Source organism: Kitasatospora sp. NPDC006697 (assembly GCF_042869935.1).
Taxonomy (GTDB): Bacteria; Actinomycetota; Actinomycetes; order Streptomycetales; family Streptomycetaceae; genus Kitasatospora.
Genome location: NZ_JBIAGU010000008.1, coordinates 1 through 53,565, shown reverse-complemented (window position 1 = coordinate 53,565; position 53,565 = coordinate 1). Strand labels below are relative to the sequence as shown.

Below are 53,565 nucleotides of genomic sequence, written 5' to 3'. Positions count from 1 at the left end.
GGCCAGCCGCACCGGCAAGTCGCTGGCCCGCTACTTCCCCGAACTGCTGGACGCGCTCCGCGCCGAGCTGCCGCCGCGCTGCGTGCTGGACGGCGAGATCGTGCTCGCGCACGACGGGCGGCTGCACTTCGAGGAGCTCCAGGAGCGGATCCACCCGGCCGCCTCCCGGGTGCGCAAGCTGGCCGTGGAGAGCCCGGCCAGCTTCATCGCCTTCGACCTGCTGGCGCTCGACGACCGTTCGCTGCTGGAGCGGCCGCTGGCCGAGCGGCGGGCGGAGCTGGTCGAGGCGCTGGCCGGCGCGGGCCCCTGGGTGCACCTGGCGCCGGCCACCACCGACCGGGCGCTGGCCGAGGTCTGGTTCACCCGGTTCGAGGGCGCGGGGCTGGACGGGGTGATGGCCAAGCCGCTGGACCAGCCGTACCGGCCCGGGGTGCGCTCGATGTTCAAGGTCAAGCACGGCCGGACCGCCGACTGCGTGGTGGCCGGGTACCGCGAGCACAAGGACGGCCAGGGCGTCGGCTCGCTGCTGCTGGGGCTGCACGACGCGGCGGGCGTGCTGCAGCACGTCGGCGTCTGCTCCTCCTTCACGGCGGCCCGGCGGCGCGAGCTGGCCGGGGAGCTGGCCCCGCTGGTGATGGCCGACCCCGCCGGCCACCCCTGGGCCGCCTGGACCGACGAGGCCGCCCACGAGACCGGCCGGCTGCCCGGTGCGCCGAGCCGCTGGAGCGGCGGCAAGGACGCCCGCTGGGTGGCGCTCCGCCCTGAGCGGGTCTGCGAGGTCGCGTACGATCACATGGAAGGAACCCGGTTCCGGCACACCACCCGCTTCCAGCGCTGGCGCCCGGACCGCGCACCGGCGAGCTGCGACTACACCCAGCTGGAGGAGCCGGTCGGCTACGACCTGGCCGAGCTGCTGCAGGGCCGGAGGTGAGCGTGATGACCCTCTCCCGACGGGACCTGCGCGAGATCCGGCGCCTGGAGGCCCGGCTGGCCGCCGAGAACCCCGAGCTGGCCCGCCGCTTCGACCAGTGGCGGCGCAGCCGCGACCGGGTCGCCGAGGCCGCCGCGCTGGCCGCCGGCCGCGACCCCGACCAGGGCCCCGCCACCCGCCTGCGCCGCCTCTGGCGCGAGGTGCTGCGCGGCCGGATCCCGCTGCCCTGAGCAGGGCGTGCCACCCGATCGGCGGCGCCGATCCGTCCGCCCGACCGGTCGGTTTGGCACCATCGGAGTCAGGGGCACTGCGGGCCGAGAGGTGTGGTGCGGATGTCCACCGACGCGATCGTGCTGTTGAAGCAGGAGCACAAGGAGCTGCTGCGGCTCTTCAAGGAGTTCCGCGCGGCCGACCCGGCGGACCGGGCCGGGCGCGCCGACGCGGCCCAGCACATCGTGCACGACCTCACCATCCACTCCTACCTGGTCGACGAGGTGCTGCACCCGGCCGTCAGCGCGCTGCTGCGGGACCCGGCGCACCCGGCGGTGCTCGGCTTCCAGGACCACCGGGCGATCGACCGGCTCTGCGAGGAGGTCGCCGACCGCGGGCCGGCCGATCCGGGCTTCGACACCGGCATGGCCGCGCTGCTGACCGCCGCGGTGCGGCAGATGGAGCGGGAGGAGCGGGACTGGTTCCCGCTGCTGCGGGCCGCGCTGCGGCGCAAGGACCTGCAGGACATCGGCCTGCGGCTGCTGGCCGTCAAGGAGACCGCGCCGCGCCATCCGCCCGGCCCGGTTTCCGACGCCCCGCAGGGGGCACCGGGCTGATGGGGGGCGACGTTGCCAGCAGCCGGACCGCCGGTCCGGAACAGACCGATACCGAACCGACAGCAGCGGAGGCACCCGCCATGCGATTGACCGCCAACCCGGACGGCGCCACCGAGGGCGTCGCAGCGACCGAGCTGACCCCCGAACGGCTGCTGCACGAGCTGGAGCAGCTGCACCGCACCCGGCACGAGACCTTCCTCTACGGCTCCGACGACGCCCTGCGCCGGCACACCGAGCGCTCCGCCGAGCTGGAGGCCGAGTACCTGCGCCGGTTCCCGACCCGGCTGGTCACGGCCGGGCGGACCCGCTCCGGCGCCCGGGCCCGGGAGACCGCGGCCCGGATCGAGGCGACGCCGAGCTGAGGACGCACCGATGACCAGGAGTACGGACGGCGGGCTGCGCGAGCTCTACGACGAGGCGGTGGCCTCCTTCGGCCGCCGGGTCGCGGGCGTGGCGGCGAACCAGTGGGCGGCGCCGGCCCACGGCGGCACGGTGCGCGAGCTGGTCGCCGGGCTGGCCGGCGCGCAGGCGCGGGCGGCCGCGCTGCTGGGCGGCGCGGCCGTCGCGCCGAGCGGCGATCCGGCGGCGGACTGGGCCGCGGCCGCGGCGGCCGCCCGCTCGGCCCTGGCGGCGCCCGGGGCGCTGGCCCGCGAGGTGCCGATGGACGGGGCCGCCGTCACCGCCGCCGAGTACGCGGCGCGGCTGACCGTCTGCCTGACCGTCGCCATCTGGGACCTGGCGCACGCCACCGGGCAGGACGACCACCTGGCGCCCGAGCTGGTCGGCTTCGCGCTGCGCCGGGTCGCGCCGGAGGACCAGCCGGTGCCCGCGGACCCGCAGCGCCGGCTGCTCGACCTGCTCGGCCGACCGGCCATCAGGCGTGCGGCGGTCGACCCCGAGGTCACCGGCTGACGCCAGGTCAGCCGGGCTCGGCAGCGCGCCCCGGAGGGTCGTTTCCACACGTCCGACTTCCCGTCACTCATCGCTGCGCGCAATGGACGCCCCGGCCCTGTGATGCCGCCGGGGCGTCCGCTATCGTCACCGCTCTCTATGGAAATCCCTGGTGCGACCGCTAGACGGTCCTCACCGAGGGGGTGCGCGTCCGACACCGGACACCTACTCAGGGAGCAGCGAAGAAGTGCACCACCGCATACGACGCCGGGTCCTTCCGGCACTGACGGCGGCCGGCCTGGCCGCCGTCGCGGCTCCTCTGGCCCTGGCGGGCACCGCCCAGGCCCACGAGTCCGACAACCGCTGCGACGACGTGGCGATCTCCTACTCCGTCGACAACGGCAAGACCTGGACCGAGAGCGGCCGGATGGCCAACCCGGTCGGCAAGGTCATCGTCAAGCTGAACGACGAGGACGTCCAGAAGGGCTGCGACTACCCGATCTCGCTGGCGGCCTACGAGACCGAGGGCCCGACCTGGAAGACCTCGGGCACCCAGACGCTGGTGGGCTTCGCGACCGCGACGCTGAACTCCAAGCACCACCAGGTCACCCTGGACCTCGGCGACAAGCTGCCGAAGTGCTACGGGCAGATCGACCTCTACAACAGCAGCCGGAAGTTCGAGGGCGCCGACGCCCCGCACTACCCGCACGCGGTCTTCGGCTCGGACAGCGACCAGCCGCTGATCTCGGCCTGGAACGGCGGCAAGGCGTGCACGCCGACGCCGTCCCCGACCCCGTCGGCCTCCGCCTCGGTCATCCCGAGCGGCAAGCCCTCGACCTCGGCCTCGCCGTCCGCCTCGGCCTCGCCGTCGACCTCCGCGTCGCCGTCCGAGTCCGCGAAGCCCTCGGCCTCCGCCTCGCCGTCGACCTCGGCCTCGCCCAGCGAGTCGGCCAAGCCGTCGACCTCGGCCTCGCCGTCGACCTCCGCCTCGCCGTCCGGGTCCGCGAAGCCCTCCGCCTCGCCCAGCGAGTCGGTGCAGCCGTCGGAGTCCGCGAAGCCGTCCGCCTCCGCGTCGGCCTCGACGTCGGCCTCGCCCTCGAGCAGCGCTTCGACCAGCGCCTCGCCGTCGGCCTCGGCGAGCGGCAGCTCCACCCCGTCGGCCGCCACCTCGGCCTCGGCCCCCGCGCCGACCCCGAGCAGCGAGGTGACCCCGTCGGGCACCACCTCCGTCACCACCGATGAGCCGGTCGGCTCGCCGGGCATCAAGCCGGCTTCGACCACTCCGGCCAGCCTGGCCTACACCGGCACCGACGGCACCGCGATCACCGCGACCGCCGTCGGCGGCGGCGTGCTGCTGGCGGTCGGCGCCGGAGCCGTCGTGCTGACCCGTCGCCGGGCCGCCCACCGCTGAACCCGGGCAGCGCGGTAGAGCGCCCGTGGCACCGGTCCCGGTGCCACGGGCGTTCCGCGTTCCCGCGTCCGTCAGCTGCCGGAGCCGCGCACCTCGAGGCCGGCCAGCAGGGTCGCCGTGGCAGCCGCGACGGCGACCACCGCCTGCTCGAAGACCTCCCGGTTGTGCGCGGCCGGGGCCCGGAAGCCGGACACCTTGCGGACGTACTGCAGGGCGGCGGCCTCGATGTCCGCCTCGGTCACCTCGGGCTCCATGGGCGGGCGCAGGGTCTTGATGCTTCGGCACATGCGTCCAGTCTGGCACCGCCCGCCGACAGCCGGCCGGGTCAGCTGGTGTAGCCGGCGTTCAGCTCCACGTAGCCGGCGGTGAGGTCGCAGCCGTAGACGGTGAACCGCTCCTCCCCCAGGCCCAGGTCGATGCCGATCACCACCTCGTCCCCGCTCAGGTAGGCGCGCAGCCGCTCCAGCACCGACTCGTCCGCCTCGGCCGGGTAGACCTCCAGCTCGCCGTAGCCGATGGTGATCAGCGCCGGGTCCAGCGCCGGGTCGTCCACCTTGCCGACGGCCATCGCGACCCGGCCCCAGTTGGGGTCGGCGCCGTGCACCGAGGTCTTCACCAGCGGCGAGTTGACCACCGCCTTGCCCACCCGCTTGGCCTGCGCGGCGCTGCCGGCACCGGTGACCCGCACCTCGACCAGCTTGCCCGCGCCCTCGCCGTCCGAGGCGATCTCCCGGACCAGGGCGAGCGCGGCCCGCTCCAGCACCCGTTCGAACCCGGCCGGATCCACCGGGCCGGCCAGGCCATTGGCGAAGATCGCGGCGGTGTCGCTGGTGGAGGTGTCGGTGTCGATGCTGAGCGCGTTGAAGCTGCGGTCGACCACCCGGCGGAAGACCGCGTCCAGCTCGGCGGGGTCGATCGCGGCGTCGGTGAAGAAGAAGGTGAGCAGGGTGGCCATGTCCGGCTCGATCATGCCGACGCCCTTGGCGATCCCGACCAGCACGGCGTCGCCGCAGGTCAGCCGGATGGTCTTGGGGCGGGTGTCGGTGGTCATGATGGCCCGGGCGGCGGCGTCGAAGTCGGCGGGCGCCTGCGGCTCCCCGAGCGCGGCCAGGCCGGTGCGGATCGCGTCCATCGGGTAGCGGCGGCCGATCACCCCGGTGGAGGCGACCAGCAGCTGCTCGGGCTCGACGCCGGCGAGTTCGGCGGCCAGCCGGCGCAGCTCGGCCGCGTCGGCGGCGCCGGCCGTTCCGGTGGCCACGTTGGCGTTGCGGGAGACCACCACCACGCCCCGGGCGTCCCGGCGGTCGGCGGTGGCCCGGTTGAGCAGCACGCTCGGTCCGGCGAACCGGGACTTGGTGTAGACGGCGGCCGAGACGGTCGGCGCCTCGGAGACCACCAGCGCGAAGTCCTGCGCGCCGTCCTCCTTCAGACCCAGGTGGGCGGTGCGCGAACGGAACCCGGCGGGCAGCGGCTGGTCCATGGAAACTCCCCCAGTTGACGGATAGTTATGCCGATTCTCGCATACTTAGACAGGAGTCGCGCCGGAGCACCGCTAGGGCGAGCATGAGGGCATGCTGCTGGCCGAACTCGCCAGGACCTCGCGCGAGGTCGCCGCCGCCTCCGCGCGCTCCCGCAAGACCGAACTGCTGGCCGCGCTCTTCCGGGCCGTCGAGCCCGCCGAGGCGCCCGTGGTGATCACCTACCTGGCCGGCCGGCTGCCGCAGCGCCGGATCGGTGTCGGCTGGAGCAGCCTTGCCGATCCCGTTCCACCCGCCGTGGAGCCCGGCTTGACGGTGGGCCAGGTGCACGCGGCGCTGGACGAGCTGGCGGCGGTGCGCGGCGCGGGGGCCCAGGCCCGGCGGCGCGAGCTGCTGGTCCGGCTGCTCGGCGCGGCCACCGCCGAGGAGCAGGAGTTCCTGGTCCGGCTGATCGGCGGCGAGGTGCGCCAGGGCGCGCTGGACGCGGCGGCGGTGGACGCGCTGGCGGTGGCCGGGGGCGCCGATCCGGCCGACCTGCGGCGGGCGGTGATGCTCGGCGGCTCGCTGGGCGCGGTGGCCGAGCGGCTGCTGGCCGAGGGCCCGGGCGCGCTGGCCGACTTCCGGCTGACGGTGGGCCGGCCGGTGCTGCCGATGCTGGCCCAGAGCGCCAGGTCGGTCGAGGAGGCGCTGGACCGGCTGGGGCCCTGCGTGCTGGACGAGAAGCTGGACGGCATCCGGATCCAGGTGCACCGGGACGGCCCCGAGGTGCGGGTCTTCACCCGGACGCTGGACGAGATCACCGGCCGGCTGCCCGAGGTGGTCGCCGCCGCGCTGGCGCTGCCGGCCGGGCGGGCGGTGCTGGACGGCGAGCTGGTCGCGCTGGACCCGGCCGGGCGGCCGCGCCCGTTCCAGCAGACGGCGGGCCGGGTCGGCTCCCGGCTGGACGTGCCGGGGGCCAGCGGGGCGGTGCCGCTCACCCCGGTCTTCTTCGACCTGCTCGCGCTGGACGGGCGCGACCTGCTGGAGCGGCCGACCGCCGAACGGCACGCCGAGCTGGCCCGGCTGGTGCCCGCGGAGCTGCTGGTGCGTCGGCTGCTGGTGGACGGTCCCGGGCGGCGGGCGGAAGCCGCCGCGTTCGCCGCGGCGGCGCTGGAGCGCGGCCAGGAGGGCGTGGTGGCCAAGGCGCTGGACGCGCCCTACACGGCCGGCCGGCGCGGCAGCGCCTGGCTGAAGGTCAAACCGGTGCACACCCTGGACCTGGTGGTGCTGGGCGCCGAGTGGGGTCACGGGCGGCGGGCCGGGCGGCTCTCCAACCTGCACCTGGGGGCCCGGGAGCCGGCCGACGGCTCCTTCGTGATGCTCGGCAAGACCTTCAAGGGGCTGACCGACCAGCTGCTGGAGTGGCAGACCGGACGGCTCTCCGAGCTGGCAGTGGAGCGGCCGCCGTGGGGTGTGCGGGTGCGGCCGGAGCTGGTGGTGGAGGTCGCCTTCGACGGGGTGCAGCGCTCCACCCGCTACCCGGCGGGCGTGACGCTGCGGTTCGCCCGGGTGCTGCGCTACCGGCCGGACAAGGCCGCCGGGGAGGCGGACACGGTCGATACCGTCAGAGATTTTCTGCCCGGGGGAAATATCTGATCAGTCAGGTACTGTTGAGTCAGGTAACACCCCGTACCTAGGAGAGGACCGCCGAGATGTCCACCATCGCCGTCTTCGGTGCCAACGGCACCATCGGAAGCCGCATCGTCCGCGAGGCGCTGAACCGCGGCCACCAGGTCACCGCCGTGGTCCGCGACCCGGCCAAGGTCACCGAGCAGCACCCGGCGCTGACCGTGACCGCCGGTGACGTGCTCGACCCGGCCTCCGTCGCCAAGGTCGCCGCCGGCCAGGACGTGCTGGTCAGCGCGGTCGGCGGCGGCGACGGCCCGGGCCACCTGGCCACCATCGAGCCCTCCGCCCGCTCCCTGGTGGCCGGGCTGCGCGAGCTCGGCGCGGGCGCGCCGCGGCTGATCGCGGTCGGCGGCGCCGGGTCGCTGCGCACCCCCGACGGCAAGCAGGTCTGGGACGCCGAGGGCCTGCCGGACTGGCTGCTGCAGATCATGCACGCGCACGGCGACGCGCTCGACTTCTACCGCACGGTCGACGACGTCGACTGGACCAACCTCAGCCCGGCCGGCCTCATCGCGCCCGGCGAGCGCACCGGCGACTACCGCACCGGCGGCGAGGAGCTGGTGATCGGCGCGGACGGCGAGAGCCGGATCAGCGCCGAGGACTACGCGGTCGCCCTGCTGGACGAGATCGAGCGCCCCGCCCACCGCGGCCACCGCTTCACCTGCGGCTACTGATGGCCGGGCCGCAGCCCGGGGCCGGCCGGCCCACCGAGGATCCCCGGATCCGCGCGGCCGGGGTGCTCTTCCACACCTCCGCGCTGCTGGAGCGGTTCCTGGGCGCGGCCATCCAGCGCGAGGCCGGGATCAGCCACTCGGTCTTCGAGGTGCTGCTGATCCTGGCCGACCAGCCGCAGGGCACGCCGGTCGGGGCGCTCTGCGAGCGGCTGGTGCTGACCAGCGGCGGGGCGACCCGGCTGGTGGACCGGATGGTGGAGGCTGAGCTGGTCACCCGCAAGCCCTCGCCGCAGGACCGCCGGGTGCAGCTGGTGCTGCTCACCGGGCGGGGCGAGGAGACGCTGCGGCTGGCCGCGGCCGCGCACACCGCCGAGCTGGACCGGCTGCTGGGCGCCGCGCTCGAACCGGCGGAGGCGGCCGCGATGACCAGGGCGCTGGACCGGCTGGGGCAGCGGCTGCGGACGGAGCTGCCGCCGCTGCGCTGACGGGCGATCAGCCGGTCAGCGCCGCGCCCGGCCGGACCAGTGCGGTTCGACGGCGGCCCAGCCGGCCGCCCAGTACCGCTCGGTGCGCCGCCGCAGCAGCCGGCCGTAGAGGCCGAAGAGGGCGAGCGCCGCCGCGCTGAGCACCAGCCAGCCGGCGGCGCCGGTGCCGAGCGAGAGCAGCACCAGCCAGGGGGTGCCCTGCGGCGGGTCGGAGAGCCGGCCGCCGTCGTCCACCCAGAGCTGGATGGTGGAGCCGGTGCGGGCCGGGACGGGCAGGTCCACCCGGCCCTGCATCAGGTGGAAGGCCGGGTAGGTCCAGCGCACCGTGACCAGCTCGCCGACCCGGAACCGGGTGACCACGGCACCGGCCTCTTGGTGCACCGGGCCGAGCACCTCGGCGTCCACCAGGTGCGCCCGGTGCGCCTCGGCCCTGGCCCGGTCGGGGGCGGCGGACACCCCTTGGCCGGCCACCGCGCAGCCGAACAGCACCGCGGCCAGCAGGCCGAGCAGGAGCAGCAGCCGGGCCCGGCTGCGCGCCCGGTCGACCGGGCGCCAGAACGGCCCGCGGGCCCGGAAGGCACCGCGCAGCAGCGTGCGTATCTCGTACTCGGACGCGGAACGGGAGCCAGGCCGCACCCCCACCCCTCCCCTTCGACGCCGAACCGACCGTCCGACGATAGCCCAGGGGCGGCGCAGGCCGGAAAGGGGTTTCGGCTACCCCTCGGTACCCGCCAGGTACACGCCGAAGGAGGCGCCCTGAAGGTCCCTCAGCACCGCGATCCGCGGGCCGCCCGGCACGTCCGCCGGACCCATCACGCGCTCGGCGCCGTGCCCGACCGCCTTGTGGACGGTGGCGTCCACGTCCGCGACCGAGAAGTACGGCAGCCAGTGCGGCGGCACCTCCGGCGGCAGCGACTCGTCCAGCCGCGCCATCCCGCCGAAGTCCGCACCGCCCAGGCCCCACTGCGTGTAGTACTCGCTCGGCGAGACGCTCCAGCCGAACACCCGCGGGTAGAACGCGGTGCACGCGGCCACGTCCCGGGTGTGCAGCTCCACCCAGCCCAGCGAGTTCGGGCGGTTGACCACCGCGGCGCCCCGGAAGTCCTTCGGCTCCCAGATCGAGAAGACCGCCCCGGCCGGGTCGGCGCAGACCGCGAACCGGCCCAGCTCGAAGACGTCCATCGGCCCGAGTTGCACCGTGCCCCCGGCCTCGCGCACCTGGTCGGCCATTCCGTCGGCGGAGGCCACCTGGAAGGAGACCAGCCACGCCGTCGGCCTCCCCTCCTGGTACTGCGGCGCCAGGGCGGCCACCGGCCCGTCCGCCAGCGACAGCATCGTGTAGCCGCCGGCCTCCGGCCGCGGGTCGGTCTCGGCCCGCCACCCGAACAGCCCGGTGTAGAAGGTGGTGGCCGAGGCCGCGTCGCTGGTGGACAGCTCCACCCAGCACGGCCCGTTGACGACCAGCTCGTCGTTCTTCATCCCTGATGCTCCCTCAGCCCGGCCCCGTTCGGTTCGGGACTCTAGCCCCGCCCGCCGACAGCCACCCGCGACCCACCGGGCGAGCTCACCGGGGCTCGCCCGCGCGGGTCAGCCGGGCGCCCATTTCGCGCAGGTGCTCGGCGAGTTCGGGGGGCTGCTCGACCTTGAAGTCGCAGCCGAGGGAGAGCAGCCGGAAGGCCAGCCAGTCCGCCGTCTCGGCGGCGGTGCGGGCCCGGCAGCGCTGGGCGTCGACGGGTTCGAGCTCGACCGGGGCGTGGCCGAGGCGGCGCCGGGCCTCCGCCAGCGGGAGGTCGAGCAGGACCACGGCGCGGACCGTGGCGGCGCGCAGCCGCAGGCTGCGCTCGACGTAGGCGGCGGCGTCGGGGGCGGGCAGCTCGCGCTCGGGGACCCGGACGCCGGTGGGCCGCGGGTCGGCCAGGCGGTCGACCCGGAAGGTGCGCCAGTCCTCGCGGTCGTTGTCGAAGGCGACCAGGTACCAGCGCCGCCCGGTGGCGACCAGCCGGTGCGGCTCGACCAGCCGGCGGCTGCGCGCGCCGTCGCCCGCCTGGTAGCCGAACCGGACCCGCTCGCGGCCGGCCACCGCGCCGGCCAGCACGCTCAGCACGTCGGGGTCGACCGGGTCGCCGCCGCCGGCGAGCGGCACCGTGGCGCCGGAGATGGTGGTCACCCGGTGCCGCAGCCTGGACGGCAGCACCTGCTCCAGCTTGGCCAGCGCCCGCACCGAGGCGTCCTCCACCCCGGCGACCGCACTGCTGGCCGCCCCGCGCAGGCCGACCGCCATCGCCACCGCCTCCTCGTCGTCCAGCAGCAGCGGCGGCATCGCCTTGCCCGCCGCCAGCCGGTAGCCGCCCTCGGAGCCGCGGCTCGCCTGCACCGGGTAGCCGAGTTCGCGCAGCCGGTCGATGTCGCGCCGGATGGTGCGCCCGGTGACCCCGAGCCGGTCGGCCAGTTCACTTCCCGGCCATTCGCGCGACCGCTGCAGTAGTGAGAGCAGGGTCAGCAGTCGTGCTGAGGTGTCGGCCATGCTTCCAGCATGGCCGAGGATCAGGACAGGATCTGTCCTATAGGACCTCTAGTGTGACGGAAGTGCCGAACAGACGACCGATTCGAGAGGCCGCCATGACCACCGCTCTGTCCGACTCCCCGCCCGCCTCCGACCGGAGACGGTGGATCGCCCTGGCGATCGTGATGACGGCCTCGTTCATGGACCTGGTGGACGTCACCATCGTCAACGTGGCCGTGCCGAGCATCCAGCGCGACCTGCACGCCTCGTTCAGCGCGATCCAGTGGGTGACCGGCGGCTACGCGCTGGCCTTCGCGATCGGCCTGATCACCGGCGGGCGGCTCGGCGACATCTACGGCCGCAAGCGGATCTTCCTGATCGGCGTCACCGGCTTCACCCTGGCCTCCGTGCTCTGCGGCCTGGCCGACGGGCCGACGATGCTGGTGGCCACCCGGGTGCTGCAGGGCGCGACCGCGGCGCTGATGGTGCCCCAGGTGCTGGCGATCATCCACGCCACCTTCCCCGCCGAGGAGCGCGGCAAGGTGTTCGGCATGTTCGGCGCGGTGGTCGGCCTCGGCGCGGTCAGCGGGCCGCTGCTGGGCGCGCTGCTCACCGAGTGGAACCTGGCCGGCCTGGAGTGGCGGCCGATCTTCCTGATCAACCTGCCGGTCGGCATCGCCGGCCTGCTGCTCGGCCGCCGGTTCATCGACGAGTCCAAGGCCCCGCACAGCCTCCGGCTCGACCTGGTCGGCGTGGCGCTCGGCGCGCTCGGCCTGCTGATGCTGCTCTACCCGCTGACCCAGGGCCGGGAGTCGCACTGGCCGCTCTGGGGCTTCGTCTCGATGGTGCTGAGCGTGCCGGTGCTGGTCGGCTTCGTGTACTGGGAGCGGGTCAAGACCCGGCGGGACGGCTCGCCGCTGGTGGAGCTCTCGCTCTTCCGGGTGCGCAGCTTCGCGGCCGGCCTGGGCGTGCAGCTGGTCTTCGGCGTGGTGCTGGGCATCTTCTTCCTGGTCTGGACCCTCTACATGCAGCTCGGCCTCGGCTGGAGCCCGCTGCGGGCCGGTCTGACCGGCATCCCGTTCTCGATCGCGGTCTCGCTGGCCGCCGGGCTCTCGGTGCAACAGCTGGTGCCGCGGTTCGGCCGCAAGGTGCTGCAGGCCGGCGCGCTGGTGATGGCGCTGGGCATGGTGATCTACGTCTGGGAGGACAGCCGCTACGGCGCCGGCATCCACTCCTGGCAGATGGCGCTGCCGCTGGCGGTGATGGGGCTCGGCATGGGCCTGATCGTGGCACCGCTGACCGACGCTGTGCTGGCCGAGGTGCCCAAGTCGGAGGCCGGTTCCGCCTCCGGCCTGCTCAACACCACCCAGCAGCTGGGCAACGCGCTCGGCCTCGGCCTGGTCTCGGTGGTCTTCTTCCCGGTGGTGGACTCGGCCCGCCCGGGTTCCCCGATCGCCCTGGTCTTCGGCCACGCCTTCCGGCACACCCTCAGCTGGCTGATGGCCGGCCTGGCGGTGGCGCTGCTGCTGATGTTCGCGCTGCCCCGCAAGGCCGCGCCCGCGCCGGAGTCCGCCGAGCCGGCCCCCGCCGGCCTGGTCACCGAGCCGGTCGGCTGACCTGGGCGGACATTGGATCGAATCCCCGTGATACCCCTGGGCGAACCGCGGCGTCTTCTTTCACGACGGCCGAACGGCACACCGCACGACCCCGGGGAATCGACATGCAAGAGGTGCTCAGTTTCGAGGAGTTCGCCTCCTCACGGGCCCGCAGGCTCTTCCAGGTCGGCTACCTGATCTGCGGGGACTGGCACCAGGCGCAGGATCTCGTGCAGATCGCCCTCGGGAAGCTCTACGCCTCCTGGGGGCGGCTGCAGCGCCAGGTCCCGGAATCCGGGCTGGACGCCTACGCCCGCAAGGTGCTGCTGAACAGCTACCTGTCGCAGCGTCGGCTGCGCCGTTCCGGCGAGCTGGCGGTGGCCGAGCTCCCGGAGACGGCGGCGGCCGGCGACGGCGCCACGGCGGAGCTGCGGCTGACGCTGCTCCAGGCGCTCCGTCAGCTGCCGCCGCGCAACCGGGCGGTGGTGGTGCTGCGGTACCTGGAGGACCACAGCACCGAGGCGGTGGCCGAGATGCTGAACACCAGCCCGAGTGCCGTCAAGAGCCTGAACACGCGATCGCTGGCCCGGCTGCGCGAGCTGCTGGGCCCGGACCGCGCACTGCTGTTCCGTGACTGACCGGGCATGAGACCACGAGGGGTCCGAACAAATGAGCCTTGACGAAGACGACCTGAGCAGGATCCTGCAGAGCAGCGTGGACGAGCTGCGGCCGCCGGTGCCGGAGATGGTCGCCGAGGCCGGCCGGCTCGGCCGCCGCCGGCGCCGGGTGCGGCGCACGCTGCAGGCCACGGGCGCCGCCGCCACGGTGGCCGCGCTGGTGGCCGGGGGTGCGCTGCTGACCGGGGGGCCGCAGCACACGGTGTCGGCCGCCGGCACGCCCCGCCCGCACGCCTCGGTGGGCGCGGTCTCCAGCCCGACCGCCGCCGCCAGCCCGTCCCCGAGCGCCAGCGCCACCGCCTCCCCGTCGCCCACCCCCGAGGCGGCCACGGCGGACCTGAGCTGGCAGGCGATGCTGAAGATCCTCAACGACCAGCTGCCGCCCGGCGGCAAGCTGTTCAACCTGAACACCTACGCGGTGAAGGCCGACAACCGGGGACCCTCGCACTACATCGAACTCCAGTACGACGACGGCCAGGGTGCCTCCACCGTGATGGTGACCCTCTCGCAGTCGCTCACCAACATGCCCTCCGGCTTCGACACCTGCACCGGCTGGACCGGCGGCGGCGACGAGGGCCCGCGCAAGCCGGGCTACCTCAAGCCCTCCTGCACCCTGACCCAGCTGCCCGACGGCGACAAGCTGCTCGCCTACGTCACCGGCACCGACGTGGTCGGCCTCTACGACATCGGGGTCAAGCTGATCCGGCCGAACGGCACCTACCTCCAGATCGTGGCCGCCAACGCCACCCTGGACCAGTACCACGCGGGCCAGTCGGGTGTGCCGATCACCGTCACCCGGGAGCAGCCGCCGCTCGGCGTGGCCGGCTGGTCCACCGTCGCCGAGAGCCCGCTCTGGCAGGACAAGATCCCGCAGTCGCTGGCCGACGCCGGGGTGGAGTTCGCCAAGACGGTGACCCGCCAGCCCTGCCCGGAGGGCAGCAAGCCGGGCGACTGCACGATCGACTGACGGCTCGTCCGCCTGTGCTGATGCCGCCTCGTCAGTCCAGGTAGGCCAGTTCGATCCGGCAGTGCACCGGGGCCGGCGCCGGCTCCGGTTCCTCCGCCGGCTCCCCCAGCGGCTCCTCCCACCGCAGCGCGGCCTCCGAGGCAGCCCGCGGCACGGCGGCCGACACCCTCGACGAACGGTCCGCTCCGGCGATCACGCGTACCCCGGTGTCCATGGCTCCCCGCCTCCTGATCCGCCCGATCCGTTCGGGCGCCTCCATTGCATCCCCACGCGGCCGCGACGGGACCGTTCCTTGACGCGGGCGCTACGCGATCGGCGCCTTCCTTGACGCCATCCGTACCCCGGTGGGCGGGCCGAGCCCGGTAAACCGCTACCGCGGCGACCGCCGATCGGCTAAGCCTTGACGAGGACCCGGATCCCGAGCCGACAGGGGGCAGGCATGGACACCGTCTTCGACGCGTCGCACCGGCGCGTGGGCTTCCTGAAGGACAACACCGTCTTCGACGCCTCACACCGTCGCGTCGGCTTCCTGTCCGGCGGCGAGCCGGCCGGGGCGGCCGCCGCCGCGCTCCTGCTGCTGCTCCGCCGCTGAGCGACCGCTCACTCCCGGCGGAGCAGCAGCAGCGCCGCGTCGTCCTCCGCCTCCAGCCGCTCGGTGAGGGTGTCCCGGACGTGGTCGGCCAGCGCGGGCAGCGGCTCCGGCCCGGCCGCGAACACCTCGGCCAGCCGGCGCAGCCCCAGCTCCAGGTCCTCGCCGGGCCGCTCGACCAGCCCGTCGCTGTACAGCAGCAGGGTGTCGCCGCGCTCCAGCTGGAAGGCGGTGGCGGGGTAGCCGCCGCCCCAGTCGGCGGGCAGGCCCAGCGGCAGCCCGGTGGGCAGGTCCAGCCGCAGCACCGCGCCGTCGGCCCGGCGGACCAGCGGCGGCAGGTGGCCGGCGTTGGCCAGCCAGGCCTCGCCGGTGCCGAGCGCCACCTGGGCGTAGAGGCAGGTGGCGAACCGCTCGGCGGGCAGGTCGGCCAGGAAGGCGGAGGCCCGGGAGAGCACGCTGGCGGCGCTGTGGCCCTCGGCCGCGTAGGCGGTCATCGCGATCCGCAGCTGGCCCATGATCGCGGCCGCCTCGGTGTCGTGCCCCTGCACGTCGCCGATCGCCACCCCGACGGCGTCCTCGGCCAGCGCCACCGCGTCGTACCAGTCACCGCCGATCCAGGTGCCGACCCGGGCGGTGCGGTAGCGCACGGCCATGCTGCCGCCGCGCAGCTGCGGCAGCCGGCGCGGCAGCATCGCGTTCTGCAGGCCGGCCGCGATCTCCCGGGACTGGTCCACCAGCATGGCCCGCTGCAGCGACTGGCCGATCGCGCTGGTCAGCGTGGTGAGCAGGGTGCGGTCCTCGGAGGTGAAGGAGCGCTTGCCCTCGTAGATCAGGGCGAGCGCGCCGATCGGGCGGCCCTGGGCGATCAGCGGCAGGAAGGCGGCGGCGGTGGCCTTGCCGTCGGCCAGCTGCTCGCCGAGCCCCGGGTAGCGCCGCACGAAGGACTCCCGGGAGGTGAAGAAGGCGGGCTCGCCGGACCGCACCACGTCGTTCAGCGGCCAGGACTCGGTGAGCCGGGAGCGGTGCCCGACCTTCACCGGCAGCCGGCCCACCGCGCCGACCAGCCGGAGCCGGCCCTGGTCCACCACTCCCAGCGTGATGCCCTGGGCGGCGAGCCGGCGCCGGCTCTGGCTGTCCGTCAGCACCGCGACCACGTCGTCCACGGTGAGCGCCTCGCCGAGCGCGGCCGCCACCTCGCGCAGCGCGTGCTCCTGGCGCTGGCGGTCGTCCTCGGCCATCAGCCGCATCGAGGAGTGCGCCAGCTCCTGGGTGGCGTCCCGGATCACCCCGACCACCCGGATCGCCGGGCCGGCGGGGTCGCGCAGCACCTGGCCCTGGGTGTGGGTCCAGCGGGTGGCGCCGTCCCGCAGCCGGATCCGGAAGTAGCTGCTGTAGGAGTCGCTGCGGCCGGCCTTGATGTCCTCGCCCAGCCGGTGCAGCCGGATCACCTCCTCGACCGGGATCCGCCGGTTGAGCCCGGCGATCATCCCGTCGTACTCCTCCGGGAGCAGGTCGAAGACCTCCAGGCCGACCGCGTCCAGGGTGAACCGGCCGGAGGCCGGGTCCCACTCGAAGCAGCCGATCCGGTTGGCGGTGACCGCCTCCAGCCGGTCCAGCCCGGGCGGACCGGCGCCGCGGTCGGCACCGGCGCCGGGGCCGGGATCGGGATGACCGGGCATCCGGACGGCCGCTCAGCCGGCCGAGCCGTCGGACCACTCGGCGCGCACCACCACGGCGGGGCAGGGCGCGTGCTCCACCACGTGCCGGCTGACCGAGCCGAGCAGCACCCCGGCGAAGCCGCCCAGGCCCCGGCTGCCGACCACCAGCAGCTCGGCGCCCTCGGCCTGCCGCAGCAGCGCGGCGGCGGGCGGCCCGGGCAGCACCACCTCGGCGACCTTGACGGCCGGCTGCTCGCCCAGGACGGCGAGCACCGCGTCGTGCAGGATCTGCTCGCTGAGCCGCTGCGGGTTCAGCTCCTCGGACGGCGGCGGGAGAGCGCCGCCGGCCAGCGCGTAGTAGCTGGGCAGCTCCCAGACGCCGACCGCCTCCACCACCTCGGCGCCGGTCGCGGCGGCCTGCCGGGCGGCCCAGCGCAGCGCGGCGTTGGCGGCGGGCGAGCCGTCCACGCCGACCACGATCCGCCGGGTCACGCGCCGGCCTCCGCACTCGCCGCGGGGCGGGCCAGCGTGCAGGTCAGCTCGCCGTCCTGGACCGAGGCGAGCACGGTGTCACCCTCGCGCACGGTGCCGTCCAGCAGCAGGTTGGCGATCCGGTTGTCCAGCTCGGACTGGATGGTGCGGCGCAGCGGCCGGGCGCCGAACTCGGGCTGGTAGCCGCGGTTGGCCAGCCACTCCTTGGCCTCACCGGTGACCTCCAGGTCGACGTCCTGGGCCTTGAGCCGGCGCCGGCTGCGGTCCAGCAGCAGGTCGACGATCCGGACCAGGTCGGCCCGGGTGAGCGCGTGGAAGACGATCACCTCGTCGATCCGGTTCAGGAACTCGGGGCGGAACTGCTGGCCCAGGTCCTTCATCAGGTCGCCGCGGATCGCGTCGACGTCGCCGTGGTGGTCCAGGATCCGGCGGGAGCCGATGTTGCTGGTCATGATCACCACGGTGTTGCGGAAGTCCACCGTGCGGCCCTGGGCGTCCGTCAGCCGCCCGTCGTCCAGCACCTGGAGCAGCAGGTTGAAGACGTCCGGGTGGGCCTTCTCCACCTCGTCGAAGAGCAGCACGCTGTACGGCTTGCGCCGCACCGCCTCGGTCAGCTGGCCGGCCTCGTCGTAGCCGACGTAGCCGGGCGGGGAGCCGACCAGCCGGGAGACGGTGTGCTTCTCCTGGAACTCGCTCATGTCGAACCGGATCATCCGCTCCGGGTCGCCGAAGAGCAGTTCGGCCAGCGCCTTGGCCAGCTCGGTCTTGCCGACGCCGGTCGGGCCGAGGAAGAGGAAGGAGCCGGTCGGGCGGTCCGGGTCGCCCATCCCGGCCCGGCCGCGGCGGACCGCCTGGGAGACGGCGGTGACGGCCTCGTCCTGGCCGATCACCTTCTGGTGCAGGGTGTCCTCCAGCTTCAGCAGCCGGTCCCGCTCGGTCTCGGTGAGCTGGGCGACCGGGATGCCGGTGCGCCGGGAGAGCACCTCGGCGATGTCGTCGGCGGTGACGCTGACCACGCCCTCGCGCTGCTCGGCCACCTCGGCCAGCTCGTCCTCGGCCTGCCGCAGGCCGGCCTTGAACTCGGCGGCCCGGGCGAAGTCCTCCTCGGCGACGGCCTCGTCCAGCTCGCGGCGCAGCTTGGCGATCCGGTCCTTGACCTCCTGGCCCTCGGTGGAGGCGCCGAGGTCGCGCAGCCGGACCCGGGCGCCGGCCTGGTCGAGCAGGTCGATCGCCTTGTCCGGCAGGAACCGGTCGCTGACGTAGCGGTCGGAGAGGGTGGCGGCGGCGTCCAGCGCCTCGTCGGTGAACCGCACCTGGTGGTGGGCCTCGTAGCGGTCGCGCAGGCCCTCGAGGATCTGCACCGTCTCGTCCACGGTCGGCTCGGGCACCAGCACCGGCTGGAACCGGCGCTCCAGCGCGGCGTCCTTCTCGATGTGCTTGCGGTACTCGTCCAGGGTGGTCGCGCCGACCACGCTGAGCTCACCCCGGGCCAGCGCGGGCTTGAGGATGTTGCCCGCGTCCATCGAGCCCTCGCCACCGCCGCCGGCGCCGACCACGGTGTGCAGCTCGTCCAGGAAGAGGATGACGCTCTGGTCGGCGGCGATCACCTCGTCGATCACCTTCTTCAGCCGCTCCTCGAACTCGCCGCGGTACTTGGAGCCGGCCACCAGGCCGGTCAGGTCCAGGGTGACCACCCGGCGGTCCCGGAGGGTCTGCGGCACGTCGCCGGAGACGATCCGCTGGGCCAGGCCCTCCACGATGGCGGTCTTGCCGACGCCGGGCTCGCCGATCAGCACCGGGTTGTTCTTGGTCCGGCGGGAGAGGATCTCGACGGTCTGCTCGATCTCCTCGGCCCGGCCGACCACCGGGTCCAGGTTGCCGGAGCGGGCCTCCACGGTGAGGTCGCGGCCGTACTCGTCCAGGGTGGGGGTCTGGCTGGGGTGCTCGCCGGTGCTGCTGCGGTCGCCGCCGGTGCCGTAGCCGTCCAGCACCTTGCGCAGCGCCCCGTCCGAAGGGGCGACGCCCCGCAGCGCCGTCCCGGCTCCGGAGCGGTCCTGCTCCAGCAGCGCGCCGAGCAGGTGCTCGGGGCCGATGTAGGAGGAGCCGGCGGCCTGCGAACGGGCGTGCGCGGCCAGCAGCACCCGCTTGGCGGCCGGGGTGAGCGAGGGCTCCTCGGTGAGGCCCGCGGCGGCGGCGGGCAGCGCCCTGCGCAGGTCCTCGGCCAGCTCGTCGGGGTCGATGCCGGCCCGCTCCAGCATCCGGCGGGAGGACTCCACCTGGGTGGCCGCCCACAGCAGGTGTCCGGTGTCCAGGTCGGTGCTGCCGTCCTCGGCGGCCCGCTGGGCGGCGGCCTCGATCAGCTCCTGCGCCGAGTCGCTGAGCAGCCGGCCGATCGGCACCCGCTGCACAGCCGGCGGGGAGGCCTGCGGGCTCATCCCGAAGAAGCGGCTGAACAGGTCGGCGAACGGGTCGGAGGAGCCGAAGGCGGAGGGCAGCGTCATGGGGCATCACCTGACTGCGGGGGGACCTGGTCCGTCTCCCACCCTCGCCCGGCACCTGACGGAGCGCCACCCGGACTCCGCCGGGCGGCTCGCGGCGCTAACCGCGGGGCCAGGGGCGGCCCTCCAGGCGCTCGATGCTGGTGTTGAAGTGGATCAGGCTCTCGCAGAGCGCGGCGACCTGCTCGGGGGTCCAGTCGGCGATCAGCTCGGCGATGCCGTCCAGGGTGGCCTCGCGGTCGGCGGCCAGCTGCTCGGCGCCCGACCCGGTGATCCGCAGCTTGCGGGCGATGCCGCCGTCCGGATCGGCGATCCGCTCGACCAGGCCGAGCCGGAGCATCGCGGAGGTCTGCCGGTTGACGGTGGAGGTGTCCAGGCCGAAGGCCTCGGCCAGCTCGCCGATCGACATCGGGCCCTGCACCCGCATCCGGCTGAGCAGGTGGTAGGCGGAGCGGTCCAGCTTCCGCTCCATGCCGCTCACCCGGCCGCCCAGGCTGTGCCGGGAGAGCAGGATCAGCTCGCGCTCCACCACGCCCAGGGCCTCCCGCGAGTGCCGAGCCATGGTCCGTCCTCCCGTCACCTGCCGTCGATCACGGACGAGGCTACCCCGCCCGAGCTCGATATGTATGATGCACACGATATGCATCCTGCACATCGCCGCGGTCGCGGCTCCGGAACGAGGAAGAGCAGCGAGGAAGAGCCATGAGCGAAACAGCGGTCGCGCCGCGCGGCAACGCCGTCATCGCGGTGCTGGCGGCGGCCGGCATCGTGGTGGCGCTGATGCAGACCCTGGTGGTGCCGATCATCCCGCAGCTGCCCGGCCTGCTGCACACCTCCGCCGCCAACGCCTCCTGGACCATCACCGCCACCCTGCTGGCCGGCGCGGTGGCCACCCCGGTGCTCGGGCGGCTCGGCGACATGTACGGCAAGCGGCGGATGCTGCTGCTCAGCCTGGTGGTGCTGGTGGCCGGCTCGGTGGTCTGCGCGGTCAGCTCCGCGCTGGCGCCGATCGTGGTCGGCCGGGCGCTGCAGGGCTGCGCGGCCGGCGTGATCCCGCTGGGCATCAGCATCATGCGCGACGAACTGCCGGCCGAGCGGCTGGGCTCGGCGATGGCGCTGATGAGCTCCTCGCTCGGCGTCGGCGGGGCCCTCGGCCTGCCGGCCGCCGCGGCGATCGCCGAGCACGCCGACTGGCACGTGCTGTTCTGGGTCTCGGCCGGCCTGGGCGCGGTGGTGCTGGCGCTGGTACTGGCGCTGGTGCCCGAGTCGGCCCGGCGCAGCGGCGGCCGGTTCGACCTGGTCGGCGCGGTCGGGCTGTCGGCCGCGCTGGTCTGCCTGCTGCTCGCGGTCTCCAAGGGCAGCGACTGGGGCTGGACCGGCGCCACCACCCTGGGCCTGCTCGCGGTCACCGTGCTGCTGCTGCCCGCCTGGGCCTGGTGGGAGCTGCGCACCGCGCAGCCGCTGGTCGACCTGCGGGTCAGCGTGCGCCGGCAGGTGCTGCTGACCAACCTGGCCTCGGTGGTGGTCGGCTTCTCGATGTACGCGATGTCGCTCTGCCTGCCGCAGTTGCTGGAGATGCCCCGGGCCACCGGCTACGGGCTGGGGCAGTCGATGCTGATGGCGGGCCTGGTGATGGGCCCCTCCGGCCTGGTGATGATGGCGGTCTCGCCGTTCTCCGCCAAGCTCTCGGCCAAGGCCGGGCCCAAGGTCTCGCTGCTGATCGGCGGCCTGGTGATCGCCTGCGGCTACGCCCTGGGCATCGCCATGATGAGCGCCGCCTGGCAGCTGCTGATCGTCTCGGTGGTGATCGGCACCGGCATCGCCTTCGCCTACGCCTCGATGCCGGCACTGATCATGTCCGCCGTGCCGGTCACCGAGACCGCCGCCGCCAACGGGCTGAACACCCTGATGCGCTCGATCGGCACCTCCACCTCCTCGGCCGTGGTCGGCGTGGTGCTCTCGCACCTGACCACCTCCTACGGGCCGTACCGGCTGCCCTCGCAGGACGGCTTCCGCACCGCGCTGGCGCTGGGCTGCGGCGCGGCCGTGCTGGCGGTGCTGGTCACGGCGCTGATCCCGGGCCGCAAGCGGGCCGCCGTGCCGCTGCCCGCCCAGGCCGGCGCGCCCGCCGACGCGCCGGCCACCCGGGGCTGACGGTCCGTCACCCGCACGGCGTCTCCGCCGCCCGTTCCGGCGCGGAAGCCTGCGCGAGGGGCGCGCCGTCCAGCAGGATGCCGCTATGGAGATCGAGAACGGGATCCGACTGCACAGCGCCCGCGGCCGGTGGGTGGTGCTGGCCGCCGCGCTCGGCTCCGGCATGGCGATGCTGGACGGCTCGGTGGTCAACGTCGCCCTGCCGCACATCGGCGCCGACCTGGGCGCCTCGCTGGCCGCCCTGCAGTGGACGGTCAACGCCTACCTGCTCACCCTGGCCGGGCTGATCCTGCTCGGCGGCTCGCTCGGCGACCGGTACGGGCGGCGGCGGGTCTTCCTGATCGGCGTGGCCTGGTTCGCGCTCGCCTCCGGGCTCTGCGCGATCGCCCCGACCGTCGGGGTGCTGATCGCCGCCCGGGCGCTGCAGGGCATCGGCGGGGCGCTGCTCACCCCCGGGTCGCTGGCGCTGCTGCAGGCCACCTTCCATCCGGACGACCGCTCGGGCGCCGTCGGCGCCTGGTCCGGGCTGGGCGGGGTGGCCACCGCCGTCGGCCCGTTCCTCGGCGGCTGGCTGGTCAGCGGGCCCGGCTGGCGGTGGATCTTCGTGCTCAACCTGCCGGTGGCCGTGGCGGTCGCACTGCTGACGGTGCGCCACGTGCCGGAGAGCCGGGACGAGCAGGCCACCGGGCGGTTCGACGTGCCGGGCGCGGTGCTGGCCGCGCTCGCGCTCGGCGGGGTGACCTTCGCGCTGACCGAGGCCGCCGAGGGCTTCTCCCCCGCCGTGGCGGTCTCGGCGGTGGCGGGCCTGCTGCTCGGCTTCGCCTTCCTCCGGGTGGAGCGGCGCACGCCCGAGCCGATGCTGCCGCTGGGGCTCTTCTCCTCCCGGCTGTTCAGCGCCGTCAACCTGGTCACGCTGGCGGTCTACGGCGCGCTCAGCGGGGTGATGTTCTTCCTCCAGGTGCAGCTGCAGACCGTCTCCGGCTTCGAACCGCTGGTCGCGGGCGTCGCCTTCGCGCCGGTGACGGTGCTGATGCTGCTCTTCTCCGCGCGCTCCGGGCAGCTGGCCAACCGGACCGGGCCGCGGCTGCCGCTGACCGCCGGACCGCTGATCGCCGCGGCCGGGGTGCTGCTGATGCTGCGGATCGGCGCGCACGCCGACTACTGGACGGACGTCTTCCCGGCCGCCGTGGTCTTCGGCGCCGGGCTGACCCTGCTGGTGGCGCCGCTGACCGCGACCGTGCTGGCCGCGGTGGACGTGCGGCGGGCCGGGATCGCCAGCGGGGTGAACAACGCGGCGGCCCGGGCGGCCGGGCTGCTCGCGGTGGCGGCGCTGCCGCTGCTCACCGGGCTCAGCGGGGACCAGTACCGGGTGCCCTCGGCGGTGGACTCGGCCTTCCGCACGGCCGTGCTGATCTGCGCCGGCGCGCTGGCGGCCGGCGGGCTGCTGGCGCTGCTCACGGTGCCGGGCAAGCCCGCACCGGCCAAGAGCGAGCCGGACGCGACCTGGTACTGCGCTGCCACGGCTCCGCCGGTGGACCCGGGGCACGAGTGCCCCGGGTCCACCGCGGAGACTCCGTAGCTAGAGGATGTCGCCCGGCGCGTACTTGGCGGCCGCCGGATACTTCGCGGCGACGGCGCCGATCCGCTCGACCAGCTCGGCCACCTGGGCCCCGGCCGCGCCGGTGAAGGAGAGCCGGTCGGCGAGCAGCGCGTCCAGCGCGGCCCGGTCCAGCGGGATGCGCTCGTCGGCGGCGAGCCGGGCCAGCAGCTCGTTCTCCCGGGCGCCGGCCCGCATCGCCAGCGCCGAGCCGACCGCGTGCTCCTTGATCGCCTCGTGCGCGGTCTCCCGGCCGACGCCGGCCCGCACCGCGCCCATCAGCACCTTGGTGGTGGCCAGGAACGGCAGGTAGCGGTCCAGCTCGGCCTCGATCACGGCCGGGAAGGCGCCGAACTCGTCCAGCACCGTCAGGAAGGTCTCCAGCAGGCCGTCGAAGGCGAAGAAGGCGTCCGGCAGCGCGACCCGGCGCACCACCGAGCAGGAGACGTCGCCCTCGTTCCACTGGTCGCCGGCCAGCTCGCCGGTCATCGAGGCGTAGCCGCGCAGGATCACCGCGAGGCCGTTGACCCGCTCGCAGGACCGGGTGTTCATCTTGTGCGGCATCGCCGAGGAGCCGACCTGGCCCTCCTTGAAGCCCTCGGTCACCAGCTCGTGACCGGCCATCAGGCGGATCGTCTTGGCCAGGCTGGACGGCCCGGCGGCCAGCTGCACCAGCGCGGTCAGCACCTCGAAGTCCAGCGAGCGCGGGTAGACCTGGCCGACGCTGGTGAAGACGTTGTCGAAGCCCAGGTGGCCGGCCACCCGGCGCTCCAGCTCGGCCAGCTTCGCGGCGTCCCCGCCGAGCAGGTCCAGCATGTCCTGGGCGGTGCCGACCGGGCCCTTGATCCCGCGCAGCGGGTAGCGGGCGATCAGCTCCTCCAGCCGGGCGAAGGCGACCAGCAGCTCGTCGGCGATCGAGGCGAACCGCTTGCCGAGGGTGGTGGCCTGCGCGGCGACGTTGTGCGAACGGCCGGCCATCACCAGCTCGGAGTGGTCGGCGGCGAGCCGGCCGAGCCGGACCAGCACGGCCACCGTGCGGTCCCGGACGTGCTCCAGGGACTGGCGGACCTGCAGCTGCTCGACGTTCTCGGTCAGGTCCCGGGAGGTCATCCCCTTGTGGATCTGCTCGTGGCCGGCGAGCTCGCTGAACTCCTCGATCCGGGCCTTCACGTCATGCCGGGTGATCCGCTCGCGGGCGGCGATCGAACCGAGGTCGACCTGGTCGATCACCCGCTCGTAGTCGGCCACGGCGGTCTCGGGGACATCGATGCCGAGATCCTGCTGGGCCTTCAGGACGGCCAGCCACAGGTGGCGTTCGAGGACCACCTTGTGCTCGGGGGACCACAGCTGGGCCAGGGTGGCCGAGGCGTACCGGGCGGCCAGGACATTGGGGATCTGGGGCTTCGCGCTCACGCTTCGCAAGCCTAACAGCCGAGGTCAGCGCCACCGGTCGGCGGGCCGCCGGTGCGGCCTCAGAGCGCGCTCAGCCCCTTGAGCAGCGTGGTGATCCCGCCGCCCAGCGCGAGCAGCAGCACCACGGTGCGGGCCCGGCGCTCCGGCACCCGGTCGGCCGCCCAGTGGCCGATCACCGCGCCCAGCGCCAGCGCGGCGGCCACCGCCAGCCAGGCCGGGCCGGCCAGCCTGGGCAGGCCCTTGGCGAAGAGCGAGAAGATGTTGACGGTCAGTCCGTAGAACTGCGCGTTGGGGACGAACTCGCGGACCGTCCAGCCCGCGTTGACGGCGTAGAGCGAGAGCGCCGGGCCGCCGACGCCGGCCGCCGCGTTCATGAACCCGCTGGCCGCGCCGGCCGCCACCGCCCCGCCCCGGCCGCGCAGCGCGCCCACCCGGGCGCCGCGCAGCACCAGCAGCACGGCGACGGTGACCAGCGTGCCCATCACCGCGAGCAGCCGGGGCTCGGGCAGCTGGGCGGCCACCCAGGCGCCGGCCGGCACGCTGCAGGCGGCCGCGGCGATCAGCGGCAGCATCGCGCCGGGCCGGACCTGCCGCCAGGTGGCCGCCAGGCCGATCGCGCTGATCGCGCCGCCCGCGCAGTTGGAGAGCACCACGCCCTGCCCGGCACCCAGCATCAGGGCCAGCGCGGGCGCGGTGACCAGGGCGAACCCGATCCCGGCCATCCGCTGCACCGAGGCGCCGGCCAGCACCACGCCGCCCAGCAGCAGGTCCCCCGCCCAGCCCGAAACCATCGCACCGCTCCCGCCCCGCACGCGTCCACTCACTTGCGCAGCGCAGGCTACCGGCCGATGGCTCGGTGACCGAAGGGTTTATCGAGGAGCCGGCCGCATGAGGCGGTCAGCCCTGGAGCAGCGGCAGGATCTGCGCGCACATCGCCAGCAGGGCGCCGCGCTGCTGCCCGTCCAGCGAGTCCAGGGCGCGGTGCGCCCGGCCCATGTCGTCGCGGATCCGCTGCAGCACCTCGGCGCCGGGCGGGGTGATGGTGACCATCTTGACCCGCCGGTCGGTGGCGGCCGCCGAGCGAGTGGCCAGGCCCAGGCCCTCCAGCCGGTCCACGATCCCGGTCACGTTGGAGGCGTCGCAGCCCAGCTGCTCGGCCAGCGCCCGCATCGGCACCGGCTCCCGGATCGCGCCCAGCGCCTTGGCCTGGGTGGAGCTGAGCCCGTGGCGGGCGGCCGCCGCCGCGAAGTCGATCCAGAACGCGGCGCTCACGGCGGCCACGGCCTCCATCAGCTCGGTCGTGGAGATGCGCGGTGCGGCGGTAGTCATGGCACCCATGAGACCACAGAACCCATAAAAGCTTTATCAACTCCAGCTTTCACTATGAGAACGAATTCGCGCGCCCTACTGCACCAGCTCCGCGAACAGCCGCTCCAGGTCCGCCTCCGGGTCGGCGGTCAGCCCGGTGTGCACCGGGCCGGGCTGGATCACGGCGCTGCGCGGCGCGGTGAGCCAGCGGAACCGGCGGCCCGGGTTGTCCTCGGCGGCCGGACCGGCCTCCGGGCCGCCCGCCGCGACCGCCTCGATGCCGCGTAGCGCCCGGGCCACCCCGACCAGGTCCACGCCCGGGTCGAGCGCCAGCAGCTTGGCCTCGGGCAGCAGGGTGCGGGCCAGCAGCCGCTCCTGCCAGCGGCAGTAGAGCAGCACGCCGAGGTTGACGCACTCCCCCCGCTCGACCCGCGGCACCGCCCGCACCAGCGCGTACTCGTACTCGCGCAGTTCCTCCCCGCTCATCGCGCCCCCTCCAGCGCCGGCAGCCAGTCCCGCGGCCCGGCCAGCCGCGCGGTCAGCTGGTCCACGTAGGCCGCGCGCACCGCGTCCGGGCCCTCGAAGCCCGGCTCGTCGAGCAGGAACTCCTCCGGCACGGCGGCGGCCGCGGCCGCCAGCAGCTCCGGGGTGCAGCGCTCGGCCAGCTCGGCGTCGGCCGCCGCCAGCGCGGGGCCGGCGAACCGGCGCAGCGCGTGGTCGCCGGCGTCGTAGGGGCGCCGGGTCCAGCCGGCCGCGCCGCTCCAGCTGTGGTGGAAGATCAGGCTGGCGCCGTGGTCGATCAGCACCAGCTCGCCGTCGGCCACCAGCAGGTTGGGGTTGCGCCAGGACCGGTCCACGTTGCCGATCAGCGCGTCGAACCAGAGCACCCGGGCGGCCAGCCCGGCCGGCACCTCGAAGCAGAGCGGGTCGAAGTTGAGCGCGCCGCTGACGAAGGCCAGGCCGATGTTCACCCCGCCGCTGGCCCGCATCTGGTCCTGGATCTGCTGCTCGGGCTCGCTGCGGGCCAGCACCGGGTCCAGCTCGATCCGCACCAGCTCGGGCACCGGCAGCCCGAGCGAGCGCCCGAGTTCCCCGGCCAGCACCTCCGCGACCAGGGCCTTGCGCCCCTGCGCCGCCCCGCTCCACTTGAGCGCGTACAACCGGTGGTCGTCGCCCGCCACCAGGCCCGGCATCGAGCCGCCTTCTCGCAGTGGCGCCGCATAGCGGACCGCCGTCACCTCACGAAGCACGGGCTCACCCTACCCATCGGGCCTTAGCGGTGGCGGCTGCCCAACTGCCGTGCGAGGGTGGCCGGGAGGTGGCGGTCCGTCAGGCGGGCTGCCGGACCTCCCCGGTTCAGCGGCCAGCGGCGAAGGAAGTAGTGATGGAACGTCCTCGGATCCTGATCGTCGGCGGCGGTTTCGCCGGACTGGAGTGCGCCCGCCGGCTGGAGCGCAAGCTCGCGTCGTCGGAGGCCCAGATCACCCTGGTCACGCCCTTCAGCTACCAGCTCTACCTGCCGCTGCTGCCGCACGTCGCGGCCGGGGTGCTGACTCCGCAGTCGGTGGCGGTCTCGCTGCGCCGCACGCTGCGCCGCACCGACATCATCCCGGGCGGCGCGATCGGTGTGGACCCGCGCTCCAAGGTCTGCATCATCCGCAAGATCACCGGCCAGGAGGTCGTGGAGCGCTACGACTACCTGGTGCTGGCCCCCGGCAGCGTGACCCGCACCTTCGACATCCCCGGCCTGACCGACCACGCCCGCGGCATGAAGACGCTGGCCGAGGCGGCCTACGTGCGCGACCACGTGATCGCCCAGCTGGACCTGGCGGACGACACCGCGGACCGCACCGAGCAGGAGTCCCGGCTGGGCTTCGTGGTGGTCGGCGGCGGCTACGCCGGCACCGAGACGGCGGCCTGCCTGCAGCGGCTGACCACCGCGGCGCTGGACCGCTACCCCCGCCTCGACCCGCGGCTGATCAAGTGGCACCTGATCGACATCGCCCCGAAGCTGATGCCCGAGCTCGGCGACCACCTGGGCAGCCGGGCGCTGCGGGTGCTCCGCGACCGCGGCGTCGAGGTCTCGCTGGGCGTCTCGGTGGCGAAGGTGGACGACACCTCGGTGACCTTCACCGACGGCCGGGTGGTGCCCTCCCGCACGCTGATCTGGACGGCCGGCGTGGCCGCCAGCCCGCTGATCGGCACCCTGGACGCCGAGACGGTGCGCGGCCGGATCGCGGTCACCGCCGAGATGCGGGTGCCGCAGTTCGAGGGCGTCTTCGCGCTCGGCGACGCGGCCGCCGTGCCGGACCTGGCCAAGGGCGACGGCGCGGTCTGCCCGCCCACCGCCCAGCACTCGGCCCGGCAGGGCCGCCGGGTGGCCGACAACCTGGTGGCCGCGCTGCGCAACCAGCCGCTGGAGGCCTACTACCACAAGGACCTGGGCCTGGTGGTGGACCTGGGCGGCAAGGACGCGGTCTCCAAGCCGGTGGGCGTGGAGATGACCGGGGTGCCGGCCCAGCTGGTGGCCCGCGGCTACCACCTGATGGCGATGCGGACCAACGTGGCGAAGTTCCGGGTCGGCTGCAACTGGCTGATCAACGCGACGGCCGGCGACGACTTCGTGCGCACCGGGTTCCTGGCCCGCCAGCCCGCCCGGCTGCGGGACTTCGAGTACACCGACGTCTACCTGTCGAAGGACCAGGTCCGCGAGCACGCCGAGGCGCTGCGGGCGAAGGGCTGACGGACCGCCGGCGGCGGGCGTCCCCGGTGGGGGCGCCCGCTCGTTGCGTCCCGGACCGCCGGCGCGGCTCAGACCGCCCGCGAGGCCGCCGCCCCGGTGCCCAGCACCGCCGCCAGGTCGGCCGCCAGCCGCGGCGCCTGCGCCGGATCCAGCGGCGCCACCGTGATCCGCAGCCCGGGCGGCGACTGCATCCGGAACCGTGCACCGGGCAGCACCGACCAGCCGTGCTGCAGCAGCCCGACCACCGCGGCGGTCTCCTCCGGCACCGGCACCCAGACGTTCAGCCCGCTCGCCCCGTGCGCGCGGATGCCCTGCGCGGCGAGCGCGGCGAGCAGCGCGTCCCGGCGCTCGCGGTAGGCGGCGGGGACGCCGGCGGGCGCGGCGCCGTGGGTGCGCCAGAGCTCGGCCGCGGTGCGCTGCAGCAGGTGGCTGACCCAGCCGGTGTCCAGCCGCTGGCGGCCGAGCAGCCGGTCGATGGTCTGCGGGTCGCCGGCGGCCACGCCGAGCCGCAGGTCCGGGCCGAAGGCCTTGGCGGCCGAGCGGATCACCAGCCAGTGCGCGGTGGCCGGCTGCCGGTCCGGGCCGAGGCCGATGCTGTGGAACGGCAGCTCGGTGATGCCGTGCCCGTGGTCGTCCTCCAGCAGCAGCACCTCGGGGTGGCGGGCGAGCACGGTGCGCAGCTCGGCGGCCCGCCCGGCGGTGACGGCGGCGCCGGTGGGGTTCTGGGCGCGGCTGGTGACGATCACCGCCCGGGCGCCGGCGGCCAGCGCGGCGGCGAGGGCGGCCGGGCGCGGCCCGGCGTCGTCGAGGGCCATCGGCAGGGGCCGCAGGCCGTGGGCGGCGACCAGGTCGATCACGCTGGCCCAGCCCGGGTCCTCCACGGCCACCTGGTCGCCGGGCCGCAGCAGCACCGCGAGGGTCCGGTCGATGGCGTCCAGCGCGCCCGCGGTGACGGCGAGGCTGCCGTCCGGCACCCCGTCGGCGCGGAAGGCGGCGCCGGCCAGCTCGATCAGCCCGGGGTCGGCGACCGGGTGGCCGTAGAGCACCGGCTCCCGGTCGGCGGCCGCGCCCGCGGCGGCCAGCGCGGCGCCGAGCGGCGGCAGCAGCGCCGGGTCGGGGTTGCCCGCGGCCAGGTTGCGCACGCCGGGCGGGACGGTGAGCGAGACCTGGTCGCGGTAGGTGGTGGCCGGGCGGGGGCGGATCTTGCTGCCCTTGCGCCCGCCGGTCTCGATCACTCCGCGGTCGCGCAGCAGCCGGTAGGCGGCGGCGACGGTGTTGGGGTTGACGCCGAGGTCGGCGGCGAGCTCCCGCAGCGGGGGCAGCGCCTCGCCGGGCTGCAGCGACCCGTCGGCGACCGCGCGTTCGACGTCGGCGGCGATCTCCGTGGCGCGCCGACCCTGGATCCGATACTCTCCTAGCACAAAGTTAAGTATGCACTAGTACATAGGGGGTTGTCATGCCGGACGCGCCGGACGACCAGCAGTACGCCCGCACGGCCCGGACCACGCCGACCCGGTACCGCGAGCGGGCCGACTGGGAGAAGGCCGCGATCCACGCGGTGCTGGACAGCGCCTGGGTCTGCCACCTGGGCTTCGTCGCCGACGGTGCGCCGGTGGTGCTGCCGACCATCTTCGCCCGGGTCGGCGACCGGCTCTACGTGCACGGCTCCACCGGCAGCCGCCCCCTGCGCGCCGCCGGCGCCCCCGGCGGGATGCCGGTCTGCATCACCGTCACCCAGGTCGACGGGCTGGTGCTGACCAAGTCGGCCTTCAACCACTCCGTCAACTTCCGCTCCGTGGTGGCCCACGGCACGGCCGAGCAGGTCACCGACCCGGCCGAGCTGGCGGTCGCGCTGGACGCGCTGGTGGACCACGCCGTGCCCGGCCGCTCCGGCGACGTGCGGCGGGCCAACCCCAAGGAGCTGGCCGCGACGGCCGTGCTGCGGCTGGTGCTGGACGAGGTCTCCGCGAAGACCCGCGACGACCTCGCCGACGACGACGAGGAGGACCTGGGCCTGCCGTACTGGTCCGGCGTGGTCCCGGTCCGCACCGTCTACGGCGCGCCGGTGCCGCACCCGGGCACCGAGCGGGAGCTGCCGGAGTACCTGCGGGACTTCCGGGCCGGCGGTGCGGCATGCTGATCCGCTCCTGGGACCGGGGTGACGAGCAGGAGTGGCGGGAGTGGCTGGCCGGGCGGGACTTCGGCCTGCTGGCGGCCAACAACCCGGACGGCGGCCCGCTGCTGGTCCCCACCCACTTCCTGCTGGCCGGCGCCGAGATCCTGCTCCACCTGGCCGCGCCCAACCCGCTGTTCGCCGCCGTCCGGGCCGACCCCCGGGTCACCCTGGCGGTGACCGACGACTACGCCTTCGCCCCCGGCACCTGGCGCGCCACCGGCGTGCCGACCAGCTACTACGCCTCGGTGCAGTTCGACTGCACGGCCGAGGTGCTGGACGGCGCGGCCGAGAAGGCCGACATCCTCAACCGCCAGCTGGCGCACTTCCAGCCCGAGACCCCGGACCGCCGGGTGGTGCCGGGCGAGGAGCCGTTCGGCCACCTGCTGAGCGGCATCCGGGGCCTGCGGCTGACGGTGCGCCAGGCCCGGGCCAAGTTCAAGTACGACGACAAGGCGCCCGTGGAGCACCAGGCGGCCGCCGCCGAACGGCTGGCCGAGCGCGGCGCGGCGGGCGACGCGGGTGCCCGGGCGCAGCTGCTGCGCCGCCACGCACGGCGTACCGCGGTCCCACCGGTGGCGGACTGACGCCGGGTCAATCCGGGCATTCCGGGTAGGCGGCTGATCTGATGGTCAGGTGTCCAGCCTGTCCGCTCCCCGGGAGGTCAGCCGTGTCCAGGACCGCGTCACCCACGCAGCAGGCCGACAACTCACACCTCGGCCACGTCGTCTTCATCTCGGCCGCCGCCGCGATGGGCGGCTTCCTCTTCGGCTATGACAGCGCCGTGATCAACGGCGCGGTCACCGGCATCCAGAAACACTTCCACGTCGGCCACGGTGAGACCGCCTTCGTGGTGGCGATCGCGCTGCTCGGCTCGGCGGCCGGCGCGGTGGCGGCCGGCTGGCTGGCCGACCACCTGGGCCGGGTACGCACCATGCTGCTGGCGGCCGTGCTCTTCGCGATCAGCGGCGTCGGCTCGATGTTCCCGCCCAGCGTGCAGGTGCTGGGCACCTGGCGGGTGCTGGGCGGCATCGCGATCGGCATCGCCTCGGTGATCGCACCCACCTACATCGCCGAGGTGGCGCCGACCGCCTACCGCGGCCGGCTGGCCTCCTTCCAGCAGATGGCGATCGTGCTCGGCATCACCGTCTCCCAGCTGGCCAACTGGGCGCTGAACAACGCGGCGGGCGGCGAGTCCACCAACCACCTCGGCCCGGTGCAGGCCTGGCAGTGGATGCTCGGCGTGGAGACCGTGCCGGCCCTGGTCTACGGGGTGATGGCACTGGCCATCCCGGAGTCCCCGCGCTACCTGATCGCCACCGGCCGGGAGCAGAAGGCCCGCCAGGTGCTCGCCGAGGTGGAGGGCCCCGGGGTGGACCTGGACTCCCGGGTGGCGCAGATCGAGTCCGTGCTGCGCAGCGAGCACAAGCCGCGGCTGAGCGACCTGCTGGGCGGACGGGGCTGGCTGCTGCCGATCGTCTGGGTGGGCATCGGCGCCTCGGTCTTCCAGCAGTTCGTCGGCATCAACGTGATCTTCTACTACTCCTCGGTGCTCTGGCAGTCGGTCGGCATCAACGAGAGCAACTCGCTGCTGATCAGCCTCTCCACCTCGATCGTCAACGTGATCGGCACAGTGATCGCGATGGCCCTGGTGGACCGGATCGGCCGCAAGCCGCTGGCGCTGGCCGGCTCGATCGGCATGGCGCTCTCGCTGGGCACGGCCGCCTGGGCGTTCTCCTACCGCACCGGAACCGGGGACAGTGCCACCCTGCCCAGCGTCCAGGGCACCGTGGCGCTGGTCGCGGCGCACGTCTTCGTGCTCTGCTTCGCCTTCTCCTGGGGCGTGGTGGTCTGGGTGCTGCTCGGCGAGATGTTCCCCAACCGGATCCGGGCGCTGGCGCTCTCGGTGGCGGCCTCGGCGCAGTGGCTGGCCAACTGGGCGATCACCGTGACCTTCCCGAGCCTGGCCAACTGGAACCTCTCGGCGACCTACGTGATCTACGCCTGCTTCGCGCTGCTCTCGGTGCCGTTCGTGGCCTTCTGCATCAAGGAGACCCGGGGCAAGGCGCTGGAGGAGATGGGCTGACCCACCGTCACCACGGGGTCCGCGGTCCATCAGGCGACACGTGGATGGCGGGTCAGGAAACTGTCGGACGCCCGGCCCGCCGCCCACATACCATCGTGCCCGCGGGCCGCCTGGGCCCTTCCGACCGCGCAGATGGGGCTTGGACACGTGGGAGCGCAGAACGTCACCTTCTCCAGCAGCGGGAAGCTGGCGCACGGCTACCTGGCGCTGCCGCCGCAGGGCACCGGGCCGGGCCTGCTGGTGATCCAGGAGTGGTGGGGCCTGACCACCCACATCACCTCGCTCGCCGACCGGTTCGCCGCCGAGGGCTTCCTGGTGCTGGCCCCGGACCTGTACGGCGCGGAGGCCACCCACGACCCGGCGGTGGCGGCCGAGCGGAAGGCCGCGCTGCCGGTCGAGGGCGCGGTGCGGGACCTGGCCGGGGCGGTGGACTTCCTGCTCGAGCACCCGGGGATCGTCGGGGACGCGGTCGCGGTGGCCGGCTTCTGCATGGGCGGCGGCTTCGCGCTGCGGCTGGCCGTGCAGGAGGGCGAGCGGGTGGCGGCCGTGGTGCCGTTCTACGGGCTGCCGCGCGAACCCGGCTTCTCCTACCAGGGCCTGACCGCCCACGTGCTGGGCCACTTCGGGGAGCACGACAGCACCATCCCGGTGCCGGTGGTGGACGAGGCGGCGATGCTGATCGGCGAGGCGACCGACCGCCGCCCGGAGATCCACTTCTACCCGGCCGGGCACGCCTTCATGAACGACGAGAACCCGCGCGGCACCTACGACCCGCTCCAGGCCGGCATCGCCTGGCGCCGCACCCTCAGCTTCCTGCGCGGCCACCTGAGCTGACGCACCGACCGGCAGAACCCGACTGACGAGTAGCAGCCCTGACAGGGAATGAACCGACTTTCGATCAGCTGACCATCGTTTCCGGACCGGAATTGACGGGTACCACCATCAACCTGTCAACAGCTGTTCATCCCTGTCCCTGGCGTGGACCCCCCTCCATGCCACTGTCATAGTCGGGCGAATGCCGAAACTGACCCATTTCCGCGTCCCCCACCGCGCGTGGGCGGGTCGCTCCTACCGGATCCACACCGCCGCGACCGTGGTCAGCGGCCTCGGCAACGCGGGCGCGCCGATCGCCACCGCGTTCGCGGTGCTGCGGATGGGCGGCGGCGCCGCCGAGATCGGCTGGGTCACCGGCGCCCGGCTGGCCGCCACCGTGCTCTTCCTGCTGGTCGGCGGCGCGCTCGCGGACCGGCTGCCCCGGCAGCGGGTGATGGTCGCCGCCAACCTGGGCAACGCGCTCTCCCAGGCGCTGCTCGCGGTGCTGGTGCTGACCGGGCAGGCCCGGCTCTGGCAGGTGGTGCTGCTGGCGGCGGCCAACGGCATCGGGCTGGCCTTCTTCGCGCCCGCCTCCGAGGGCATGGTGATGGAGTCGGTGGACCAGCGGCACGCGCCCCGGGCCTTCGCGCTCTTCCGCACCGCGCTCAACTCCTCGCAGATCGTCGGCGCGGCGCTCGGCGGTGCGCTGGTCGCCGCGGTCGGGCCCGGCTGGGTGCTGGCGCTGGACGCGGCCGGGCTGGCGGCGGCGGGCGGGCTGCGGGTCTTCCTGCGGGCCGCCGCGCCGGTGCCGCGCGGTCCCGGACCCGGGATGCTGGTCGAACTGCGGGAGGGCTGGCAGGAGTTCCGCTCGCGGCGCTGGCTCTGGGTGGTGGTCGTGCAGTACGGCGTGGTGAACGCCTGCCTGATCGCCGCCGAGTCGGTGCTCGGGCCGCTCGTCGCCGACCTGCGGCTGGGCGGGCCGCGCCCGTGGGGGCTGGCCAACGCGGCGATGGGCGCGGGGTTGGTGGCGGGCGGGCTGCTGATGGTCCGCTGGCAGCCGCGCCGGCTGCTGCTGGCCGGCACCCTGGGCGTGCTGATGTTCGGCCTGCCCTCCGCCGTGCTGGCCGCCGGGGCCGGGCTGCCGCTGGTGGCGGCCGCGATGTTCGCCTCCGGGGTCGGCGGCACGGTCTACGGGGTGAGCTGGATGATCGCCCTGCAGCAGGAGATCCCCGCGGCCCGGCTCTCCCGGGTCGCCGCCTACGACTGGTGCGGCTCGGTCGCCCTGGCCCCGGCCGGCACCGCGGCCGCCGCTCCGCTGGCCGGCGGGCTCGGCCTGGACGGCGCGCTCTGGGCCAGCGCGGCGGTGATGACCGCGCTCTCGCTGCTGGTGCTGGCCGTGCCGGAGGTGCGCGAGCTGGTCCGCGGCACCCCGGCGGCCGCGCCCGCCGAGCCCAAGCGGCTGGAGCCGGTCACCGCCTGACCGGTCCGCCCGGCCAGCAGCACCCCGGCCAGCACCAGCAGCCCCGCGCCCGCCAGGTAGGGCGCCCGCAGCCCGTAGGCGTGCGCCAGCGGGCCGGCCAGCGCCGCGCCCACCGCGCCCGCCCCGCTGGCCACCAGCTGGTAGGCCATCCCGACCCGCCCCAACAGCTCCGCCGGCACCAGCTCCTGCCGGAGCGTCACGGCGGCGATGGTGAAGAGCGCGCCCAGCGCGCCGTACCCGACGGTGCAGCAGAAGGCCAGCGGCCACCAGCCGGTCGCCGCCGCCCCGCCCAGCGCCAGCCCGGCGCCGATCGGCCCGAGCACCAGCACCCGGGCGCGGCCGAACCGCGCCACCGCCGGACCGGCCGCCAGCGCGCCGGCCACCCCGCCCACCGCCGAGCAGGTCTCCAGCAGGCCGAACCCGGTGGCACCCAGGTGCAGCACCTCGCGGACGTAGAGCACCAGCAGGGCCAGCACGATGCCGAGCACCAGGTTGGCGGCGGCCGTGGCCAGGCAGAGCGCCCGCACCACGGGCTGGCGGCGCAGCCAGCCCACGCCCTCGGCCATCTCCGCGAACAGCCCGCCGGTCCGGCGGGCCGCCTCCGGCGCCGAGCGCCCGCCGGCGCCGCCGGGCACCGCGAGCACCAGCAGCGCGGCGGCCGCGAAGCTCAGCGCGTCGACCGAGAACGGCGCCAGCGCGGCCGCGCCGAACAGCAGGGTGCCCAGCGGCGCGCCCAGGATCGAGCCGCTGACCAGGGCGCTCGCCTGCAGCCGTCCGTTCGCCCGGGTCCGGCCGGCGAGCGGCACCACGGCCGGCACGGCGCCGGTCCAGCCGGCGGTGTAGCAGGTCTGGCCGCAGCCGAGCAGGAAGCCGAGTACGGCCAGCAGCGGCACGCCGACCGCGTGCAGCGCGACCGCCACCGCGAAGCCGCCGGCCAGCGCGGCCCGCAGCAGGTCGACGGCGGCGAGCAGCCGGGCCCGGTCCACCCGGTCCGCCAGCGCGCCGGCGGGCAGGCTGAACAGCAGCCAGGGCAGCTGTTCGGCGGTGGCGACCAGCGCGAGGTCGCGCGGATCGCCGGAGATCCTGGCCGCCAGCAGCGGCAGCGCGACCGCCCGCATCCCGTCGCCCAGGCTGGAGACGGTGACCGCGCCCCAGAGCAGAGTGAATCGCCGACCCAGCGGCTCCCCCGAAAACATGAACCAGACTTTGGTTCATGTTTTACCCCCTGTCAAGATAGACCCCTGCCGGCCGTCCGAGAGGAACCCGATGCCCGAGCCCGCCGCCCTGCCCGCGCTGCCCGGCGCCCTGCGCACGCCGCAGCAGGCCCGCAGCCGCGAGAAGGTCGCCCGGATCCTGGCCGCCACCGCCCGGCTGCTGGAGGAGCTGCCGCCCGACGAGCTGGGCACCAAGCTGATCGCCGCCGAGGCCGGCGTCTCGATCGGGGTGCTCTACCGCTTCTTCCCGGACAAGCAGGCGATCATCGTCGCCCTCGCCGCCGACTGGCTGGAGCAGTTCGTCAGCATCGCCGAGCAGGCGGTGGCGGATCCGCTGCCCGCCGACCCGGCCGAGCTGACCGGCCGGCTGCTCGACGCGCACGCGGGCTTCCGGCGCGAGCAGCCCGGCTTCCAGCGGCTCTGGTACGGCAGCATGCCGTGGGCCGCGCTGCGCGAGGAGGACGAGCGCAACGACCGCGAGCTCGCCGAGCTGATCCGCGGGGCCCTGGTGCGCGGCTACGGCTACCCCGACACGCCCGAGTTCGGGCGCCGCACCCACCTGGCCGTCAAGGCCGCCGGCCAGCTGCTCAACCTGGCCTTCGAGCAGGATCCGCAGGGCGATCCCGGCATCCTGGCCGAGCTGCGGCTCATGCTGGAGCGCTGGGTGCTGGGCCGGTCCGTCACCCAGGGGTGACGGTTCATCCGAACAGCGCAACCTTCCGGGCCCGACACGGGTCCTATCCGGCGGGGGCCGCCGTTCCGGGAGGGAGAACCGTTGCCACGACGCTTGTCGCCCACGCTGTCCGACGGACCGTCGGACGACTCCGGGCCGGAGGGTGGCTGCTGGCTGGTGGAGCTGGCCGGGGTGGACGGGCGCCGCTACGCCTACCGGGTCTACGCCGGGCGGGCGGCGCTGCCCGGCGACCTGTTCTGGTCCGCCCTGCACCACCACGACGAGGGGCCGCACCCGCGTGCCCTCGACCTCTTCGACACCGCCTCGATCCGCCGGATCGGCTGACGGCACGCGGAGGGGGCAGCCCGCCGCGGACGGGCTGCCCCCTCGAAGGCTCGGCTCAGGCGGTGCTCTGGGCGAAGCTCGCGGTGGTCGAGCCGTCCCGGCCCGAGATCACCCGGCCCTCCCAGCGGTAGCCCTGCCGGAAGGTGTGCTCCGAGCCGGTGGAGAGCCGGCTGAAGGTGACCGCGATCCGGTCCCCCGGTTCGACCGGGACGGGCGTCTCGATCGGCAGGTAGCAGTGCTTCCAGCTGTCCGAGGTGGTCCGCTGCCCGATCGCGTCCCCGGAGATGTCCAGCGCCACGGTGTCGGACAGGGTCGCGGTGAAGTACCCCTTGAAGCCGGTGAACCGGCCGGGGCGGCGGCAGGCGTAGACCAGCGGCACCCGGTAGTCGGAGGGCTCCGGAGCGGCCGTCAGGTCGAACGCCCGCAGCAGCCTGGGCGCGGCCAGGTAGCCGGAGAGCGGCAGGATGGTGTCGTAGTAGAGGTCGAAGGCGCTGCGCGAGCCGCGCCGGGCCAGCAGCGCCGCGAACTCCCCGGCGCCGCCCGCGTCGGCGGGCCGGCCCTCGCACAGCAGCCCGTGCGCCCGTTCGGCCGCCACCGGCACCAGGTAGCTCTCCACCCGGCTGGGCAGCATGCTGCCGCCCGGGCGCAGGAACCGCTGCCGGGCGTCGCCCAGGATCGCCGGGGCGTTCTCGTTGTCGGCGAGGTTGCCCAGGATCTCCGAGATCACCAGGTCCACCCGCCCGGGCAGTTCCAGGTCGAAGGAGAGCCCGTGCAGCGGGACGAACCGCTCCCCCAGGCCGGCCGCGGTCAGCCGCTGGACCGCCGAGTCCAGGATCGACTTGTTGAGGTCGATCCCGTAGACCCGGGCGGCGCCGGCCTCCAGCGCCCAGCGGGCCAGGATGCCGGTGCCGGTGCCCAGGTCCAGCACCGTGTCCCCGGGCCGGACGGCCTCGGTGACGGCTGCCCGGTAGGCGTTCATCCGCAGTTGGTCGCCGAGCATCAGATCGTGGAACTCGTCGCTCCAGTCGAGCAGTTGCTCGGAGGCGGGCAGCCAGGGCTGCTCCAGCTCGTACTCCATCTCAGCCCTCCTCGGCCGGTCCGGCGCGGTGCACGGTCAGCGGGTCGGCGGCCGGGCCGGCCAGCACGCAGCCGGTGGCCAGGTCGAAGGAGGTCCGGTGCAGCGGGCAGGTGATCCGCAGGGTGCGGGCGTTGACGTAGCCGTGCACCATCCGGCCCTTGCGGTGCGGACAGGCGGCGTCGATCACGAACTCCTGTCCGGCGACCCGGACCCGGACCAGGTCGCGGCCCAGCTCCTCCACGGTGGCCTCGTCCTCGGGTCCGGTCATGCCGGCACCTCCGCCCGGACCCGCTCGACGGCCGCCTCGAAGGCGGTGCCGAGCAGGTCGGAGACCAGCAGCGCCCCGGCCCACAGCTTGCCCGCGTCCAGCCCGCGCGCCGCCTGGAGCTCGCGGATCGCGGTCTGCATCTCCTCCCGGTGGAAGGTGTCGATGTGCAGGTGCTCGGTGTAGTAGGTGCCGTGCGCCAGGCCGAGCCGGGCGCAGGCCCGGGCCTGCACGGTGAAGGCGTCCGGGATGCTCGCCTCCAGGTAGGCCAGCGCGCCCAGGAAGTACTCGATCTCGGGCGCGCGCTGGGTGAGCCAGTAGAAGACGTTGAGGAAGCCGTAGGTCTCCTCGGAGGTGCTCTCCAGGAAGTCCTCCAGCTCCTGCGGCAGCCCGAGTTCGGCCAGCAGCAGCAGGTAGAGCCGGGAGTGCGACTGGTGGAGGTTGCCGCAGCCGAACTCGTCGATCAGCACCCGCATCACGGCCATCTGGGCCCGGATCGGCAGCCGCGGCACGGCCGGGAAGAAGTTCTGCGCCTCGGTCAGCCCGTCGAGCGCGAACTCCCGCACCACGCGGGCGAACTGCTCCCGGGTGGCGTGCTCGGCCAGGTACTCCCCGGCCGGGGTGCCGGCCCGCTCCTCGTCCAGCAGTCCGGCCAGCGCGGCCAGCCAGTCCTGCCGGGTGGTGACCTCGGCGGCCCGATCGGCCAGCTTGGCCAACTTGGGTGCCAGCCATTCCTGTTCGATCGTCAGGAGCCGGTCCAGCACCTCCCGGTCCGGCAGCGAGCGGTTGAGCAGGAAGAGCTGCCGCTGTTCGCTCACGGCGCCACCTGCCGGGGGCTGGAGAGCACTCCGCGCCGGTGCAGCTCCTCCTTGATCGGCACGTACCAGTCCTCCCGGTCCAGCCCGTACTGCTTGCACAGGGCCAGCAGCTCCGGCAGCCGGTCGGGCGCCGGATCCCGGAACAGCTCGGCGCAGAAGGCCGGTTCGACGCAGGCCAGGGCGATCACGTAGCCGTCCACCGGCCCGGAGTCCAGCAGCAGCTCCTCCATGCCCTGGTAGACCGGCACGCCCGGCTCGGCGGCGATCAGCTCCCGGATGAACTCCACGCTGTTGGAGGAGTCCTTCACGCCGACCACTCCGGGCAGCCGGCAGATCTCCAGCAGGGTCTCCAACTCGGTGGTGTTCTTGGACAGTTCGGTCTCGTGGTAGACCAGCACCGGGAGCCCGGCAGCGGCCAGTGCGGCGTAGTGGCCGACCATCTCCCGCTGGTCCACCCCGGGCCCGTAGGGGGTGGTGGCCACCACGGCCGAGGCACCCAGCTCCCTGGCCCAGCCGATCCGCTCCACCACCTCGGCGGTGGTGGGCAGTTCGATGCCGGCCAGCACCGGGACGCCCTCGGCGTGCCGCACCGTCGCGGCGACCATGTCCCGCCACTGCCCGGGCGTCAGCGCCCAGCCCTCGCCGGTGCTCAGCGTGGCCAGCAGCGCCGCCACGTGCTCCCGCAGCGAGCCGACCAGCCGCGCGACGTCCGGTTCGGCCACGGCCCCGGCAGGGGTGAGCGGTGTCACCAGCGCCGCAGTCACTCCGCGATACATGTGCTCAGCTCACTTCCGGTCAGAGTGCGGCTACGGGCAGGCGGAGCGCCAGCGACTGCTGGTACAGGCTCTCCAGGGGTTCCGGGAAGGCGAGTTCGGGTCCGGCGGGCGGCGCGGCGACCTGCTCCTCGGTGCCGCCCAGCAGCCGGGGACTGACGGTGCGCAGCCTCCCCCGCCGGTTGCGCACCATGGCGAGCAGCAGCCGCTCGTGCATCGGCAGCGCGCTCGGCCCGGCCAGCCCCAGCCGCAGGTCCTCGGCGTCGTACGGCACCCGGTCGATCTCCATGTCGGTGTGCAGCACGTCCATGAACGGGTAGTAGGCGTCCTGCACTTCGCGCGGGAACCGCCAGACCAGGTCGTCGCAGCGGCCCACCTGCTCCAGGCTCATGGTGACCCGCCCGGTCAGCCGGGCCGCGAAGTACGACTTGCAGGCGATCCGGATCCGCTCGTCGGCGCTGTTCATCCCGAGGAACAGCGCCGCGTCCACGAACTCCGGGGCGGGCCCCTCAGGCCGCATGGCCGTCGAGCAGCCGGCGGGTCAGCGCCATCGCGTCGGCGAACATCTGCGGGTCGCGGGCCAGCGCGATCCGCACGTAGGAGTCGCCCTTGCCGGGCTCGTTCCAGTAGAAGTAGCGGCCGGGCAGCACGTAGACGCCCTGGGCGTAGAGCAGCTTCTGCAGCTCGGTGGCGGAGAGTTCGGGGTGGTCGACCCGGAACCAGGCCACGCTGACCTTGGCCACCGGCTCCTGGTACTCCAGGATCGAGCCGTCCAGCGCCTTGCGCGCCGTCTCCCGGTTGCGCTCCAGCACGTCGCGCACCGAGCGCATCGCCTCCTCGCGGGCGTCGTCCACGTACTCGGCGAGCATGTTGAGGACGAACGGCGAGACGTTCAGCAGCACGCTGGTGTGGATGTTGTAGACGGCCTCGGCGATGTCGTCGCTGGCGGTGATCATCGCGGCCTTGGCGTCCTGGATCGGCCAGGTCTTGCCGGTGTCCTCGATCGCCAGGTACGAGACGCCGGACTCCTCCAGCAGCTCGTAGATGTCGAACCGGGCCAGTTCGGGGTCGTCGAGGGTGAAGGACGCGAAGCAGAAGTCGATCAGCAGCAGCTTGTCGTGGTCCTTGCAGAACCGGACCACCTCCTCGAAGCCGCGCCGGCCGTACTGCAGCAGGGTGAACCCGGTGGGGTTGTTCGGGTCCACCAGGAAGAGCGCGTCGGTCTTCACCCGGCGCTTGAGCTCGGAGTAGATCCGGTCCGGGTCGTGCAGCGCCTCCTCGTCCAGCGGGTAGGTGGCCACGCCCAGGTTGGCCAGCACGTCGTGCAGGTTGTCGAAGCAGGGCTCCAGCAGGGTGACCGCCATCCGCCGCTGCTTGAGGAACATGCCGGCGACCATGGTGGAGATGGAGGCGGCGTAGGAGAGCAGCGTCTTCTTCTTGGCCAGCGCGGTGGGCTGCCGGTGCAGCCGGAAGAAGGCCTCGATGAACTTCTGCTCGTAGCTGGCCTGCAGGCCCTCCTCCGACTCGAACCAGAGGTCGGAGAGGCGGGAGACGATCTGCCGCTGGCGCTCGGACTGCCGCTGGTGGGTGTGGGCGTCGGCGAGGTTGTAGCGGGACTTCAGGGCTTGGATCTCATGCTGGGTCAGGTCCAGCAGACCGACCGGGTCGAGGGTGGTGCGCACGTCGTCCTGGTGCTCGTTCATGCTGCCTCCAGTCCCCACGGCACTGTGGTGACTTCCGATTCGGGCGCACGCCGGCCCGGCGTGCGGGGGAGTACATGATGTGGCGCAGGGTGGGGCCCACTCGGATCGGCTCGGAACGAGTGGGGCGGGGGAGTAACGGCTCACTGTGCTCGTCGCACGGGACTCACCTGTAACCGGACCGCAGTCCGTTAGCGCGACTATGGCATACGCCCCCGAGGTGAACAAGATTGAGTCCTGGGACGGGGCGATGCGTGAGGCAATGTCCGTTCTGTCTCCCGCCCAGCGGGGCGGACGGCAAACTCACGTACCATCACCCAGAACTGATAGACCAGTACAAGATCCCAGCGCCCGCTGCCGAGTCGGATCCCAGAGTCAACGGGAGCGTCAGATGAGCGAATCCGCCGACGTCGACCTGATCGAGATCCGCCGGAGCCCGCCGAAGGAGCGGGCCGACGCCTCGCGCAACCGGCTGCGCATCCTCACCGCGGCCGCCGAACTGTTCGGCGAGCACGGGGTGGACGGGGTCTCGCTGGACGCCATCGCCGCGGCCGCGGGCGTCGGCAAGGGCACCGTGTTCCGCCGGTTCGGCAGCAAGGCCAACCTCGCCGCGGCACTGCTGGACGCCCAGGACAGCGAGCTGCAGGCCCGGATCCTGTTCGGGCCGCCGCCGCTCGGCCCGGGCGCGCCGGCCGCCGAGCGGATCCTCGCCTTCATCCAGGCCTACCTCGAACTGCTCTTCCGCAACCTGGAGCTGGTCAGGCTGTCGGAGACCGCGGCGCCGAGCGCGCGGTACCAGGTGGGCTCGTACCAGTTCTGGCGGCGGCACCTGGCGCTGCTGATCGCCGAGGCCCGCCCCGAGCTGGACGCGGAGATCGCCGCGCACGCCCTGCTGGCTCCGCTGGGCGCCGACCTCCAGTACGCGCTGGCCGGCGCCGGCCACTCCCCCGACCGGATCGCGCCGACCCTGGTCCGCCTGGTCGCGGACCTGCTGGGCTGCGAGGACACGCGGTAGCGGGCCCGGTACTGGCGTACCGGACCCGCTGCGCCATGGCGGGTCAGACCTGCCGGACGGCCTCCAGGTCGAGCACCAGCTCGATCTCCTTGGAGACCAGCACGCCGCCGGTCTCCAGGACCATGTTCCAGGTCAGGCCCCAGTCCTCGCGGTTGACCTTGCCCTTGGCGGAGAAGACGATCCGGTCGTTCTCCCACGGGTCGCGGGCGTAGCCCAGGTACTCGACGTCCAGGGTGACCGAGCGGGTCACGTCCTTGATCGTCAGGTCGCCGACCAGCTTGCCCTCGACGCCGTTCCAGCTCACCGAGGTGGACTCGAAGACGGCCTTCGGGTACTTCTCCGCCTCGAACAGGTCGGCGGACTTGATGTGGTCGTCCCGCGACTGGTCGCCGGTCGACAGGCTGGTCACGTCGATGACCGCGGAGACCTTGCTGTCCTCCGGGCGCTCGCCGATCTCGACGGTGGCCTCCACCGAGGTGAACCGGCCGCGGATCTTGGTGAGCATGAAGTGACGGCCCACGAAGCCGACCTCGGCGTGGCCGGGGTCGAGCTTCCACGTGCCGGCGGCCGGCAGCTCGACGCCGTCGACCGAGCGGGTGGGTGCGGATGCGCTACTCATGGCAATCGGTCCTTCTCCTCGGGGTGCCTGCGTCGGGGGTGCGAGGGGTTCAGGCGCGCGGGCCCGACTCGGTCGGCAGGCCGGCCTCGACCCAGTCCTTCTTGCCGGCCTCGTACTTGCGCACGCCGGTGTAGCCCAGCTCCACCAGGCGGTCGGCCGCGATGCCGGAGTTGGGGCAGGTGCTGTCGCTGCAGTAGACGACGATGTCGGCCGCCTTGTCGGTCAGCAGCGAGCCGGCCAGCGTGTCCACGTCGTCCAGCGGGAAGCAGTGGGCGCCGGGCAGGTGCTTGTCCTCGAAGTACTGCGCCGGCAGCGCCTCGAGCACGGTGGCACCGTTCTCGATCAGCTTCTGGACCTCTTCGCGCGCGACGATCTGGGCCATCGGTATTTCCCCTCCTGTGGGTCGGTGACGCGTACCCGTACTGTGCGTCCGCACACACTTTAACAAGTGCGTGCGGACGCACGCAAGCGCCGCTAGAGTGGGGCTGTGAGCAATGGTGATACGACGAGCCTCGACGCCTGGCGGGCCCTGCTGATGGCACACAGCGCGGCCGTCCGCGCCATCGAGGCGGACGTGCAGCGTGGCGGGACCGTCCCGCTCACCTGGTACGACGTGCTGCTGGAACTGCGCGCCGCCGGGGCCGACGGGCTGCGGATGCAGGAGCTCTCCGACCGGGTGGTGCTCAGCCGGACCAGGGTGAGCCGGCTGGTGGACGAGATGGCCCGGGTCGGCCTGGTCCGCAAGCAGCAGGACGGCACCGACAAGCGGGTGAACTGGGCCAGCATCACCGAGGAGGGCGCCCAGGCCCTGCGCGAGACCGCGCCGGTCTACCTGCGCAGCATCCACCGGCACTTCTCCGCCTACCTCACCGAGGAGGAGACCCACGTGCTGGCCGAGGCGCTGCTCCGGGTCGCGCAGGGCGACCGCGCCGAGGTGGAGTGGGGCCGCCGCCGGCCCTGAGCCCCGTGGACCGGCTGTTCATCGTCCGTGGACCGGCGGTGGACAGCCTGGCCGGCGCCCGCCAACGGTGACCCTGACCGCCGGCACCGGGGCCGCCGGCCTCCGGGACGCCTCGGTCACGGCCCCGCCCCCGCTGACGGCCGGACCCCGAACGGCCGCCACCCGCCCGGATCAACTGCCCTGCGTACCAGAGGGTCTGAGCTTACGTTGAGCGGAGGGGGCGGCCACCACACAGAGAGGTGCCTATCACCATGGCAGGCAAGTTCGAGCTCTACACCGACGACAGCGGCATGCACCGGTTCCGGCTCAAGGCGAGCAACGGTTCGGTGGTCGTGGTCGGCGACGCGCACGAGACCCGTGAGGACCTGCTGAAGAACATCGAGTCGCTGCGCAAGCTCGCGCCCTACGCCAAGGTGCACGAGACGGCCGGCGCCCCGGCCTGAGCCCACCGCGTCCTGACCGCCCGGCCGACGGGCGGTCAGGACAGGTTGTCCAGCCAGCTCACGTGGCCGACCAGCAGCGCGTAGCCGACGAAGGCCGTGGTGTCGATCAGCGCGTGCGCGGCCACCATCGGCATCACCCGGCCCCAGCGGCGGTAGAGCAGCACGAAGACCAGGCCCATCGCCACGTTGCCCACGAACCCGCCGAGGCCCTGGTAGAGGTGGTACGAGCCGCGCACCACGGCGCTGGCGACCAGTACCGCCCGCCCCGACCAGCCGAGCTGGTCCAGCCGGCGGACCAGGTAGCCGAGCACCACCACCTCCTCCAGCACCGCGTTCTGGCAGGCCGAGAGCACCAGCACCGGGATCCGCCACCAGACGTCGGGCAGGCCGGTCGGCACCACGTTGAGGTTGGCGCCGGCCGCCCGGGAGCCGAAGTAGAGGGCCAGCCCGGTGCCGCCGATCACGGCCGCCACCAGCGCGCCGCGTCCCAGGTCGGAGAGCTTGCGGCGCAGGTCGAAGCCGAGCACCCGCAGCGAGCTGCCCTCGCGCAGCAGCAGGTAGCCGACCAGCACCACCGGCATCAGGCCCTTGGCGATGTAGTAGAGCTGGTAGGCCAGGTCGAGCCAGGGCCGGCCGGGCGCCGCCGAGGCGTTCAGCGAGGCCTTCTGATGGTTCAGCGCGACGTTCAGGGTGGCCGAGTCGATGAAGCTGATCACCGCGTAGACGCCGCTGGCGCCCAGCGAGAGGCCGAGGACGATCAGCAGCTCCGCGCCGAGCAGCCGGCGCCGCCGGTCACCGGGCGGCGGCAGCAGGTCGTCGGGCTGGGCGGGCGGCGCGATCGTCATGGCGGATCATCTTGTCACACCTCCCTGAGCCGTCCCGGGACGGCGGACGGTCAGCCCACCGGCCAGTTGTGCACCGGTTCGCCGGCCCGCATCAGCTCCATGTAGCGGCGGGTCATGGTGGCCAGCGCGGTGGCCCGGTCCATCCCGTGCCGCTCGCGCAGCTGGTGCACGGTGGCCGCCTGCCAGGCCGCGCCGTTGGTCCGGCGCAGGCAGCGCTGCTCGATGATGCCCAGGTAGCGGTCCCGGTCGGCGGGCTGCACGCCCCACTCGTCCAGGCCCTGGTAGGCCAGCGGCAGCAGTTCGCCGAGCACCAGGTCGACCACCGGCACCTCGGCCGGCCCGCCCTTGGCGCCGCGCCCGGCCCGCGGCCAGCGGACCACGCTGTCGATGCCGTAGCGGGCGGCGGTGTGGAAGTTCTCGTCGGCGACCGCGAACGGCAGCCGGTTCCAGACCGGGCGCGGCTGCTCGGCCAGGGCGCGCACCAGTCCGTAGTAGAAGGCGGCGTTGGCCAGCGTGTCGGCCACCGTCGGGCCGGCCGGCAGGCAGCGGTTCTCCACCCGCAGGTGCGGCACGCCGTCGGCCACGTCGTAGATCGGGCGGTTCCAGCGGTAGATGGTGCCGTTGTGCAGCTTCATCTCGAACAGCCGGGGCACCCCGCCGGAGGCCAGCACCTTGGCCGGGTCCTCGTCGTCGCAGATCGGCAGCAGCGCCGGGAAGTACCGCAGGTTCTCGGCGAACAGCTGCTCCACCGAGTCCACCCAGCGCTCGCCGAACCAGGTGATCGGCCGCACCCCCTGCGCCTTCAGCTCGGCCGAACGGGTGTCGCAGGCCTGCTGGAAGAGCACCGGGCGGGTCTCCCGCCACAGCTCCCGGCCGAACAGGAAGGGCGAGTTGGCGCCGAGCGCGACCTGCACGGCGGCGATCGCCTGGGCCGCGTTCCAGACCGGCGCGAACCGGTCGGGGGTGACCTGGAGGTGCAGCTGCAGCGAGGTGGCGGCGGCCTCGGCGACCATGCTGACCGAGTCCAGCTGCAGGCGCTCCACGCCCTCGATGTCCAGCGCGATGTCCTCGCCGCGGGCGGCCATGATCTGGTCGCTGAGCAGGCTGTAGCGGTTGTTGTGGCTCATCGCGTCCAGCCCGGTGTGCTGTACGTCCAGGGTCGGCAGCACGCCCACCATGATGATCCGGGCGCCGGCCTCGGCGGCCCGCCGGTCGGCGTAGCGCAGCCCGGTGTCCAGCTCCTCCCGCAGTTCCTCGAAGACATGGCCGCTGAGCTGGTGCGGGGCGATGTTGACCTCGATGTTGAACCGGCCCAGCTCGGTCTGGAAGTCGGTGGAGCCGATCGACTCCAGCACCTGGTCGTTGGTGAGCAGCGGCAGCCCCTGGTCGTCCGCCAGGTTGAGCTCGATCTCCAGCCCGAGCACCGCCCGCGGCCGGTCGAACCGGCCCTCGCGGAGCATCCGTTCCAGCGCCTCCTGACAGGACTGCAACTTACGGCGGTAGTGCTGTCGGTCCGACAGCTCCGCCCTGGTGGTGGTGACCTTCTCCCCCACTGGTTGCCCCCTTCGCCCGCTCGACAGTGCCCTGCATCATGCCCATCCGGAAGATCGATACCCGAGGGCGGCCAATGCCTTGCGGCACAAGGGAACTGACGGTTTCTCACGCCTTCGCCGACTTGCCGAACGGCACGGAAGGTGATAAACAGGTCACCCTGCGCACTTGTTCGAGTGGGCTTCGAGCCGCCTCCGCCGCACCGGACACGATCCGGTGCGGCCGACCGCTGCCATGGGGCCCGCCCGCGCGCACAGCCCCGCGATCACGCCCAACCGGACCCGGCCCCGCGCCACGCCGGTATGCCGCTTTCGCACGCCGATCTCGCATGGAGAGGCGACCCGCCATGACCCTGCAGACCCCCCAGCCACCGCCGAGCGCCCTGCGCGCCGTGCTGGCCGCACTGAACTCGGAGGCCGCACTGCGGCAGCCGGGCGCGGCGGCCGCCCTTCGAAGTACCGCGGGGCAGCTCCAGCCGGCCCATCCGCTCGCCGTCCACCAACTGCCGCCCGGGACCGCCACGGCCCGGGCGCTGGCCACCGCGCCGCGCACCGGCTGGCGGTTCCTGGTCAAGCACGGCACGGCGGTGGTGGCGGCGGCCGAGGTGGCCAAGTCCACCGAGGGGCACACCTTCGCGCACTTCGCGGCCGGCCCGTACCTGGACTCCACGGTGCGGGCGCTGGCCGAGGCCTGGCAGCTGGTCCAGCCGCTGAAGACCGTCTACCGGGCCCGGCTGCTCTCCATCCCGGGCCACTACTCCACCGCCCTGTGGCTGCACGCGGTGGAGGCCGACCCGGCGGCCGACCTGCTGCTGCCGCTGGCTCCGGCCCCGCTCGGGATCACCGCCCACCACGCCTATCCGGCGGACGAACTGCTCGCCCGGCTGGCCCGCCGATCAGCCCGGGCGGTCGCCGTCCCGCTCCCCGGCACCGCTGTCGCCTGACGGCTGCTCACCCGCACGGACTATCCAGGGCCACCCGGCCTGACCATCGCCGGGTGGCCCGTCGGCGTCCCCGGGGTCACTCGGGACCATCTGAATGGGTGATCTCTGACCCGTAGTTGTGGCGCGAGTCACCAAAAGGGCTGCGCAACGGCGATCGGGCGCGGACACTGGAGGCAGCGTGGCAGGACCACCTGTCCTACCCACGGAGGCGCCGGTTCACACCTGCGTTCCGCTGCGGGGGGCGCGAAACGTGAAGTGAAGCGAGGTACCACATGTGCCAGCACCGACCCGAGTGTCCGTCGGCCGACTCCCCTGACCGTGAGGCGGCGGTTCCCGTCGCCCGCCACCCCGAGCAGGGCTGGAGCCTGCTCTGCAACGGGGTGCTGCTCTTCGAGGACACCGGCGAGCTGCTGCCGGACGGCCGGGTGATCGCGCCGCGCCGCTCGCTGCTGGCCGCCTGACGGAACGCCGGAGCCCCCGCGGTCGTGACCGACCGCGGGGGCTCCGGCGTTCAGCGGCCTCAGACGCCGTACTCGTCCAGCGGCGGGCAGGAGCAGACCAGGTTGCGGTCGCCGTAGGCGCCGTCGATCCGGCTCACCGGCGGCCAGTACTTGTCGGCCGGGTTGACGCCGGCCGGGAAGACCGCCTCCTGCCGCGAGTAGCCGTGCGCCCAGTCGCCGGCCATGGTGGCGGCGGTGTGCGGGGCGTTGGCCAGCGGGTTGTCGTCCGCCGCCCACTCGCCGGAGCCGACCTTCTCGATCTCGCCGCGGATCTCGATCATCGCCGCGCAGAAGCGGTCGATCTCGTGCAGGTCCTCGGACTCGGTGGGCTCGATCATCAGCGTGCCGGCCACCGGGAAGGACATGGTCGGGGCGTGGAAGCCGTAGTCGATCAGGCGCTTGGCGATGTCGTCCACGGTCACCCCCGTCTCCTTGGTGAGCGGGCGCAGGTCGATGATGCACTCGTGCGCCACCAGGCCGCCCGGGCCGGTGTAGAGCACCGGGAAGTGCGGGGCCAGCCGCTTGGCGATGTAGTTGGCGTTGAGCACCGCCACCTGGGTGGCGCGCTTCAGGCCCTCGCCGCCCATCAGCCGGACGTACGCCCAGGAGATCGGCAGGATCGCCGCCGAGCCCCAGGGCGCGGCCGAGATCGGGCCGACGCCGGTGGCCGGGCCGGCCTCCGACTGCAGCGGGTGGTTCGGCAGGTAGGGCGCCAGGTGGGCGCGGACCGCGACCGGGCCGACGCCCGGGCCGCCGCCGCCGTGCGGGATGCAGAAGGTCTTGTGCAGGTTCAGGTGCGAGACGTCCGCGCCGAACTTGCCCGGCTTGGCCAGGCCGACCAGCGCGTTGAGGTTGGCGCCGTCCACGTACACCTGGCCGCCCGCGTCGTGCACCAGGCCGCAGATCTCGGTGATCTGGGTCTCGTACACGCCGTGGGTGGAGGGGTAGGTGACCATCAGCACGGCCAGCTGCTCGCGGTGCTGCTCGATCTTGGCCTTCAGGTCCTCGACGTCCACGTCGCCGTCGGCCAGGGTCTTCACCACGACCACCCGCATGCCGGCCATCACGGCGGAGGCGGCGTTGGTGCCGTGCGCCGAGGACGGGATCAGGCAGACGTCGCGCTGGGTGTCGCCGTTGGCGTGGTGGTAGGCGCGCACGGCCAGCAGGCCGGCGAACTCGCCCTGGGAGCCGGCGTTCGGCTGGATCGACACCGCGTCGTAGCCGGTCACCTCGACCAGCTGCTGCTCCAGCTGGCGGATCAGGGTCAGGTAGCCCTGGGCCTGCTCGATCGGGGCGAAGGGGTGCAGCTGGCCGAACTCCGGCCAGGTGACCGCCTCCATCTCGGTGGTGGCGTTGAGCTTCATGGTGCAGGAGCCCAGCGGGATCATGCCGCGGTCCAGCGCGTAGTCCCGGTCCGAGAGGCGGCGCAGGTAGCGCAGCATCGCGGTCTCCGAGCGGTGGCTGTGGAAGACCGGGTGGGTCAGGTACTCGTCGGTGCGCAGCAGCGCGGCCGGCAGCGTCTCGGCGGCCTCGGCCACCTCGGCGCCGACCACCCCGAAGGCGGCCCAGACGGTCTGCAGGTGCTCGCGGGTGGTGGTCTCGTCGCAGGAGATCGAGACGCTGTCCGCGTCGGCCAGGTAGAGGTTGACGCCCTCGGCGCGGGCGGCGGCGACCACCTCGGCGGCCCGGCCCGGCACCTTGGCGGTGACGGTGTCGAAGAACTCGCCGTGCGCGAGCTCCACGCCGCCGGCCCGCAGGCCCTCGGCCAGCGCGGCCGCGTAGCGGTGGGTGCGGCGGGCGATCTCGGCCAGGCCGTCCGGGCCGTGGTAGACGGCGTACATCGAGGCCATCACGGCGAGCAGCACCTGGGCGGTGCAGATGTTGCTGGTGGCCTTCTCGCGGCGGATGTGCTGCTCGCGGGTCTGCAGGGCCAGCCGGTAGGCGCGGTTGCCGTCGGCGTCCACCGAGACGCCGACCAGGCGGCCGGGCAGCGAGCGGGCGTACTCGGCGCGCACCGCGAGGTAGCCGGCGTGCGGGCCGCCGAAGCCCATCGGCACGCCGAGGCGCTGCGAGGAGCCGCAGGCGATGTCGGCGCCCAGCTCGCCGGGCGACTTGAGCAGGGTGAGCGCCAGCAGGTCGGCGGCGACCGCGACGATCGCGCCCAGACCGTGCGCCTGCTCGATCACCGGGGCCAGGTCGCGCACCGCGCCGGAGGCGCCCGGGTACTGCAGCAGCACGCCGAAGACGCCGCGCTCGGCGATCTCGGCCGGGATGCCGGCCGAGAGGTCGGCCACGACCACCTCGACGCCGGTCGGCACGGCGCGGGTGTTGATCACCGCGATGGTCTGCGGCAGCGCGTCCGCGTCGACCAGGAAGACGCCGCCCTTGACCTTGGTGACGCGGCGGGCCAGCGCCATCGCCTCGGCGGCCGCGGTGCCCTCGTCCAGCAACGAGGAGCCGGAGGTGGGCAGGCCGGTCAGGTCGGAGACCAGGGTCTGGAAGTTGAGCAGCGCCTCCAGGCGGCCCTGCGAGATCTCCGGCTGGTACGGGGTGTAGGCGGTGTACCAGGCCGGGTTCTCCATGACGTTGCGCAGGATCACCGGCGGGGTGAAGGTGCCGTAGTACCCGAGCCCGATCATCGAGGTGAGCACCTGGTTGCAGGCCGCCAGCTCGCGCAGCTCGGCCAGCACCTGGGCCTCGCTGCGGCCGGCCGGCAGGTCCAGCGCGGTGATGCTGCGGATGGCCTCGGGCACGGCCGCGGTGGAGAGTTCACCCAGCGAGGCGTAGCCCACCTGGGCGAGCATCTTCTCCTGGGCGGCCGAGTCGGGGCCGATGTGGCGCGACTCGAACGGGCTGGCCGCTTCGAGTTCGGCGAGCGTGGCGTTGCTGCTGGAGCGACCGGCGGTCGGCTGGGCAGTCATGGTGGTCGAGGCCTCCTGGTCACGGACCGGCGGGGGCGCGCACGCACGGCCCTCGCCGCCTGGGGGAGCGGAGCGGCCGTGGCGGGCGGGCCCGACAGGCCTCCCCCTCTGTCATCGGGACCTGAGAGCTTCGCCCGCACGGGGCCGGAGCCCCGTCGGCTTGCACCGTCGGTGAGGGTGTCGCCGCCGGCTCCCTCACCGGCGGTCCTGCCCTGCTTTCCAGAGTGACCTATCCCACACGGTACGGATGCCTGAGAGATTCCGGGGAGGGTTTGCTCCTTCGGCGCCCCAGGCCCCTCGATTTCGAAGGCTGGGGACTCTCCCGAGCGGGTTCGGCGGTCGCGCCCAGGGTACCAGCGCACCCCTTGGTGAACATCGATCAGGTGGCCGATTGCACTCCCTCGAACGGCCGATGGCCTGCCCTGATGGCCGAACCCGGCTGGCTGGCGCCCGCTATGTGCCGTTTGGTGTGAATCGAGAGCGGTACCACCAGGAGGAGAAGCGTGCAGACCGACATCGACCCCCGAGACCTGATCGGGCACAAGGCCGTCGACCGCAACGGCGACAAGATCGGCACGGTGGACGAGGTCTACCTCGACGACGCTACCGGCGAACCCGAGTGGGCGGCCGTGCGGACCGGGATCTTCGGGCGGGACGCCTTCGTCCCGCTGACCACGAGCGAGTTCTCAGGCGAGGAGCTGCGCGTGCCCTACGACAAGTCGCTGATCAAGGAGTCGCCGGACTTCGGCGTCGGTCAGCACCTCTCGCCCGCCCAGGAGCTGCAGCTCTACCGCTACTACGGGCTGGACTCCCCCGCGAGCGGCAAGCCGGCCGGGGCGGCCGAGCAGCCGGACGCCGACTTCGGGCAGACCGCGCCGGCCGCTGCCGCCGCGGCCGCGGCCACCACCGCGGCGGCCCGTCCGGCCGCCGGGACACGGACCGGCGCGGCGAGCCAGCCGGCTCAGGCCGCCCCGGCGGCAGCGGCGGCTCCGGCCGCCGCGATGGCGCCGTCCACCATCGGGCTGGACAAGCCGGTCGAGCCGGTGCCCGCCCCCGTGCCGCCGGCCCCCGAACCGGAGCGCACCGCGATGGCCGGGACGGCCGCGGAGCAGAGCGCCGGCAGCATGCCGCCGGCCGGGCCGATCGAGCTGACCCTGCGCGAGGAGCGGCTGGAGATCACCAACGAGTGGCACGTGCTGGGCACCGCCCGGATGCGCAAGTACGTGGTGACCGAGCCGGTGGAGCGCCGGGTGCAGGTGGTCAAGGAGCGGGTCCGGGTGGAGCGGGTGCCGGTCGGCGAGGCCGAGCGGGCCGCGCTCTCCAGCCAGGACATCGCCGAGGCGGTGGAGGAGGTGACGCTGCACGAGGAGCGTCCGGCCGTCCGCAAGTACCTGGCGCCCCTGGAGCGGGTCCGGCTGGTGGTCGAGCGCTACACCGAGGAGCAGGTGATCAAGGACGAGCTGCGCCGCGAGCAGGTGGAGATCCACGACGAGACCGCCGGCATGCCCACCCCGGACGCGCAGCACTCCGCACACCGGCCCCCGATGAGCAACCAACCTCCCATGGGCGACCAGGCTCCGATGGGCAACCAGCCGCCGATGGCGGCCAGGCCGATGGCCGGCGCCGAGCCGGCCGAGGGCCGCTCCGCCTGAGCCGCCCCTGCCCGGTCGCGGGGGGGGGGGGGCGGGCCCCCCCGCCCCCCGCCCCCCGGGGGGGGGGGCCCCCCGCCGGGGGGGGGGGCGCGGGGGGGGGAGGCAAATTTTTTATAAAGTAGAACAATAGAGGCCGGA

56 protein-coding genes, 1 pseudogene and 1 riboswitch (1 of these 58 only partly in view) are annotated in these 53,565 nt (G+C 73.9%); of the genes and pseudogenes, 29 read left to right on the top strand and 28 right to left on the bottom strand.

Features of this window, described 5'->3' with window-relative positions:
• From ACFYNO_RS13195 to ACFYNO_RS13170, 6 genes are all read left to right on the top strand, one after another.
• Nucleotides 1-931: the 3' portion of an ATP-dependent DNA ligase gene (locus ACFYNO_RS13195; protein WP_388010151.1), read on the top strand. Its footprint begins 137 nt before the window's first position; 931 of the gene's 1,068 nt are visible here — the last part of the coding sequence; its start codon lies off the left edge, out of view; the stop codon is at nt 929-931.
• Between the two features lie 5 nt (nt 932-936).
• Nucleotides 937-1,161 (top strand): DUF3040 domain-containing protein, encoded by a 225-nt coding sequence (locus tag ACFYNO_RS13190; RefSeq protein ID WP_388010149.1) that lies wholly within the window; start codon nt 937-939, stop codon nt 1,159-1,161.
• Between the two features lie 102 nt (nt 1,162-1,263).
• The gene (locus ACFYNO_RS13185) at nt 1,264-1,758 is read left to right on the top strand and encodes a hemerythrin domain-containing protein (protein ID WP_388010148.1); all 495 of its coding nucleotides are present in this window, start codon (nt 1,264-1,266) and stop codon (nt 1,756-1,758) included.
• An 80-nt stretch (nt 1,759-1,838) separates the two neighbouring features.
• Nucleotides 1,839-2,120: a DUF6158 family protein gene (locus ACFYNO_RS13180; protein ID WP_388010145.1), complete on the top strand. Its 282-nt coding sequence runs from the start codon at nt 1,839-1,841 to the stop codon at nt 2,118-2,120.
• Nucleotides 2,121-2,130: 10 nt separating this feature from the next.
• The gene (locus tag ACFYNO_RS13175) at nt 2,131-2,670 is read left to right on the top strand and encodes a TIGR03086 family protein (protein WP_388010142.1); all 540 of its coding nucleotides are present in this window, start codon (nt 2,131-2,133) and stop codon (nt 2,668-2,670) included.
• A 226-nt stretch (nt 2,671-2,896) separates the two neighbouring features.
• Complete coding sequence (locus ACFYNO_RS13170) at nt 2,897-4,060, top strand: hypothetical protein (protein WP_388010139.1); 1,164 nt, start codon at nt 2,897-2,899, stop codon at nt 4,058-4,060.
• A gap of 71 nt (nt 4,061-4,131) precedes the next feature.
• On the opposite strand, the gene ACFYNO_RS13165 is transcribed toward ACFYNO_RS13170, so the two are convergent.
• Together ACFYNO_RS13165 and argJ are read right to left on the bottom strand one after the other, a co-directional pair.
• The gene (locus ACFYNO_RS13165; protein WP_388010136.1) at nt 4,132-4,347 is read right to left on the bottom strand and encodes a DUF2277 domain-containing protein; all 216 of its coding nucleotides are present in this window, start codon (nt 4,345-4,347) and stop codon (nt 4,132-4,134) included.
• Nucleotides 4,348-4,385: 38 nt separating this feature from the next.
• Nucleotides 4,386-5,540: a bifunctional glutamate N-acetyltransferase/amino-acid acetyltransferase ArgJ gene (gene argJ / locus ACFYNO_RS13160; protein ID WP_388010133.1), complete on the bottom strand. Its 1,155-nt coding sequence runs from the start codon at nt 5,538-5,540 to the stop codon at nt 4,386-4,388.
• Nucleotides 5,541-5,631: 91 nt separating this feature from the next.
• Between argJ and ACFYNO_RS13155 the strand changes: the two genes are divergently transcribed.
• From ACFYNO_RS13155 to ACFYNO_RS13145, 3 genes are read left to right on the top strand one after another with little or no spacing between them, the layout of a single operon-like run.
• Nucleotides 5,632-7,173 (top strand): ATP-dependent DNA ligase, encoded by a 1,542-nt coding sequence (locus tag ACFYNO_RS13155; protein WP_388010130.1) that lies wholly within the window; start codon nt 5,632-5,634, stop codon nt 7,171-7,173.
• Nucleotides 7,174-7,229: 56 nt separating this feature from the next.
• Nucleotides 7,230-7,880: an NAD(P)-dependent oxidoreductase gene (locus ACFYNO_RS13150; RefSeq protein ID WP_388010127.1), complete on the top strand. Its 651-nt coding sequence runs from the start codon at nt 7,230-7,232 to the stop codon at nt 7,878-7,880.
• Nucleotides 7,880-8,365 carry a MarR family winged helix-turn-helix transcriptional regulator gene (locus tag ACFYNO_RS13145; RefSeq protein ID WP_388010124.1) on the top strand — a complete coding sequence of 162 codons (486 nt, stop codon included), beginning with the start codon at nt 7,880-7,882 and terminating at the stop codon, nt 8,363-8,365. Before ACFYNO_RS13150 ends, ACFYNO_RS13145 begins: the two co-directional genes overlap by 1 nt.
• Nucleotides 8,366-8,380: 15 nt before the next feature.
• On the opposite strand, the gene ACFYNO_RS13140 is transcribed toward ACFYNO_RS13145, so the two are convergent.
• From ACFYNO_RS13140 to ACFYNO_RS13130, 3 genes are all read right to left on the bottom strand, one after another.
• The gene (locus ACFYNO_RS13140) at nt 8,381-9,001 is read right to left on the bottom strand and encodes a hypothetical protein (protein WP_388010121.1); all 621 of its coding nucleotides are present in this window, start codon (nt 8,999-9,001) and stop codon (nt 8,381-8,383) included.
• A gap of 78 nt (nt 9,002-9,079) precedes the next feature.
• On the bottom strand, nt 9,080-9,844 hold the full coding sequence (locus ACFYNO_RS13135) for a VOC family protein (RefSeq protein WP_388010118.1): 765 nt from the start codon (nt 9,842-9,844) through the stop codon (nt 9,080-9,082).
• Between the two features lie 85 nt (nt 9,845-9,929).
• The gene (locus tag ACFYNO_RS13130; protein ID WP_388010115.1) at nt 9,930-10,889 is read right to left on the bottom strand and encodes a helix-turn-helix transcriptional regulator; all 960 of its coding nucleotides are present in this window, start codon (nt 10,887-10,889) and stop codon (nt 9,930-9,932) included.
• A gap of 95 nt (nt 10,890-10,984) precedes the next feature.
• Here ACFYNO_RS13130 and ACFYNO_RS13125 point away from each other — a divergent pair, with 95 nt between their 5' ends.
• The 3 genes from ACFYNO_RS13125 (at nt 10,985) to ACFYNO_RS13115 (ending at nt 14,107) form a co-directional block, all read left to right on the top strand.
• Complete coding sequence (locus ACFYNO_RS13125; protein WP_388010112.1) at nt 10,985-12,484, top strand: MFS transporter; 1,500 nt, start codon at nt 10,985-10,987, stop codon at nt 12,482-12,484.
• Between the two features lie 104 nt (nt 12,485-12,588).
• Nucleotides 12,589-13,101, top strand: coding sequence for a SigE family RNA polymerase sigma factor (locus ACFYNO_RS13120; RefSeq protein ID WP_388010109.1), 513 nt, complete (start codon nt 12,589-12,591; stop codon nt 13,099-13,101).
• Between the two features lie 31 nt (nt 13,102-13,132).
• Nucleotides 13,133-14,107: a hypothetical protein gene (locus ACFYNO_RS13115; RefSeq protein ID WP_388010106.1), complete on the top strand. Its 975-nt coding sequence runs from the start codon at nt 13,133-13,135 to the stop codon at nt 14,105-14,107.
• A 31-nt stretch (nt 14,108-14,138) separates the two neighbouring features.
• Here the strand turns inward: ACFYNO_RS13115 and ACFYNO_RS13110 are convergent, their stop codons facing one another.
• The gene (locus ACFYNO_RS13110) at nt 14,139-14,321 is read right to left on the bottom strand and encodes a hypothetical protein (RefSeq protein ID WP_388010103.1); all 183 of its coding nucleotides are present in this window, start codon (nt 14,319-14,321) and stop codon (nt 14,139-14,141) included.
• Nucleotides 14,322-14,546: 225 nt separating this feature from the next.
• Here ACFYNO_RS13110 and ACFYNO_RS13105 point away from each other — a divergent pair, with 225 nt between their 5' ends.
• Nucleotides 14,547-14,699 carry a hypothetical protein gene (locus tag ACFYNO_RS13105; RefSeq protein ID WP_388010100.1) on the top strand — a complete coding sequence of 51 codons (153 nt, stop codon included), beginning with the start codon at nt 14,547-14,549 and terminating at the stop codon, nt 14,697-14,699.
• 8 nt (nt 14,700-14,707) lie between these two features.
• Here the strand turns inward: ACFYNO_RS13105 and ACFYNO_RS13100 are convergent, their stop codons facing one another.
• The 4 genes from ACFYNO_RS13100 to ACFYNO_RS13085 form a co-directional block, all read right to left on the bottom strand.
• A complete protein-coding gene (locus ACFYNO_RS13100) occupies nt 14,708-16,375 on the bottom strand; it encodes a SpoIIE family protein phosphatase (RefSeq protein WP_388010097.1) in 1,668 nt (555 codons plus the stop codon).
• Between the two features lie 12 nt (nt 16,376-16,387).
• Entirely contained in the window at nt 16,388-16,846 is a 459-nt protein-coding gene (locus tag ACFYNO_RS13095; protein ID WP_388010094.1) for a universal stress protein, read from the bottom strand.
• Nucleotides 16,843-19,347, bottom strand: coding sequence for an ATP-dependent Clp protease ATP-binding subunit (locus ACFYNO_RS13090; protein ID WP_388010091.1), 2,505 nt, complete (start codon nt 19,345-19,347; stop codon nt 16,843-16,845). Before ACFYNO_RS13090 ends, ACFYNO_RS13095 begins: the two co-directional genes overlap by 4 nt.
• Before the next feature lie 97 nt (nt 19,348-19,444).
• A complete protein-coding gene (locus ACFYNO_RS13085) occupies nt 19,445-19,906 on the bottom strand; it encodes a MarR family winged helix-turn-helix transcriptional regulator (protein ID WP_388010088.1) in 462 nt (153 codons plus the stop codon).
• A gap of 140 nt (nt 19,907-20,046) precedes the next feature.
• Between ACFYNO_RS13085 and ACFYNO_RS13080 the strand changes: the two genes are divergently transcribed.
• Together ACFYNO_RS13080 and ACFYNO_RS13075 are read left to right on the top strand one after the other, a co-directional pair.
• Nucleotides 20,047-21,498: an MFS transporter gene (locus ACFYNO_RS13080; RefSeq protein WP_388010085.1), complete on the top strand. Its 1,452-nt coding sequence runs from the start codon at nt 20,047-20,049 to the stop codon at nt 21,496-21,498.
• Nucleotides 21,499-21,583: 85 nt separating this feature from the next.
• Entirely contained in the window at nt 21,584-23,077 is a 1,494-nt protein-coding gene (locus tag ACFYNO_RS13075) for an MFS transporter (RefSeq protein ID WP_388010082.1), read from the top strand.
• Here ACFYNO_RS13075 and purB read toward each other — a convergent pair whose 3' ends face one another.
• The 5 genes from purB to ACFYNO_RS13050 all read right to left on the bottom strand — a co-directional run bounded on the left by purB (nt 23,078) and on the right by ACFYNO_RS13050 (nt 27,066).
• Nucleotides 23,078-24,508, bottom strand: a complete 1,431-nt coding sequence (gene purB, locus ACFYNO_RS13070; RefSeq protein ID WP_388010079.1) for an adenylosuccinate lyase — start codon at nt 24,506-24,508, stop codon at nt 23,078-23,080. It lies immediately after the preceding gene.
• A 59-nt stretch (nt 24,509-24,567) separates the two neighbouring features.
• Nucleotides 24,568-25,299 carry a TSUP family transporter gene (locus ACFYNO_RS13065; RefSeq protein WP_388010076.1) on the bottom strand — a complete coding sequence of 244 codons (732 nt, stop codon included), beginning with the start codon at nt 25,297-25,299 and terminating at the stop codon, nt 24,568-24,570.
• Nucleotides 25,300-25,405: 106 nt separating this feature from the next.
• Complete coding sequence (locus ACFYNO_RS13060) at nt 25,406-25,837, bottom strand: MarR family winged helix-turn-helix transcriptional regulator (protein ID WP_388010073.1); 432 nt, start codon at nt 25,835-25,837, stop codon at nt 25,406-25,408.
• 75 nt (nt 25,838-25,912) lie between these two features.
• The gene (locus ACFYNO_RS13055) at nt 25,913-26,302 is read right to left on the bottom strand and encodes a DUF3037 domain-containing protein (protein ID WP_388010070.1); all 390 of its coding nucleotides are present in this window, start codon (nt 26,300-26,302) and stop codon (nt 25,913-25,915) included.
• Nucleotides 26,299-27,066, bottom strand: a complete 768-nt coding sequence (locus tag ACFYNO_RS13050) for a HipA family kinase (RefSeq protein WP_388010067.1) — start codon at nt 27,064-27,066, stop codon at nt 26,299-26,301. Before ACFYNO_RS13050 ends, ACFYNO_RS13055 begins: the two co-directional genes overlap by 4 nt.
• Before the next feature lie 134 nt (nt 27,067-27,200).
• On the opposite strand from ACFYNO_RS13050, the gene ACFYNO_RS13045 reads away from it, so the two are divergent.
• Entirely contained in the window at nt 27,201-28,559 is a 1,359-nt protein-coding gene (locus tag ACFYNO_RS13045) for an NAD(P)/FAD-dependent oxidoreductase (RefSeq protein ID WP_388010064.1), read from the top strand.
• 68 nt (nt 28,560-28,627) lie between these two features.
• On the opposite strand, the gene ACFYNO_RS13040 is transcribed toward ACFYNO_RS13045, so the two are convergent.
• Entirely contained in the window at nt 28,628-29,980 is a 1,353-nt protein-coding gene (locus tag ACFYNO_RS13040) for an aminotransferase class I/II-fold pyridoxal phosphate-dependent enzyme (RefSeq protein ID WP_388010062.1), read from the bottom strand.
• A gap of 35 nt (nt 29,981-30,015) precedes the next feature.
• Here ACFYNO_RS13040 and ACFYNO_RS13035 point away from each other — a divergent pair, with 35 nt between their 5' ends.
• From ACFYNO_RS13035 to ACFYNO_RS13015, 5 genes are all read left to right on the top strand, one after another.
• Complete coding sequence (locus ACFYNO_RS13035) at nt 30,016-30,699, top strand: pyridoxamine 5'-phosphate oxidase family protein (RefSeq protein ID WP_388010059.1); 684 nt, start codon at nt 30,016-30,018, stop codon at nt 30,697-30,699.
• Nucleotides 30,693-31,319: an FMN-binding negative transcriptional regulator gene (locus tag ACFYNO_RS13030; protein ID WP_388010056.1), complete on the top strand. Its 627-nt coding sequence runs from the start codon at nt 30,693-30,695 to the stop codon at nt 31,317-31,319. Before ACFYNO_RS13035 ends, ACFYNO_RS13030 begins: the two co-directional genes overlap by 7 nt.
• A 41-nt stretch (nt 31,320-31,360) precedes the next feature.
• Nucleotides 31,361-32,818, top strand: coding sequence for a sugar porter family MFS transporter (locus tag ACFYNO_RS13025; protein WP_388010053.1), 1,458 nt, complete (start codon nt 31,361-31,363; stop codon nt 32,816-32,818).
• Between the two features lie 147 nt (nt 32,819-32,965).
• Entirely contained in the window at nt 32,966-33,652 is a 687-nt protein-coding gene (locus ACFYNO_RS13020) for a dienelactone hydrolase family protein (RefSeq protein ID WP_388010050.1), read from the top strand.
• 181 nt (nt 33,653-33,833) lie between these two features.
• Nucleotides 33,834-35,111 carry an MFS transporter gene (locus ACFYNO_RS13015; protein WP_388010047.1) on the top strand — a complete coding sequence of 426 codons (1,278 nt, stop codon included), beginning with the start codon at nt 33,834-33,836 and terminating at the stop codon, nt 35,109-35,111.
• Between the two features lie 71 nt (nt 35,112-35,182).
• Here the strand turns inward: ACFYNO_RS13015 and ACFYNO_RS13010 are convergent.
• Nucleotides 35,183-36,307: pseudogene (locus ACFYNO_RS13010) on the bottom strand (MFS transporter); the annotation flags it as partial.
• Nucleotides 36,308-36,377: 70 nt separating this feature from the next.
• Here ACFYNO_RS13010 and ACFYNO_RS13005 point away from each other — a divergent pair.
• Nucleotides 36,378-37,019: a TetR/AcrR family transcriptional regulator gene (locus ACFYNO_RS13005; protein ID WP_388010044.1), complete on the top strand. Its 642-nt coding sequence runs from the start codon at nt 36,378-36,380 to the stop codon at nt 37,017-37,019.
• Between the two features lie 81 nt (nt 37,020-37,100).
• Entirely contained in the window at nt 37,101-37,343 is a 243-nt protein-coding gene (locus tag ACFYNO_RS13000) for a hypothetical protein (RefSeq protein WP_388010041.1), read from the top strand.
• A gap of 55 nt (nt 37,344-37,398) precedes the next feature.
• On the opposite strand, the gene ACFYNO_RS12995 is transcribed toward ACFYNO_RS13000, so the two are convergent.
• From ACFYNO_RS12995 to ACFYNO_RS12970, 6 genes are read right to left on the bottom strand one after another with little or no spacing between them, the layout of a single operon-like run.
• Nucleotides 37,399-38,421 (bottom strand): methyltransferase domain-containing protein, encoded by a 1,023-nt coding sequence (locus ACFYNO_RS12995; protein WP_388010038.1) that lies wholly within the window; start codon nt 38,419-38,421, stop codon nt 37,399-37,401.
• A 1-nt stretch (nt 38,422) separates the two neighbouring features.
• Complete coding sequence (locus tag ACFYNO_RS12990) at nt 38,423-38,689, bottom strand: Rieske (2Fe-2S) protein (RefSeq protein ID WP_388010035.1); 267 nt, start codon at nt 38,687-38,689, stop codon at nt 38,423-38,425.
• Nucleotides 38,686-39,504: an iron-containing redox enzyme family protein gene (locus ACFYNO_RS12985; RefSeq protein WP_388010032.1), complete on the bottom strand. Its 819-nt coding sequence runs from the start codon at nt 39,502-39,504 to the stop codon at nt 38,686-38,688. The genes ACFYNO_RS12990 and ACFYNO_RS12985 overlap by 4 nt, the downstream gene beginning before the upstream one ends.
• Nucleotides 39,501-40,280, bottom strand: a complete 780-nt coding sequence (locus tag ACFYNO_RS12980; protein WP_388010029.1) for a dihydrodipicolinate synthase family protein — start codon at nt 40,278-40,280, stop codon at nt 39,501-39,503. The genes ACFYNO_RS12985 and ACFYNO_RS12980 overlap by 4 nt, the downstream gene beginning before the upstream one ends.
• 19 nt (nt 40,281-40,299) lie before the next feature.
• A complete protein-coding gene (locus tag ACFYNO_RS12975; protein WP_388010026.1) occupies nt 40,300-40,797 on the bottom strand; it encodes a DUF6190 family protein in 498 nt (165 codons plus the stop codon).
• The gene (locus ACFYNO_RS12970; protein WP_388010023.1) at nt 40,787-41,980 is read right to left on the bottom strand and encodes a pyridoxal phosphate-dependent aminotransferase; all 1,194 of its coding nucleotides are present in this window, start codon (nt 41,978-41,980) and stop codon (nt 40,787-40,789) included. Before ACFYNO_RS12970 ends, ACFYNO_RS12975 begins: the two co-directional genes overlap by 11 nt.
• 388 nt (nt 41,981-42,368) lie before the next feature.
• Here ACFYNO_RS12970 and ACFYNO_RS12965 point away from each other — a divergent pair, with 388 nt between their 5' ends.
• A complete protein-coding gene (locus tag ACFYNO_RS12965; RefSeq protein ID WP_388010020.1) occupies nt 42,369-42,992 on the top strand; it encodes a TetR/AcrR family transcriptional regulator in 624 nt (207 codons plus the stop codon).
• A 43-nt stretch (nt 42,993-43,035) separates the two neighbouring features.
• On the opposite strand, the gene ACFYNO_RS12960 is transcribed toward ACFYNO_RS12965, so the two are convergent.
• Together ACFYNO_RS12960 and ACFYNO_RS12955 are read right to left on the bottom strand one after the other, a co-directional pair.
• Nucleotides 43,036-43,611: a YceI family protein gene (locus tag ACFYNO_RS12960; RefSeq protein ID WP_388010017.1), complete on the bottom strand. Its 576-nt coding sequence runs from the start codon at nt 43,609-43,611 to the stop codon at nt 43,036-43,038.
• A 49-nt stretch (nt 43,612-43,660) separates the two neighbouring features.
• Nucleotides 43,661-43,993, bottom strand: coding sequence for a rhodanese-like domain-containing protein (locus ACFYNO_RS12955; protein ID WP_388010014.1), 333 nt, complete (start codon nt 43,991-43,993; stop codon nt 43,661-43,663).
• A gap of 105 nt (nt 43,994-44,098) precedes the next feature.
• On the opposite strand from ACFYNO_RS12955, the gene ACFYNO_RS12950 reads away from it, so the two are divergent.
• Both ACFYNO_RS12950 and ACFYNO_RS12945 read left to right on the top strand, forming a co-directional pair.
• On the top strand, nt 44,099-44,572 hold the full coding sequence (locus ACFYNO_RS12950) for a MarR family winged helix-turn-helix transcriptional regulator (RefSeq protein WP_388010011.1): 474 nt from the start codon (nt 44,099-44,101) through the stop codon (nt 44,570-44,572).
• Nucleotides 44,573-44,823: 251 nt separating this feature from the next.
• Nucleotides 44,824-45,015, top strand: coding sequence for a YegP family protein (locus ACFYNO_RS12945; protein ID WP_388010008.1), 192 nt, complete (start codon nt 44,824-44,826; stop codon nt 45,013-45,015).
• A 35-nt stretch (nt 45,016-45,050) separates the two neighbouring features.
• On the opposite strand, the gene ACFYNO_RS12940 is transcribed toward ACFYNO_RS12945, so the two are convergent.
• Together ACFYNO_RS12940 and ACFYNO_RS12935 are read right to left on the bottom strand one after the other, a co-directional pair.
• Complete coding sequence (locus tag ACFYNO_RS12940) at nt 45,051-45,860, bottom strand: CPBP family intramembrane glutamic endopeptidase (RefSeq protein ID WP_388010005.1); 810 nt, start codon at nt 45,858-45,860, stop codon at nt 45,051-45,053.
• A gap of 50 nt (nt 45,861-45,910) precedes the next feature.
• Nucleotides 45,911-47,413 (bottom strand): glutamate-cysteine ligase family protein, encoded by a 1,503-nt coding sequence (locus ACFYNO_RS12935; RefSeq protein ID WP_388010002.1) that lies wholly within the window; start codon nt 47,411-47,413, stop codon nt 45,911-45,913.
• Nucleotides 47,414-47,757: 344 nt separating this feature from the next.
• Here ACFYNO_RS12935 and ACFYNO_RS12930 point away from each other — a divergent pair, with 344 nt between their 5' ends.
• On the top strand, nt 47,758-48,354 hold the full coding sequence (locus ACFYNO_RS12930; RefSeq protein WP_388009999.1) for a hypothetical protein: 597 nt from the start codon (nt 47,758-47,760) through the stop codon (nt 48,352-48,354).
• A 272-nt stretch (nt 48,355-48,626) separates the two neighbouring features.
• Entirely contained in the window at nt 48,627-48,815 is a 189-nt protein-coding gene (locus tag ACFYNO_RS12925; RefSeq protein WP_388009996.1) for a DUF5999 family protein, read from the top strand.
• A 59-nt stretch (nt 48,816-48,874) separates the two neighbouring features.
• Here the strand turns inward: ACFYNO_RS12925 and gcvP are convergent, their stop codons facing one another.
• Nucleotides 48,875-51,775, bottom strand: coding sequence for an aminomethyl-transferring glycine dehydrogenase (gene gcvP / locus ACFYNO_RS12920; RefSeq protein ID WP_388009993.1), 2,901 nt, complete (start codon nt 51,773-51,775; stop codon nt 48,875-48,877).
• 229 nt (nt 51,776-52,004) lie between these two features.
• A riboswitch (glycine riboswitch) is annotated at nt 52,005-52,110 on the bottom strand.
• Between the two features lie 168 nt (nt 52,111-52,278).
• On the opposite strand from gcvP, the gene ACFYNO_RS12915 reads away from it, so the two are divergent.
• On the top strand, nt 52,279-53,427 hold the full coding sequence (locus ACFYNO_RS12915) for a PRC and DUF2382 domain-containing protein (protein WP_388009990.1): 1,149 nt from the start codon (nt 52,279-52,281) through the stop codon (nt 53,425-53,427).
• Nucleotides 53,428-53,565: the final 138 nt, after the last annotated feature.

Bases quoted from the DNA above. Each gene is read 5' to 3' on its own strand.
- ACFYNO_RS13125 (WP_388010112.1), top strand. From the start codon at position 10,985: ATGACCACCGCTCTGTCCGACTCCCCGCCCGCCTCCGACCGGAGACGG.
- ACFYNO_RS13105 (WP_388010100.1), top strand. From the start codon at position 14,547: ATGGACACCGTCTTCGACGCGTCGCACCGGCGCGTGGGCTTCCTGAAG.
- ACFYNO_RS13175 (WP_388010142.1), top strand. From the start codon at position 2,131: ATGACCAGGAGTACGGACGGCGGGCTGCGCGAGCTCTACGACGAGGCG.
- gcvP (WP_388009993.1), bottom strand. From the start codon at position 51,775: ATGACTGCCCAGCCGACCGCCGGTCGCTCCAGCAGCAACGCCACGCTC.
- ACFYNO_RS12955 (WP_388010014.1), bottom strand. From the start codon at position 43,993: ATGGCCCAGATCGTCGCGCGCGAAGAGGTCCAGAAGCTGATCGAGAAC.
- ACFYNO_RS13080 (WP_388010085.1), top strand. From the start codon at position 20,047: ATGAGCGAAACAGCGGTCGCGCCGCGCGGCAACGCCGTCATCGCGGTG.
- ACFYNO_RS12970 (WP_388010023.1), bottom strand. From the start codon at position 41,980: ATGAACGAGCACCAGGACGACGTGCGCACCACCCTCGACCCGGTCGGT.
- ACFYNO_RS13180 (WP_388010145.1), top strand. From the start codon at position 1,839: ATGCGATTGACCGCCAACCCGGACGGCGCCACCGAGGGCGTCGCAGCG.
- ACFYNO_RS13150 (WP_388010127.1), top strand. From the start codon at position 7,230: ATGTCCACCATCGCCGTCTTCGGTGCCAACGGCACCATCGGAAGCCGC.
- ACFYNO_RS12990 (WP_388010035.1), bottom strand. From the start codon at position 38,689: ATGACCGGACCCGAGGACGAGGCCACCGTGGAGGAGCTGGGCCGCGAC.
- ACFYNO_RS12940 (WP_388010005.1), bottom strand. From the start codon at position 45,860: ATGACGATCGCGCCGCCCGCCCAGCCCGACGACCTGCTGCCGCCGCCC.
- ACFYNO_RS13030 (WP_388010056.1), top strand. From the start codon at position 30,693: ATGCTGATCCGCTCCTGGGACCGGGGTGACGAGCAGGAGTGGCGGGAG.
- ACFYNO_RS13055 (WP_388010070.1), bottom strand. From the start codon at position 26,302: ATGAGCGGGGAGGAACTGCGCGAGTACGAGTACGCGCTGGTGCGGGCG.
- ACFYNO_RS12995 (WP_388010038.1), bottom strand. From the start codon at position 38,421: ATGGAGTACGAGCTGGAGCAGCCCTGGCTGCCCGCCTCCGAGCAACTG.
- ACFYNO_RS13190 (WP_388010149.1), top strand. From the start codon at position 937: ATGACCCTCTCCCGACGGGACCTGCGCGAGATCCGGCGCCTGGAGGCC.
- argJ (WP_388010133.1), bottom strand. From the start codon at position 5,540: ATGGACCAGCCGCTGCCCGCCGGGTTCCGTTCGCGCACCGCCCACCTG.
- ACFYNO_RS13045 (WP_388010064.1), top strand. From the start codon at position 27,201: ATGGAACGTCCTCGGATCCTGATCGTCGGCGGCGGTTTCGCCGGACTG.
- ACFYNO_RS13120 (WP_388010109.1), top strand. From the start codon at position 12,589: ATGCAAGAGGTGCTCAGTTTCGAGGAGTTCGCCTCCTCACGGGCCCGC.
- ACFYNO_RS13035 (WP_388010059.1), top strand. From the start codon at position 30,016: ATGCCGGACGCGCCGGACGACCAGCAGTACGCCCGCACGGCCCGGACC.
- ACFYNO_RS12930 (WP_388009999.1), top strand. From the start codon at position 47,758: ATGACCCTGCAGACCCCCCAGCCACCGCCGAGCGCCCTGCGCGCCGTG.
- ACFYNO_RS13130 (WP_388010115.1), bottom strand. From the start codon at position 10,889: ATGGCCGACACCTCAGCACGACTGCTGACCCTGCTCTCACTACTGCAG.
- ACFYNO_RS13135 (WP_388010118.1), bottom strand. From the start codon at position 9,844: ATGAAGAACGACGAGCTGGTCGTCAACGGGCCGTGCTGGGTGGAGCTG.
- ACFYNO_RS13060 (WP_388010073.1), bottom strand. From the start codon at position 25,837: ATGACTACCGCCGCACCGCGCATCTCCACGACCGAGCTGATGGAGGCC.
- ACFYNO_RS12965 (WP_388010020.1), top strand. From the start codon at position 42,369: ATGAGCGAATCCGCCGACGTCGACCTGATCGAGATCCGCCGGAGCCCG.
- ACFYNO_RS13155 (WP_388010130.1), top strand. From the start codon at position 5,632: ATGCTGCTGGCCGAACTCGCCAGGACCTCGCGCGAGGTCGCCGCCGCC.
- ACFYNO_RS12945 (WP_388010008.1), top strand. From the start codon at position 44,824: ATGGCAGGCAAGTTCGAGCTCTACACCGACGACAGCGGCATGCACCGG.
- ACFYNO_RS13085 (WP_388010088.1), bottom strand. From the start codon at position 19,906: ATGGCTCGGCACTCGCGGGAGGCCCTGGGCGTGGTGGAGCGCGAGCTG.
- ACFYNO_RS12960 (WP_388010017.1), bottom strand. From the start codon at position 43,611: ATGAGTAGCGCATCCGCACCCACCCGCTCGGTCGACGGCGTCGAGCTG.
- ACFYNO_RS12980 (WP_388010029.1), bottom strand. From the start codon at position 40,280: ATGTATCGCGGAGTGACTGCGGCGCTGGTGACACCGCTCACCCCTGCC.
- ACFYNO_RS13065 (WP_388010076.1), bottom strand. From the start codon at position 25,299: ATGGTTTCGGGCTGGGCGGGGGACCTGCTGCTGGGCGGCGTGGTGCTG.
- ACFYNO_RS12975 (WP_388010026.1), bottom strand. From the start codon at position 40,797: ATGCGGCCTGAGGGGCCCGCCCCGGAGTTCGTGGACGCGGCGCTGTTC.
- ACFYNO_RS13015 (WP_388010047.1), top strand. From the start codon at position 33,834: ATGCCGAAACTGACCCATTTCCGCGTCCCCCACCGCGCGTGGGCGGGT.
- ACFYNO_RS13165 (WP_388010136.1), bottom strand. From the start codon at position 4,347: ATGTGCCGAAGCATCAAGACCCTGCGCCCGCCCATGGAGCCCGAGGTG.
- ACFYNO_RS13005 (WP_388010044.1), top strand. From the start codon at position 36,378: ATGCCCGAGCCCGCCGCCCTGCCCGCGCTGCCCGGCGCCCTGCGCACG.
- ACFYNO_RS13090 (WP_388010091.1), bottom strand. From the start codon at position 19,347: ATGACGCTGCCCTCCGCCTTCGGCTCCTCCGACCCGTTCGCCGACCTG.
- ACFYNO_RS12925 (WP_388009996.1), top strand. From the start codon at position 48,627: ATGTGCCAGCACCGACCCGAGTGTCCGTCGGCCGACTCCCCTGACCGT.
- ACFYNO_RS13075 (WP_388010082.1), top strand. From the start codon at position 21,584: ATGGAGATCGAGAACGGGATCCGACTGCACAGCGCCCGCGGCCGGTGG.
- ACFYNO_RS13185 (WP_388010148.1), top strand. From the start codon at position 1,264: ATGTCCACCGACGCGATCGTGCTGTTGAAGCAGGAGCACAAGGAGCTG.
- ACFYNO_RS13025 (WP_388010053.1), top strand. From the start codon at position 31,361: ATGGTCAGGTGTCCAGCCTGTCCGCTCCCCGGGAGGTCAGCCGTGTCC.
- ACFYNO_RS13115 (WP_388010106.1), top strand. From the start codon at position 13,133: ATGAGCCTTGACGAAGACGACCTGAGCAGGATCCTGCAGAGCAGCGTG.
- ACFYNO_RS13110 (WP_388010103.1), bottom strand. From the start codon at position 14,321: ATGGACACCGGGGTACGCGTGATCGCCGGAGCGGACCGTTCGTCGAGG.
- ACFYNO_RS13100 (WP_388010097.1), bottom strand. From the start codon at position 16,375: ATGCCCGGTCATCCCGATCCCGGCCCCGGCGCCGGTGCCGACCGCGGC.
- ACFYNO_RS13145 (WP_388010124.1), top strand. From the start codon at position 7,880: ATGGCCGGGCCGCAGCCCGGGGCCGGCCGGCCCACCGAGGATCCCCGG.